Source organism: Kutzneria sp. 744 (assembly GCF_000568255.1).
In the GTDB taxonomy this organism is placed as follows: Bacteria; Actinomycetota; Actinomycetes; order Mycobacteriales; family Pseudonocardiaceae; genus Kutzneria.
This window is the reverse complement of record NZ_KK037166.1, coordinates 6,362,182-6,405,301: the sequence shown is the minus strand read 5'-3', so window position 1 is coordinate 6,405,301 and position 43,120 is coordinate 6,362,182. Positions and strand designations below refer to the sequence as shown.

Here is a 43,120-nt window from a genome sequence, read left to right as displayed (position 1 = left end):
CGGTGCCGCTGACGTGGCCGATCACCAGCGCCCACGCGCCGAACCCGGTGACCGCCAACGTGGCGGTCAGCGCCAGGTTGACCACCAGTCCGGCGACGTCGGCGATGAGACGCCTGGCCTGTCTCAGGTTTCTCGTCAGCAACGCGCCGGGAACCGCCGCGAAACCGTCGAGCAGCACATTGAGCGACAGCACCCGCACCAGGTCCGCCGCCTGTGGCGAGCCGAGGCCTGAGGCCAGGAACGGGGCCGTCAGCAGGCACAGCAGGTAGACGATGGTCGCGCCGCCGACGGAGAACGCCCACACCGTCGGCAGCATCGGCCGCACTTCGCCCTTGTGGCGGACCAGCGCGGTCGCGGTGCCGAAGTCGTTGAAGGTGAGCAGCAGCGTCTGCACGACCAGCGCGGTCGTGTATATTGTCGAACTGCTCCGGCGCCAGCAGCCGGGCCAGCAGCACGCCGACGGCGAAGGTCGCCAGGCGGGAGAACACCGTGTTGATCAGGCTGAACCGCAGGCCCAGCTTGACCTGTCCGGACAGGGCACGGTCGGTGTCCGGCGGGTCCTCGACGACCTCGCTCACGTGGTGGCTCCGATCGCGGTCGCGTCCCAGTCGGTGAAGTAGCTGCCACTGTGCACCGAATAGTCCACAGTGGCCACCGGAATGTGGCGGACCCGTAACTTGCCGGAGACGCGGTGCACGAACTCCCAGTCCTCACGGGGATGCACCCAGCGCGGCCGGGCCCACGGATCGAACCTGACGCCGGGGAAACGCCGCAGCACCACGGCATTGATGTCGACCCACTCGCCGTCGCGGTGGGCCGCGCGGTTGAACGGCCGGCTCAGCACGTCGAGCTCGCTGCCGTCCTCACGCAGCCGCCGCAGTGCCGTGTAGACCATGCCCGCGCCGGATTTCAGCGCGGCCAGCGACCGTTCCAGGTGGTCCGGCCGCCACGTGTTGTCGTCGTCGAGGAAGGCCACGTACGGCGAGCGGCTCAGCCGCAGGGCCACATTGCGCGCCAACCCTGGACTGCCGTGGTTCTTCGACAGTCTCAACGCGACGATCCGGGGATCGTCGGGCAGGTCACGGACTTCGCCGCCACCGTCGTCCACGACGATCACCACGACGTCCCGCACCGTCTGGTTCAGGGCGCTGGTGACCGCGGCGACCAGGCGCTCCGGACGGCGATAGGTCGGCATGACCACGGCGACCGTGGCCGACGGCGCGCGGCCGAGGGCGGCCGCCAGCGCGACGACCTCGGTGTGCTCGGCCCGCTCGGCGTCGAACCGCTCGGCCGCGAACCGCAGGCGCCACCAGTTCTCGCCGACCACGTTGCGGCCGACCGACTGGCGGAGCAGGTCCTTCACCGGTCTCGGCAGCAGGGCGTAGTCCTTCAAGCACGGCCTCCAATCGTCCCGGTCACCGGGATGCGGCGGCGGAACTCCGGCGGCGCGGCCGGATTGGTCGGCAGGCCGGCGAGCAACGCCCGACGGCCACGCAGGAGTTCGAACAGCGCGCGGCGATGGGTGCCGCGGCGCAACGGTAGTCGGACGAGTTGAGCCAGCAACAACGTGGCCCACACGAGTTCTGCGGCGGCACGGCCCTCCCAGCGGGCCACGTGCACGACCTTGTTGGTGATCAGCTGGGCCCACAGCGCCGGCGACGCCGTGACATCGCCGCCGCGGTGAATGGCGCGGGCATTCGCGCACTGCCGAACCCGCCAGCCGGCGTCGACGACGCGGCGGCAGTAGTCGACTTCCTCGGAGTAGAGGAACAAATCCTCCTGCCACCGGCCGATGCGCCGCCGGACGTCGGCGGGAATCAGCAGCACGGCGCCGTTGGCCCAGTCGACGTCGATGTCACGCGGCGGAGCCGGCGTGGCCACGCGTTCCCCGAACGAACCGGCATGCGCCCCGAGCAAAGCCTCGGCCAGCACGCGTGAAACCGTCGGACGACGACGCAGGGTCGGCTCGACAAGTCCATCCGATCGAGTGACAAACGGGACGGCCACACCGACCGATCCCGATGCACACGCGGCCAGCAGGGCCCGCGCGCAGCCACGTTCGAGGACAACGTCGGCGTTCAACACCAACAGGGCCTCGTCCGGTTCGGCCAGCTCGGCGCAGGCGTTGATGCCGGCGGCATAACCCAGGTTCGCGCCGGTCTCCACCACCGTCGCCGCCGGGGCCAGGCATCGGATCACGTCGACGCTGTCGTCGGCAGAGTTGTTGTCCGCCACGACAAGCCGCCAGTCGACACCGTCCAGACCGGCCGGCAGGCTGGCCACGAGGCTCGGCAGATCGGCGGCGGAGTTGTAGGTCACGACCGCGACCATCACCCGCGTCATACGGCCACCTCGGTTCGCTGGGCGATCCGGTACAGCGCACCGGCGCAGCCGACGAGCAACAGCGAAATTCCAGCCATCTGGGGGAAAGCCAGCCCGTCGTAGGTGCCGAAGCTGATCGTGCACACCAGCAGCGCCACCGCGACGGCCCAGGCCGCGTCCCGCACCTGGGGCGGCGAGTCGATGTGCTTGGACCGCCAGATCCGGAAGGCCCACCACAGCGGCACGGCCAGCAGCGCGATGAACGCGATCAGGCCCGGCAGCCCCGCCTCGACCGTGATCAGCAGGTACTGGTTGTCCAGATAGGGCTGGATCGGCGCCACGTAGGTGCCGAAGCCCTGCCCGCCAAGCGGTTTGGCCAGGAAGTGCGACCACACGTAGTCGTACTTGGTCAGTCGCGACCAGATGCTGGAGTCCTTGCTGGACCCGGTGACCGTGTCGATGAGCACGTCGAGCAGCCGCGGCCAGACGACACCGGCGGCGAACACCGCGCTGCTGAGCACACCGGCCACGAACAGCCAGCGCACCAGGCCGTAGCGGGGTAGCAGGAAGATCCCGATCACGGTCAGGCCGAGCAGGCCGGTGCGCGAGATCGACACCAGCGGGCCGCCGATGAGCAGCACCGCGCAGATCCACCACAACGGCTTGAATCGCCCGTACCGCGCGAGATGCAGAGCCAGCGGCAGCATCGCGACGGTGGTCGCGGCCAGCTCGATGGGATGGCCCGAGAAGCCGATGGACCGCTCAAGACCGCCGCGGCCGAGGGCGAGGTCGCCGAGCCCCTGCGCGACCAGTCCCGGAAAGACGGTCAGTTTGCGCAGATCGACGCTGGTGCCGAACTGGAGGATGGCGCACACGGCCGAGCCGGTGAATCCCACCACGGCGCCGGCGAAAACCGCGCGCAGGGCCCGAGTGCTGCTCAGTCCGTCGCACACCAGCAGGGCGGCGCCCGCCGCCAGCACGAACAGCATCGCGCCGCGATCGGCGTTGGCGATCCGCGAGTCCTGCACGCCGCCCATGAAGGCCACCGCATCCGCCGCGGCGAGCAAAGCCAGCGCCAGCAACAACACCCGGCGGATCGGGCTCTCCCCGACCGCGAGCCGGAAGCCGCCGGCGAACCGCGCCACCAGCCACCACAACAGGCAGCCGCCGGCCACCACGCGGGCCGGCGTGATCCCGCCACCGCCGCCGACCAGCACGTTGTTCTGCGGCAAGGCCAGCAGCAGCACGTAGATCGACAGGATGACGTGCGGGGAGACGCGGAACAGCGCGTGGGCCGCGACAGCGGTGGCCGGCGTCCGTCTGCCGGCCGCGGCCACCGTCATCGGCGGCTACCCCCGCCTTGCTTCTCGTCGCTGCGCACGGGTGAGAACTTGATCGTCGACGGCTCGACGATCGGGGGCTGCAACGGAGTCCTGGGCGGAGCCGGGCTCGGCAGGAACTCGGGCAGCACGCCCTGGCGGCGTTCGCCGTTGGCCTTGTCGCCGTCCTTGTCCTTCTCCGGCTCACCTTCACGCTTGCGGCGGGTGAGGACGCGGTCGGCGATGACCACGCCGAGCACACCCAGCACCAGCCCGAGCGCGGCGACCAGGCCGACGGCCCGGTACTGGGAGGCGCGAGTGGTGATCGGGTTCGCCGCCGGCAGCACGTCGGTGATGGTCAGTCGCTGCGCGTCGGCCACCTTGGCCGCGTCCTGACGGTTCTTCAGCTCGTCGATCGCCCGCTGCCGCACCAGTTGCGCGCCGCGGACCGCGCCGTCGGGCGTCCTGTCCGTGACGGTGATCGTGATGAACGGGCTGTCGGTCTGCGAGGTGTCGGTGACGCCGTTGGCGTTGGTGACCTCGATGGTCCCGGTGGCGCCCTTCTCCTCGTAGCCGTCGGTGACGGCCGAGGACGTCAGCACGGTCACCAGCAGCGCCGCCATCTGCGACTCGGCCCGGCCCGCGGCGGTGTACGGGTTCTGCACGTCCTGGCTGCTCGACGGCGTGATCAGGCTGATCGCGGTGACCTTGTACTGCTGGGGCACCAGGAACACCACGGCGCCGACCAGGACCACGAGCACAGCGGCGACCATCGCGGTGATCTTCCACCGCCGTCGCAGCACTCGCAGGATGTCCAACGCGTCCACGTCCGTGTTCCCTTTCGCCTCACCCGAACACCGCCGGCTGCCGCCCGCGGTCGAAATCTCACTTGCGCAGTGCCGAGGCGGCGATGCGGGCCCCGTCGACGGCCGCCCGCACCACGTTGTGGGCCATCGGCGCCGCGTTCTCCCGAATCCACGGCCGCAGCGCCAACAGTGCCAGCACCCGCTCCCGGCGCCGCAGGGGAGCCCCCGCGATCGCCTTCAGGTACCAGCCCGCTTCCTCCACATTGGGCATTACCAGGCGTTTGCCGTCGGTGCGCTGGGTGCGGTACCAGTCCCGCTGCGACACCGACTGCGTGAGCCGCTGATCGTGCAGGCGGTGCAACAGAAGTTCCTCGCGGATCTCCACAAAACGGCCGTACAGCGCCAGTTCGGCGATCAGGATCCGGTCGTTGTTCTTCACCGGCGGCAGCAGGTGCGTCCTGGTCAGCACGTCCCGCCGGTACAGGCCGTAGCAGTGGTAGTTCTCGTGTTCCATGCCGACCAGGTCGCGGATGCGGACCACGGGGTCGCGGTGGTCGGTGCGGCACGGGTTGTCCCAGTGACCGACCGTCTGCCCGGCGGAGTCGATCTGACGGGCCGAGGTGAACGAGAGCACCGCGTCGGGCCGATCGGCCAGCGCCTCGACCATCTTGCGCAGGCGGTCCGGCTCGTACGCGTCGTCCGCGGCGGCCCAGGTGAAGTAGCGGCCCGTGGCCTCGTGCACCAGGCGGTTGTGGTTGCCGGTGGAGCCGAGGTTGCGCTCACGCCGCCGGTAGCGGATGCGGTTGTCCTGACGGGCGGCCTCGCGGCAGATCTCCTCCGTGCCGTCGGTGGAGCAGTTGTCCCCGATCCACAGCTCGAAGTCGACGTCGCGCTGCTCGCGCAGGCTGGCCAGCGCGGTGCTCAGGTACGGCTCGCCGTTGTACACGGGCAATCCGACCGACACCGACGCACTCGCCGTGCCGATCAGCGGCGGCGTGGACTTCCGGTTCACCTGACCTCCTGGGCTGACGGCGGGATCACCGGTGCAGGGTCGGCCACCGTCCTCCATCCGGCAAGGTCCCGCGTCCTCCGTTTGTCTCATGCGCGCTCCCACAGCATCCACGGGCGATCACCGGACCGATACACCTGCTCCAGCGCGACTCGTTCCTTCACGGTGTCGGCCGGCTGCCAGAAACCTCGGTACGGATAGGCCCGCAGCCGGCCACGCTTGGCCAGGTCGCCGCACGCGTCCTCGACCAGGTCGCCGCCGGGCGGCAGGTGGTCGAAGATCTCCTGCCGCAGCACGAAGTAGCCGCCGTTCTCCCACAGCGGCAGCTGGCTCACGGGCGTGATGCCCGTCGCTGTGCCGTGCTCGCCCAGTTCCACGCAGTGGAACGAGGACTGCGGCGGCACGACCATCATCGACGCGGTGGCCTCGGACCCGGCGAAGCGGTCGACCATGTCGTCGAGCGGGGCGTCGGTCAGCACGTCGGCGTAGTTGGCCAGGAACATGTCCTCGCCGTCGAGCAGGTGCCGCACGCGGCGCAGGCGCTCGCCGATCGGGGCGTCGATCCCGGTGTGGGCGAAGGTGATCGTCCACTCCGAGATGTCCGACGAGAGCAGTTCGACCCGGCCGTTGCTCAGCACGAAGTCGTTGGACGCCGTCTCGCGGTAGTCGAGGAAGAAGTCCTTGATGTGGTGGCCGCCGTAACCCAGGCACAGCACGAAGTCCGTGTGTCCGAAATGGGCGTAGTAGCGCATCACGTGCCACAGCAACGGCCGCGGGCCCACCCGCTGCATGGGCTTGGGGATGTCGTCGGCGGCTCCGCCCCGCATGCGCATGCCGTAACCACCGCAGAACAGCACGACCTTCACGAGGACACCTCGGTCCGTTCCCTTGGGGACACGATCAGTACGCCCCTTGGCCCCGTACGACGGCGCGCACCGTCTTCCAGAGGATCAGCGCGTCGAGGGCGAGCGACCAGTCCTCGACGTAGCGCAGGTCCAGCCGCACGGACTCGTCCCACGTCAGGTCGCTTCGCCCGCTGACCTGCCACAGGCCGGTCAGGCCCGGCTTGACCAGCAACCGCCGCAGCATGTCGGGCCCGTAGGCCTCGACCTCCTTGGGCAGCGGCGGCCGCGGCCCGACCAGGGACATGGTGCCGCGCAACACGTTGACCAGCTGGGGCAGCTCGTCGATGGAGAAGCGCCGCAGCACCGCGCCGATCGGCGTCACGCGGGGGTCCCGGCGCATCTTGAACAGCGGCCCGGCGGCTTCGTTGCCGCCGAGCAGGGTGGCACGGCGGCGGTCGGCGTCGACCACCATGGTGCGGAACTTGAGGATGGTGAACGGTTTTCCGTCCTTGCCGACACGCTGCTGCCGGTACAGGGCGGGTCCGCGGTCGCCGACGCGGATGGCGGCGGCGATGGTGATCAGGATCGGGGCGAGCACCGTCAGCAGCAGGAGCGCGCCGATCTTGTCGACGATCTCCTTCACCACGCGGCGGGCTCCCGTGAAGGTCGGCGCGCTCACGCGGAGCAGCGGCATGCCCAGCACGCCTGTGACGTGCACGCGCGGGCCGGCGACCTCCATCAGGACGGGGGCGACGACCATCTCGGCCGAGGTTCCCTCTAGTTGCCAGGCCAGGCGCTGGAGCCGCAGCGGCGTCCAGTACGGATCGGACGTGATGGCGACGACTCGGTAGCCGCCGCGACGGACGTGGTCGGCGAGTTCGTCGAGGTGGCCCACGATCGGCACGCCGTCGATATCGCCCGGGCCGAACCACTTCGACGTCCCGCTGGCGCACACCGCCTCGACCCGCCAGCCGTTGTGCGGCTCGCGTCGGGTTCGGGCGATCAGGTCCGTCGCCGTGTCCACGCTGCCGGCCACCAGCACCGGCAATAGGCATCGGCCCGCTCGGCGGCGCTGGTGCAGCAGTTGGCGCAGGATGTACCGCAGGGGGAAGGCCACCACCGCGATCGCCGGCACCACCAGGAAGATCCAGCCGCGCACTCCCGGCAGGCCGAGGCCGAGGCTCACCACCGCCAGCACCACCGCCGCGGCGACAACCGCTTTGCCCAGGCGGCGGAACTCTTCCGCCTCCTGTCCGAGCACCGCCGTGCTCCAGGCCCGGCACGCCGTGAGCGAGGCCAACACCGTGACCACGGTGGCCATCGCCACCAGCACCTGCGGAAAGTCCCCCGCCGTCGCCGAGTTCGCCACGATGGCCCCGACCAGCACCACCACCGCGAGGATCGCGCCGAGGTCGCTGGCGATGACCACGCGCCGGTACTTGACCTCCCACGTCGCCACCGGCCGGTCCTCGACGGGCCTGTTCTCGACTGTCCGGTTCTCGACGGGCCTGCCGCTGACGTGTCCGTCCTCGGCCGGCCGGCCTCCGGCGGCGCTGTTGTCGGCGGCGCTATTGGCGGCGGAACCGTTCTCGGCGGTCCTGTTCTGGACGGACCAGCTCTGGGCGGTCCTGTTGTTCCGGGCCGGCCGGTTCTCGACGAGCCTGTTCTCGGTCTGGGTGTTTGCGGCCGGCCTGTCCTGGACGGTCCGGCTCTCGGCCGGCTGGTTCTCGTCCAGCTCCAGCCGTCCGCCGATGGGCCTGAACTCGACGGACCTGTTCTCGGCCACCATGTCCTCGGTCGGCCAGCCCCCGATGGTCCTGCCCTCGGTCTGACTACTCGCAACCGGTCTGTCATGGACGGTTCGGCTCTCGGCCAGCTCGCTCTCGGCCGTCTTGACCGCCGAGGTCCTGTTCTCGACCGACCTGCTCGCTGCGGTCCTGGCCTCGGCCGGCATGTCCTGAGCGGGTCTGTTCTCGGTCGGCCTGCTCTCGGTCTGGTTGCTGCCGGCCGGCTGGCGCTGCGGGACGCCGGGGGGCGCCGGGATCGACACCGCGCCGGCGGCGTCGCCCCGTCTGAGCTGTCTCACCCGAACCCGCATCCCGTCTCCCAAGATCAACTGATTCGGGGCGTGAGAGCCACCGAGAACCCACGGCCGTGCTCGAAGGGCGGCCGGGGTCGGCGTGGACGATATCCGACTCACGACCATGACGATTAGGCAGACAGGTTATTCCTTCTACCGCCGAACGGTTCTACAGGCATGACCGAATATCCCCCACTTGAGTGACGAGTAACTCGATAGGGGTGGTGATACGGGAAAGTTACGGCTTTTGTTGAACCGAACGTGACGCCCATCCGTGGGCAGGACACGGCTGCGCCACCCGGGCGGGTGGCGGGTCACAAGTAAGCGAAGAAACGCGCGGCCGGCAAATAGCACAAAGGGCGCAGAACACCATTGGTGTTCCACGCCCTTTGACAGCTACGACCACGTGCCGGGCGAAGCCCGGCCTCGGGGGTCTGGGGGTCGCCCCCAGAACAAACAACGAGCGACGATGTCTGCGCTTTCCGCAGACACACGCCCCCTGAGCGAGTGGCCAGGGGCGGGGTCGAACCGCCGACCTACCGCTTTTCAGGCGGTCGCTCGTACCAACTGAGCTACCTGGCCAGAGAAGACCGGAAGCCCGATCGAACTCTTGCGACCCAGACGGGACTCGAACCCGCGACCTTCGCCGTGACAGGGCGACGCGCTAACCAACTGCGCCACTGGGCCTTACTGTTGTACTGCCGTGCCCCCAACGGGATTCGAACCCGTGCTACCGCCTTGAAAGGGCGGGGTCCTAGGCCGCTAGACGATGAGGACTCCGTCTTCCTTGGACCTCGTCATGAGGGACCTTGGCTTCCGGGCCCTCCAACGGCTGTCCGCTGGAAGCACGAGTAGCATAGAACGGGTCGGGGTTAACTTCCAAATCCAATGCCCCAGAGGCCCCCCACCTGCACTTTCCCGGCGCACGGCGGCCCAGGGCGGTCGATCAAGCCCTGTTCAGGGCCTCCCGGAGCCCGCCGAGCCGCCCGACCAGTTCGAGTGGGCTGCGCCACACTCCGCCGCCACCGGCCCACACGCCACGTTCGACAATTCTGATGATTCTTCACGCGGCGTCAGCCGTCAGATATTCACGACCGGACAAATTCGTGTCAGCAAGCGACCGAATGGACCACCCGCGCATCCACTTGTCGCCATGTACCGACATTTGGCCGGGGCCGCCCGATCTGTTGGCGGCGATCGGCCAGGCGAGGACACCTCACGAAACCGGAGGTGACGAAGTCTCGCGTCTGCCCGTTTGCTTGAAGGATGACCGACCGCCGGGCGGCGCCCCGAACGCCGTTGGCCCCGACGACCGGTCCTGGTCGATGGCCGTCCGTGCCCCGCTTCGCCGCCTCAGCGGCGGACCGGCGGCACGCCGTCGTCGTCGCCCGGCGCCAGGCCGAGCATGTCCAGCAGCTGGCGGCAGTCGTGAAGAGTGACACGGCGGATGGATATGAGAAATACTCCCCGTCATAAGTCTGCAATAGTCATGAGTCATCTCTCTAAGTATGCCTGTGCTTTCGGCATACCCGTAAAAGAGCGTCAATTCGACTCGAGCGGGCCGTCTCAGGTCGCCGCGAGGGGGACTTCATCAGCACGAATCTAAGCGTCATGAGAAGTTACTTAGTAGGATCAGCTACTGTACTTCAGCAAAAAATATTCTATCCTTCCGCTATTCTTCCTTTATAAGTGCGGTCACCTCCCATATTCTCCTTGTACCAATGAGCTATTGCCAATGTCAACGTGCCTAGGTAAACCTCGCCACGCGCGTCAGACGATCACCGGTATGCACTGGTAGGTCAATTTCCACTCGCCGAGTACCGAGAAAAGGGAACGTTCGTCTTCGTTACCCGGTCTCCCCCACCCAAATTTAATCCCCTGTCAGCACTTATATAAACAAGGTGGGAGGCCCATAACAATGCGTGTGTCGAGCCTCGCGGCATCGAGTCGTCGTGCTGCCAGAGGAACTTTCGGACTTCAAGGGACCCGCTCATGGTGCCTCCCCGACTCAGCTCTCGGCGGCGAGGCTAAGCGAGCCGTGCCGCCCCTTGCAGCCCCCCGGAGAGTGATTCCCTTCAGACGCAGAGTGACCGTGAGTTATGCACCGGACCGGTTACTGATCAACTGCGCCAACACCTGTATCGGTCCAGTCCCCTGCTCGCGCCCCAGGTCCCCGCTCCGCACGGCTACCCCGTGGCGGTAGTCGATCTTGATTGTCCGCCCTGGGCAGAAGATGAGGAAAGCTAGCCAGTTGCCCGATGATGCCGGCCTCGGCCCGTCAATCGGTCAGCCGCCGCCGGCGCTGCCAGGCCGGATCCCGTCGCGCGAGAACGCTGGACAGGATGCCGGTCGGCTGGAACCGCTGGGCAGGATGCCGGCGGCTGGGCCGCCTGACAGGCTGCCGCCCGGCTGGGCCGACCGGGTTCGATCCGCTCTTCCTGGGGGCGACCGGGGCCTACCGGCCTCCGGCCCGCCACGGGCTGAGCACACAGCCTCCGCCCACGGCATCGGATGTCACATGCGCTTCCCACTTGCCACTCCGTGCCACATATGGAGCGCATGTGACGTAGCGAGCCGGCAGGCGCCTACGACACCAGATGTCACATGCGCGTCGTACTTGCCTCCCTGTGCCGCATGCGGAGCACATGTGACGCAGGGGGCAGCAGGCACGGGGCGGGTGGCGGAGCGGGCGGGGCGGGGACGGCGAGGAGCGTGCGGGAGTGGATCACCGGGCGGAGGCGGCGGGACAGCGGCAAAGCCGGATCGGAACACCGTTGAAATGGCGCAGTTGCGGGGCCGAACGCCCGATCGGGAAGGCGGGCGCACAGGGGGTTTACATCGCGGATCCCGCAATGCGGAAACGGGTGACCTTCCACGGTTCGGAAGACTTCGCCTATCCCCGGGGGCGCTCGTCGATCTTTCGAGCCGGCACCGGGCTGGACACCGGGCGGGGCGAGGCGGCGAGGGGTAGCCGGTTCGGGAAGGCACTGCTGAACGAATGTCAATGGGTGATGCTCACCGTGAGCCACGGGGACGCCGTTCGGTTCGGCCAGGCGAACAAGTCGGTTCCAGTGAGAGGCAGGTTGCCGAGTCCGGCACGGACGTAGCCGCAGGCCAGGGGGTATGCGGGGCGCGGAGCGTCGTTTGCGGTCGCAGTCGCCAATGCAGTGACACATAGTCGAGGTAGCACGCGAAAGCGACGAAGAGTAACGAGTCACGGTTACGGTCACACTCCGTGCAGTCGTGACGGTTTCACATCTTCACCGTTTCAACGCCGCCCGTAGCGGTCGAACGCTGTCGAACGCAAGGCGCTGTCCGGAGCAGCCCCACTCAGCCGGGGTGGGCAATGATCGCCACGGGTCGGCCCGACTACCTGGTTTTCAAGCGGGGAAATTCGGGCATGAATCCACTGCGAAACCCTCGCACGCGACAACGACCCATGTCACAATCGTCTGAGCTGACATACCCCCGGTCAGCGCCTGTGGAGATCCCCTCCGGCCCCCGCGTTCCTCCCCCTGGCGCGGGGGCCTCTCCATGCCGGCGGGGTGTGGCGGGGGACACACCTGTCATGGGCCCGCAACCGAACCGTTATCCTCTTCGGCGTGCCTCTTCCCTCGCTTGGACGGAAAAAAGACGCTAGACACCGCGAACCCGCCCGTGAGCAGCAGGAAGCTGCTCCGGACCACGAGCTGGAGAACTACCTGGCCGCGCTGGCGCCCGAGGGCGACGTCGAGACCACCGGGTCCGGCCGCCGCTTCGGCAACGCGCAGGTCTACCAGCTGCGCCTGACGCTGACCGCGAACGAGCAGCTCCGCGAGCTCGCCGCCGTGCACCAGACCTCCCCGCAGGCCCTGGCCCAGGAGTGGATCACCCAGCGACTGGCCTGGGAGTCCCAGAACCAGGAGAACGGGCGCTACTGAGCGCTCGCCCCGGTCGGCCGCCCTCGGCCGACCACCCCGGACCCCGCTGATCAGCCTCTCGCGGCCACTCGGCCCAGCTGACCCGCCCGGTCCCCCTCACCCGCTGACCAGCCCGGTCCGGCCCACCGGCCGCACCACCCCGGCCGACCCGGCCCCGCTGGCCAGCCGATGCCCCTCACGCATCGACCAGCACGCCCGACCAGCCCGGCCTGTTGCGCACAGTGCTGCCCGGCCCCGCTGGTCGGCCTCGGCTTTCCGCACCCGACCCGGCCGCCGAACGGGCGATGTCTCCTCCGGCAACCGCCCACCGGGCGGGCGGGCCTCGCATACGATCAACGGGTGCCGACGCTCCAGCTCCGCAGGAACGACCGGCGTCGGCATCTGGTGGTGTGTGGGGACTCTCCACTGGCCTTCCGGCTGGTCGACGAGCTGATCAACCGGTACGACGAGGACGTCACCGTCATCCTGCGGTCCAAGCAGGAGAACTACGGGCCGAGAATCGCCCAGCTGAGCCGGGTCAAGGTCATCGAGGCGGCGGCGCCGGACAACGGGGCGTTCCAGCAGGCGAAGCTGGGGTCGGCGCGGGCGCTGGCGCTGCTGGGCAGCGATGACGCGGGCAATATCCACGCGGCGCTGCTGGCGCAGGACATCAACCCGGATCTGCGGCTGGTGCTCCGGCAGTTCAACATGAGCCTGGGCCACCGGGTGCGGACGCTGTTCGCGGACTGCGCGGTGCTGTCGGACGCGGCGATGGCGGCACCGTCGTTCGTGGCGGCGGCGCTGGGGCGCGAGGGGCCGACGCACATCCGGGTGAGCGGCCGCACCTTGTATGTGGTGCGGCGCGACGAGGTGGACGCCGAGCGGATCATCTGCGGCCTGGCCGACACGAGCGACAGCACGAACGCCGATCTGTTGCCGGCGGAGCCGCACTCGGGCGACCTGGTGCTGGCCTTCACCAACGGCCCGGACGTGGTGCGGGCGGTCGGCCGCAAGCGCGGGCGGTTCATGGCGGCGGTGCGCCGGAACTTCGGATCGGTGTTCAACCGCAAGGTGGGCGCGGCGGCGCTGGCGCTTCTCGTGCTGCTGGCCATCGGCACCACGCTGTTCGCCACGTTCGGCGGCTACACGTGGTGGAACGCGATCTACGAGACGGCGCTGGACGTGGCCGGGGCGGCGCAGCCGCTGGACAGCCTGCCGGTGCTGAACAAGATCACTCAGGTGATGGTGACGATCGTCGGCATCTCGATCATCCCGATCATCACGGCGGTGGCCCTGGACGCGGTGGTCAGCGCGCGGCTGGCGGCGGCGGCCGGACCGCAGGGCCCGTTCCGTGATCACGTGGTGGTCATCGGACTGGGCCAGGTCGGCGTGCGGGTGGTGGCCCAGCTGCACGACCTGGGCGTGCCGGTGGTGTGCATCGACAAGAACGACAACGCCCGCGGCATCCCGCTGGCCAAGCGGCTGGGCCTGCCGGTGATCATCGGGGACGCCAGCCGGGACGACACGCTGCGCGCGGCCTACATCGGCACCAGCCGGGCGCTGGTCACGCTGAGCTCGCACGACGTGGTCAACCTGGAGGCGGCGCTGACCGCCCGCGCCATCCGCGACGACCTGCTGGTGATCCTGCGCCTGTTCGACAACGACTTCGCACGCCTGGTGGAGCGCCGCTTCGACATCAACGTGTCGCGCAGCGTGTCCTTCCTCGCCGCGCCGGCCTTCGCGGCGGCGATGGTGGAACGGCAGGTCATCGGCACGATCCCGGTCGGCCGGCGGGTGCTGCTGATCGCCGAGGTGCCGGTCGGCGACGGAACCGGCCTCAACCGGCTGACCATCCAGGAGGTCGAGCAGCGCTTCGAGGTCCGGGTCATCGGCCTGCAGCGACGCACCGAGCAGCGCCTGGACTGGCAGCCCTCGGCCGAGCACCAGCTGGTGCCCCGGGACCGGCTGATGGTGGTGGCGACCCGCAGCGGCCTGGGGCAGATCCTGGCCGGCAGCATCTCCTCGGGGCAGTGATTCGGCACCCGGGACAGTGGCCAATCCTTGATCAGATCGAGAGCGTTCACGTCGGTGTCCGGCGGTAACGTTCAAGAATCGGTCGACACGTCACCCAATTGTGTGATGCGAATCACGTTTACCTCGGTCAACGTGGTCTGTACCTGGGGCGTCGATGGGTGTGCAGGGGTGAAGTGGGATTTCGGGGGAAGGGGTGGCCGTGCGCCGATCTGTCGGAGGAACTCGCTGGGCATTGACGTTAGGCGTGTTCGCCACCGTCCTCGGCCTGGCCGCGTGCAGCTCGACCAGCACGCCGGAGACCAAGCCGACCCAGACCGAGCAGAAGGTCTCGCCGGCCGCGGTCTCCAAGCCGGCCAAGGTCACGCAGATTCCCGGTGACACCGCGCAGAACGTCTCGCCGGCCGACCCGGTCCAGGTGATCGTGGCCGACGGCGGGCTCACCGACGTGCACCTGGTCAACGACCAGGGCCGCGAGGTCGGCGGCCTGGTGGCACCGGACAAGCACAGCTGGACCGCGACCGAGTCGCTCGGCTACGACCACACCTACACTTGGTCGGGCTCGGCGCTGGGCGCGGACGGCAAGAAGGTGGCGCTGGGCGGCTCGTTCCACACGCTGCGCCCGGGCCGCACGATCAGCGCGCAGATCAACGTCGCCGACAACGCCACCGTCGGCGTGGCCGAGCCGATCGTGCTGAACTTCAGCTCGCCGGTGCAGGACAAGGCCTCGGTCGAGCGGGCGCTGACCGTGCAGACCTCGAACCCGAGCACCGGCTCGTGGGCGTGGATGGACAACGAGACCCTGCACTACCGCACCAAGGACTACTGGCCGGCCAACACCAAGGTCACGCTGATGGCCAAGCTGTACGGCACGTCGTTCGGCGGCGGCGCGTACGGCGCGGAGGACATGTCGGTGTCCTTCAACGTGGGCCGCAGCCTGATCCTGCAGGGCAACACCCAGACCCACCACCTGCTGGTCATCCAGGACGGCAAGCAGATCGCCGACTACCCGGCCAGCTACGGCCTGGACTCCGACCCGGGCCGCGTCACCAACAGCGGCACGCACATCGTGATGTCCAAGAGCGCGACCTTCGCCATGACCAACCCGAAGTACCACTACGAGAACGTGGTGGTGCCGTGGGCGGTCCGCATCTCCAACAACGGCGAGTTCGTGCACGGCTACGCGCCCAGCATCTGGGCCCAGGGCAACACCAACGTCTCGCACGGCTGCGTGAACCTGGCCCCGGCCAACGCGCAGGTCGTCTTCAACGAGGTGCTGCCGGGCGACCCGGTGGAGATCACCGGCTCCACCCAGCAGCTCGGCCCGGAGGACGGCGACTTCTACGACTGGGCCGTCGGCTGGGACCAGTGGCTGGCCAAGTCGGCGCTGCACGGCTGACCTTTTTCTCGACGAGCAACGCCCCCGGAGCCCGGCGCTCCGGGGGCGTTGCTGTCGGTGGCGTACGTCACTGGGGCCGATCAGGGCAGTTCAACCCCGCTTTGTGCCGGCCGTTGCGTCAACTTCCCCGTGATCGGCCCATCGGCTGGGTACCGTCCTGTCTGCCGATCAGAGGGGCGAGGATGACCGATTCGGAGCAGATGGCGGAGCTGCTGGCGCGCAACGCCGCGATGCTGGACTCGATGGGCCAGCTGCTGGCCGGCGCGCAGCAGCAGCTGGCCCATGTCCAGCAGCTCAACCGTGATCTGCGGGCGCGCACGGGTCTGGCCCAGTCACCGGACCGCATGGTGACGGTGGTCGTCGACGGCGCGGGTGGCCTGCGCCGGCTCTCGTTCGACCGCGACGCGTTCGAGCACCACACGCCGGCGAGCCTGGCCGACGCGGTGGCCGACGCCGTGCGCGAGGCGATGCGGCAGGTCGGGGCCGAGGCGACCGAGCCGGAGGACGTCCCACAACCGGAGGCTGAGCCGGAGCCGCAACCAGAGCCGGAGCCGCAGCACGCCGCCGGGCCGCCGCCGATCCTGGAGTCGAACCCGACCGAGCAGGCCCTCTTCGCCGAGGAGCAGTTCGAGCAGCCGCCGTTCGAGCAGAAGCAGTTCACGGAGCCGACCTTCGCCGAGCCGGACTTCACGGAACAGCCGGAACCGGTCGCGGCCCCCGAGCCGGCGCTGGAACCCGTCCCGACGCCGGTCGCCATCCAGGACCCGGCCCCGCCGGCGCCCGACCAGACGTCGGACAGCGGCAGCCAGATCGAGCACGTGATGAGCGCGCTGAGCAAGCTTCCGTCCTACACCGGCGTGGTGACCCGGGTGCTGGGCGTGCGGGATCCGGAGCGGGCGGCGTCCATCGCGGCCGAGTACCAGCTGGGCGACACGATCGTCGAGCGGACCTTCCTGAGCACCTCGGCCAATCCGGCCTACACCGGCGACGGCCTGGTCCGCTACACCATCGACGCCCGGCACGGCGGCAAGCTGATCGGGGCGATCTCCGAGGACGGCGAGCAGTTCGGCGAGGTGGTGTTCGGGCCGGGGGCGACGTTCCGCGTCACCGGAAAGCGGTACTACCCGAGCATCAAGGGCTGGGACATCGCACTGGAGGAGCTGGGCTGACATGGCGATGAGCGAGTGGGAGTGGACTCCCGGCACCGACCAGGAGCACATCGACCGGATCACCCGGTTCCACATGGACAGCCTGGCCGTGCCGGTGGATCAGCGGCTGCGGCCGTCGGACCCGGGCCGGCACGACTTCCCGATCGGCCTGGACGAGAGCGGCCGCAAGTTCCCGATGCCGCTGCCCACGCTGACCTGGTCGGACCGGGTGCTGGGCTGCGTGCTGGCCGGCGCGATCGGGGACGCTCTGGGGGCCTCGATCGAGTTCCTGCCGATCGACATGATCCGGCGCCAGCACGGCGAGCGCGGCGTCACCGGCTTCGGGCCGGGCGGCCCGGACGGCACGGTCACCGACGACACCCAGATGACGCTGTTCACGCTGGAGGGCCTGATCCGGGCCCATGTCCGCGACCGCGTCTCCGGTGCGGACGACCCCGTGCCGGTGGTGCAGCACGCCCTGCAGCGCTGGCTGCACACGCAGGGCTTCGACTGGCCGCAGGCCGGCGGCCCGTTCGCCGAGGGCCGGTCGCAGCCGGACGGCTGGCTGATCACCGAACGCGGTCTCTTCGCGCGCCGCGCCCCGGGCAACACGTGCGTGACGGCGCTGCGGGTGTACGCCGCCGGCAATCCGGCCGGCTCGATGGCCAACCCGCTGAACGACTCGAAGGGCTGCGGCGGCGTCATGCGGGCGGCGCCGGTCGCGCTGTGGTCGACAGATCCCGAGGTGGTGTTCGCGCTGGGGGCCGCCACCGCGGCTCTCACGCACGGCCATCCGAGCGGCTATCTGTCGGCGGCCTCGCTGGCGTTCCTGGTGCACGGCCTGCTGAAGGGCACCTCGCTGCCGGACTGCATCGCGGCGCTGACGCCCGTGCTGACGAGGTGGCCGGGGCACGAGGAGCAGCTGGCCCGGCTGACCGCGGCGGTGCGGCTGGCCGACGAGGGGTCGGTCAGCCCCGAGCGGATGGCCGAGGAGCTGGGCGGGGGCTGGGTCGGCGAGGAGACGCTGGCGATCGCGGTCTACGCGACGCTGGTGACCGACGACCTGCCCGAGGCGCTGCGGATCTCGGTGAACCACTCCGGCGACAGCGACTCCACCGGCTCGGTCTGCGGCAACCTGGCCGGGGCGTGGCACGGTGTGGCCGCGATCCCGGCCGAGTGGCTGGAGCGGCTGGAGCTTCGCCCGACGATCACGGCCGTGACCAGGGACGCGCTGGCCGAGTTCGGGACGAACCCGCCCACCGACGACGCCTGGCTGGAGCGCTATCCGGGCTGGTGACTAAAGCGGTCCGACCCGGCGCGACAGCTGCGCCGGGTCGGACTGACTCGATATCGGTCAACCGGACCTTTATCGGTCTTCGAGCACATGGCCGTGCTCAGCCGATCGCGTCGAGCAGCGCCTGGCGCTGCCGGTCGCCGAGGCCGGCGGCGCGACGGTCGGCGTCGATGCCGGTCTCCTCGAGCAGCTTGGCGACCTTGACGGCGCCGAGCCCGGGCACGGCCTTCAACAGCTGGGCGACCTTCGTCTTGCCGACGGTCTTGTCGTCCTTGGCCCGCTTGAGCACCTCACCGAAGGTCGTCTCACCGGACTTGATCGAAGCAAGCAGCGCGGTGCGGGCCTTGCGGGCTTCCGCAGCCTTCGCCAGCGCTTCCGCACGCTGCTCAGGGGTCAGTGTGGGCAGAGCCAACTTCATGGTCCTTTCTCACGACGAGGGGTTGCTCGACCGCCATCATGCACGCTGACCACGACTTTCGTCAGCGTTCGCGCCTGTTGGCGCGTCGCGGCAACCCCGTGGGTGACGCTACGCCAGCCTTTCCAGTGACACCGGACGAGCGGAATAAGTTCAACCAGGTGAACCGGGGCTCACACGGAGTTCACGGTGAGGGCGGGCGCAGGTCGGGGTGGGACAACCACGGGAGTACCCCCTCTGTACTGCGAAAACGCCTTTTCGGTGAACATTCCTCCAGGTCAGCGGCCCTGGCCGGAACCGATCCAGGGCGGTGGCCCGCGGTGACCGGTCCGCCCGCCGTCCCACCGGCGGGGAACACCCCATCCGGCGACCACGGGAGTGTCGTACGCCACCTGATCGACTTCACCCTGCTGAGCAGGTCGAACCGGTTTTCGGCCCGATCGACCGCCCGCCGGGCCGCCGGCGACGTTTCGAACGGTCCGAAACGGCGAACCGGAAGGACGTGACAGCAATCTCTGAGCCAACTTTCAGCAAATACCCCATTGGCACGCACGGTGATCACCCGAACAGCCCAATACCCCCCGTTCCGGGGATATGAGCTCCCGTGGAACGGGTCCGCCGGGTGCATCACGCGGACCCAGGGAGTCAAATTGTCACCGAATCGCGGGTCCCCTCAAGGAACGAGGCAACGCAGGGGGCCCCACCACGTCTTATCGGTAGTGAGGCCGCCGCCTACTCTTCTGGGGGGCGAGGTCGGCCACGAATGGGTCCGGGCTGATCCGAGACACGGCCGTGAGTAAAGAGGGTTGCTGCATGCTTGTCGGAGGAAGCACGGGACGCCGTCGGCGCCTGGGGTCCGCGGGGGTCGTCGGGCTCGCCGTGGCGGCGCTGGCGCTGAGCGCCTGCTCGTCCAGCACGGACGGCTCGGCGGTGGCGACCACATCGGTCAAGCCCCCCGCGCCGGCCGCACAGGTCACGATCACCGCCGGCGACCAGGTCAGCCCGACGACGCCGATCACCATCAAGGCGTCCGGCGGCAAGATCACCAACGTCGTGGTGACCAACACGGCCAAGGGCAACGTGGTCAAGGGCGACCTCTCCGCCGACGGCCTGACCTGGACCACGACCGAGCCGCTCGGCTACGGCGCCAGCTACGCCGTGGTCGCCGACGCCACCAACGCCGACGGCAAGCAGACCGAGCAGAAGAGCACGTACACCACGCTCACGCCCAAGGACCAGGCCTACCCGTCGCTGATCCCGGCGCCGCCGGGCCAGGGCCAGACCTTCGGCGTCGGCCAGATCATCGGCGTGTCGTTCGACAAGAACGTGACCGACAAGGCCGCCGCCGAGAAGGCGCTGGTCGTGACCTCGACCCCGGCGCAGCAGGGCTCCTGGTACTGGATCGACGCCAAGACCGTGCACTACCGCCCGGCCGAGTACTGGCAGGCCGGCACCACCATCAAGCTGGACGCCAACCTGTACGGCGTCAACCTGGGCGGCGGCGTGTACGGCAAGACCGACCGTTCGGTCACCTACACCATCCACGACTCGTGGATCGCCAAGGCCGACGGCAACACCAAGCAGATGGCCATCCTGCACAACGGCGCCGTGGTCAACACCATGCCGATCAGCCTGGGCAAGGACTCGACGCCGACCCAGATCGGCCCGCACGTGATCTCCGACAAGCAGCAGCAGGTCGTGATGGACTCGGCGACCTACGGCGTGATGCCCGGCTCGCCCGGCTACTACAAGTCCACCGAGTACTGGGACCTGCGGATCTCCAACGACGGCGAGTTCGTGCACGAGAACCCGAACACCGTCAACCAGCAGGGCAGCTCCAACGTCTCGCACGGCTGCGTCAACCTGAGCCCGGAGAACGCGCAGTGGTTCTTCAACCACTTCAACCTGGGCGACGTGGTCGAGGTGACCAACTCCGGCGGCGGCAAGCTGCCGCTGTGGGACACCTACGGCGACTGGGAGCTCAGCTGGGCCGACTGGCAGAAGGGCAGCGCCGCCAAGGGCTGATCCGCGCCGGTAGACACACCCGGCAGACACGCACTGTCCAGGGCCGCGCTCCGTTGGAGGGGCGCGGCCCTGGCTTTGTCCGGCCCGGTCACACGATCCTGCCCGATTTCGGGCAGGATCGTTGCCTTTGCCCCCGAACCCGGGCAGAGTCGCTCCTCGTGTCCGCCGCCAATCACCCGTTCGGGGAGCTCGTTTCGCACCTGATGCGCACCACCGCGCTCGGTCCGGGCGAGGCCACCCGGGTGGTCGCCGACGTGCTGGCCTACTTCGACGAGCCGGTGGAGGCGGTCGTGCGCCGCCGCCACGCCGAGCTCAAGTCGGCCGGGCTGACCAACGAGCAGATCTTCGAACGCATCGCGGCCGAGCTGCCGCAACGCCGGGTCGCGGCGCCGGAGCTGTCGCTCCGGCAGCTGCGCCGCATCGTCTACGGGTGAGGAACGACCATGTGCGGAATCGTGGGATACGTGGGGTCGCGCGACTGCGTGCCGATCCTGCTTGAGAGCCTGGCGCGGCTGGAGTACCGCGGCTACGACTCGGCCGGGGTGGCCGTGGTCGGCCGGGGCAAGCTGCGGGTGCGCAAGGTCAAGGGCCGGGTCGGGCAGCTGGCGCAGGACGTGCCGGCCCGCCTGACCGGGCCGGTCGGCATCGGCCACACCCGTTGGGCCACCCACGGCGTGCCGAGCGAGGAGAACGCCCACCCGCACGTCGACGGCTCGGGTCGGGTCGCCGTGGTGCACAACGGCGTGATCGAGAACGCCGAGGAGCTGCGGGCCAAGCTGACCGCGAACGGCGTGGTCCTCGTCTCCGAGACCGACACCGAAGTGCTGGCCCACCTGATCGCCGCGGTGGACGTGGACGACATCGAGGAGGCGGTCCGGCAGGTGCTGCCGGAGATCGTCGGCACCTACGGCATCGCCGTGGTCGACACCCGCCAGCCCGACCGCATCATCGCCGCCCGCAACGGCAGCCCGGTGATCCTCGGCGTCGGCGACAAGGAGCTGTTCGTCGCCTCCGACGTGATGGCGCTGGTCCGGCACACCTCGCAGGTCGTGCACCTGGAGGACGGCGAGGTCGCGGTGCTGACGGCCGACGGCTTCAGCACCCGCACCCTGGACGCCACGGTGACCACCCGCCCGCCGACGACCGTGGACGTCGAGGACGACGACTACCAGGCCGAGGGCTACGGCCACTTCATGCGCAAGGAGATCCACGACCAGCCGACGGCCGTGGAGCGGACCCTGCGCGGGCGGCTGGACGACCGGTTCGGGACCGCCCACCTGGGCGGGCTCAACCTCACGCCGCGCGAGTCCCGCGAGTTCAAGCGGGTCAAGATCCTCGGCTGCGGCTCGGCCCACTACGCCGGCCAGATCGGGGCGCAGCTGATCGAGGAGCTGGCCCGGGTGCCGGCGGACTCCGAGCCGGCGTCGGAGTTCCGCTACCGCAACCCGCTGATCGACCCGGACACGCTGTACGTGGCGGTCAGCCAGTCCGGCGAGACCTACGACACGCTGGCCACGGTGCAGGAGATCCAGCGCAAGGGCGGCCGGGTGCTGGGCGTCGTCAACGCCGTCGGCAGCTCCATCGCGCGGCAGTGTGACGGCGGCATCTACCTGCACGCCGGCCCGGAGATCTCGGTGACCTCCACCAAGGCGTTCACCGTGACCACCGTCGACTTCGCCCTGCTGGCGCTGCACCTGGCCCGGGTCCGCGACCTGTCGCCGGCCGACGGCCAGCGGCTCGTGCGGGGGCTGCGGGCGCTGCCGTCGCAGATCGGGGAGATCCTCAAGCTGGAGGACCACATCGCCGGTCTGGCCCAGGAGTACGGGACGTGTCCCAACGTCATGTTCATCGGCCGGGTGCGGGGCTGGCCGGTCGCCCGTGAGGGTGCGCTGAAGCTGAAGGAGGTCTCGTACGTGCACGCGGAGGCCTACCCGGCCTCGGAGCTCAAGCACGGGCCGCTGGCCCTGATCAGCCCGGAGACGCCGACCGTGGCGATCGTCCCGGACGACGAGCTCTACGACAAGAACCTCACCACGCTGGGCGAGATCAAGGCCCGCGGCGGGCGGATCCTCGCGCTGGCCCACCGGGAGCTGCCGGGCGCGCTGGCCGACCACACGATCGTGGTGCCCAAGGCCGAACCGGAGCTGGACCCGATCTTGCTGGGCATCCCCTTGCAACTCCTGGCCTATCACGCCGCCGTGCTGCTCGGGCACGATGTCGATCACCCACGGAACCTGGCGAAAAGCGTGACAGTGGAGTGAACACGCGGTGACGCCGGGTTCGGTCGCTAACCTCTTCGCGTGGGGAGTTCAGACCGGGCCCGGCGCGCCGCGAAGCAGCAGGCGCGCGCCCGACACGCGCAGCGGATGGCCAACGGCGCCGACGCACGGTCGCTCGACGCCAACGGCATCGCGGGGCGGCTGTGGGCCGCGGCGAACGACTACTCGTACGGACAGAAGCACACCGCCGCGGCCGAGGCCGAGTACCTGGCCGACGCCGACGACCGGCAGCTCGGGATCGCCGTGGCCGGGGTGTTCCACCGGGCGCTGAACTTCCTGTGGCCCAGCGGCTGGCTGCCCTACGACCTGGTGCAGGTGATCAGCCGGGAGTGCGACGGCTTCGCCGTCGGCTTCGTCACCGACGTGATCGCCGTCGACATGTCCCAGCACGCCGAGGCGACGCTGCACGAGCGCTGGCGCGACCAGCTCCGGCAGATCGAGGCCCGGCCGTGGTGGCCGCACGACCGGCAGCACTTCGAGCAGTGGCTGGCCCGGCACATCCTGTCCAAGCAGGAGGGGCTGGAGGTGGTCATCGTCGCGCTGGCGACGTTGATGGCCCTACCCAAGCTGCCGTTGATCCTTCCGTTGCCGGGCAGTTCCTCCGTGGCCGACGTGCTGCTGGGCGCGGGCGTTGACCAGAAGGTGCTGGCCAAGGTCCGAGGGTTGCTCGCAAAAGCGGAGTCGACGGAGTTTCCGGAGGAGGCCGAGGCGTTGTCGGCCAAGGCCCAGGAGCTGATGAGCCGGCACGCCTTCGAGCGGGCGCTGCTCGACGCCGACGAACACGTGGCGCAGACGGCGAGTTCCCGTCGGGTGTGGCTGGACACGCCCTACGTGGGGGCCAAGGCGCAACTGGTGGCGGCGGTCGCGGCGGCCAACCGGTCGCGGGGCGTGGTGTACGAGAAGCTCGGCTTCATCGCGTTGATCGGGGCCGACCTCGACCTGGAGATCACCGAGCTGCTGTCGACCTCCCTGCTGTTGCAGGCGACGCGGGCGATGGTGGCCTCCGGCGCGGGCGTCGACACCCGCAGCCGCACCTACCGGCAGTCGTTCCTGCTGGCCTACGCCGTTCGCATCGGCCAGCGGCTGCGGGCGGCGGCCGAGGAGAGCGACGACCACGCCGCCGACGACCGGCTGCTGCCGGTGCTGGCCGACCGCGAGAAGGCGGTGTCGGAGCTGTTCGAGGAGCTCCATCCGGCCACCGTCAAGAAGTCGTACACGGTCGGCAGCACGGCCGGCTGGCAGGCCGGCACGGCAGCGGCCGATCAGGCCGATCTCGGCGTCAGTCGGCCGAACTTGACAGCTACTCGGTAATTCCGGCCGATGACCCGAGTTCAGCCGCTACGGTGGCGACCGTGACGGACATCGAGGACCTCATGTCCCGGATCCGCGCGTTCGCGGAAGCCCGGGCCTGGGAACGGTTCCACACGCCCAAGAACCTCGCGATGGCGCTGGCCGGCGAGGCCGGGGAGCTGCTGGCCGAGTTGCAGTGGCTCGGCGACGAGGAGATCGCCGCGGCGCTGTCCGAACAGGACCGACGCGACCGGGTCCGAATGGAGCTGGCCGACGTGTTCATGTATCTGCTCCGTTTCGCGGATGTGACCGGCATCGATCTGGCCCAGGCGACGTTGGACAAGATGGCTCGCAACGAATTGCGGTACCCGGTCGAGAAGTCACGGGGAAAATCGGCCAAGTACGACGAGCTATAAGTTTCTGACCTGCCAATTCATCTGCTTTATACGAGCGGGCAACGACGCGGACATCCGCAGGGCCTGGCGCCGGCCACCTCGATCGGTCGTGACCCGATCGGAGCAGCAAGCCAGGTCAGCGCGGTTGTCATCCGGCCGCACAGCCCAGGCCGGCGCTTGAGCCGCGCTGAACTCCCACGCAAACCTTCCTGAACTACCCAGTTCCTCAATTGACGGAATGGCAGCTTCGGCCATAGCCTTTCCGCTCGGATCCACCCAATTAGGGTGTGGCTACACCGATGTGCGCACCCACCGGTCGGCGTATCCCCGCGGAGGCTCGATGGTTGCACACACCTCCGGCTCTGGATTCACACAGAATCTCGTGCTCGGAGTCAGCCCGTTCACCGTTCCCGACGCTCGATTGGTTTCCGCGGTGTGTCGCGCGGGCGGTCTCGGAGTCCTCGATCTCGGCGCCGGCGACCGGCGGGCCCGTGAGGCGCTTGACCTGCTGCTGAGCTGGGCCGGTGGTCCGTTCGGCGTGCGGGTCACGGGCGCCTGCGCACTGCAACCGGACGATCTTCCCCGTGATCATGTGCACACCGTCCTGCTCGGACACGACGCGAAGTGGTCTATTCCAGATCTGGCCGCGCACCACCGGGTTCTGGTCGAGGTGACGAGCAGGGCCGAGGCCGTGCAAGCCGCCGAACGGGGTGCGCACGGCATCGTCGCCCGCGGCGAGGAGACCGGCGGCCCGGTCGGCGAGTTGAGCACTTTTGTCCTGCTGCAACAGCTTGTCGACGCCGTTGACCTGCCGGTTTGGGCCTGGGGCGGCATCGGCGCGCACACCGCGGCGGCGGCCGTGGTCGGCGGCGCGGCCGGCGTTGTCCTCGACACACAACTGGCCCTGCTCTCGGAGTCCGATGTGGACGACGAGATCGCCGCCGCAATCCGCCCAATGGATGGTTCCGAGACGACCATCGTGGACGGTGCGCGACTGCTGGTCTGGCGCGGGGCCTCGCAGGCCCGGATTCCCGTGGGACAGGACGGTTTTCTGGCCACGCGGTTCGCCGACGAGCACGGCACCGTCGACCGCGTCGTGCGGGCGGTCAAGGATGCTGTGCTCGCGGCGCTGGCGCAAGAGCCTTCTGGCCCAAGCATGATCGCGCAGGGACCCATGACCCGGGTGAGCGACCGCGCCGGTTTTGCCGCGTCCGTCGCGGAAAACGGCGGCCTGCCGTTCGTGGCGTTGGCGCTGGCGACCAAGGAGCAGACCCGAGCTTTGCTCCGGGAGACAATGGACCGGCTGGGCGATCGCCCCTGGGGCGCCGGCATTCTCGGCTTCGCGGCCGAGGAGGTCCGCACGGGCCAGCTGGAGGTCATCGAGGAGCTGCGCCCGCGGTACGCGATCATCGCCGGCGGACGGCCGGCGCAGGCCGCCGCGCTGGAGCGGCTGGGCATCACCACGTTCCTCCATGTGCCGTCGCCCGGGCTGCTCAGGCAGTTCCTGGACGCCGGCGCGCGGAGATTCATCTTCGAGGGCTCGGAATGCGGCGGCCACGTCGGCCCGCGGTCGAGTTTCCCCTTGTGGGAGGCGCAGCTCGGGGTATTGCTGGAATTCCTCGGCGCCAATCCGGAAGCCGAGGTGGACGTGTTGTTCGCCGGCGGCATTCACGACGAGCGGTCGGCGGCGATGGTCGGCGCGCTGGCGACACCGCTGCGGGCCTACCGCTGCGACGTCGGCGTGCTGATGGGAACCGCTTACCTGTTCACCGAGGAGGCCGTCCGCGACGGGGCGGTGCAGCCGCTGTTCCAGCGGCAGGTGATCGACGCCTCCGGTACGGCGCTGCTGGAGACGGCCCCCGGCCACGCCACGCGGTGTGTGACCAGCCCGTTCGCCGAGGAGTTCCTGACGCTGCGGGAAGAACTGCGCGGCCAGGGCGTGCCGGACCGCGAGGTGTGGGAGCGGTTGGAGCAGCTCAACATCGGACGGCTGCGGATCGCCAGCAAGGGCGTGGAGCGCGACGGCTCCGAGCTGCTCGACGTGGACGAGGACCGGCAGCTGGGCGAGGGCATGTTCATGGCCGGGCAGGTCGCCGTGCTGCGGGACGCCGTGACCACGGTGGCGGCACTGCACGACAGCGTGAGCACCGGCGCCATGCGGTTCCACGCGGCACGGGCCTCCGAGCTCGGCGTCACCCGTGATGTCCCCGACGAGCCCGAGCCGCAGCCGCTGGACGTGGCGATCGTCGGCATGGCCTGCATGTTCCCGCAAGCCCCCGATCTGCCGACGTTCTGGGCCAATGTGCTGGCCGGTATCGACGCCGTGACCGAGGTTCCGCCGGAACGCTGGGATGCCGGCGTCTACTACTCGGCGGCCGGGGAGACCGACCGGACGCCGTCCAAGTGGGGCGGTTTCCTGCCGGAAATCCCGTTCGACCCGTTGCGCTATGGCATTCCGCCGGCCTCGCTGGCCAGCATCGAGCCGGTACAGCTGCTGGCGTTGGAGGCCGCGCAGCGATCGCTCATGCACGCGGGTTACGGCGACCGGGCCTTCGACCGGGCCCGGACCAGCGTGGTGTTCGGCGCGGAGTCGGGCAGCGACATGGCCAGCGCGACCACGCTGCGCACGGTGTTGCCGTCCTATCTGGGCACGCTGCCCGAGGCGCTGGACAACCAGCTGCCGCGGCTGACCGAGGACACGTTCCCGGGCGTGCTGGCCAACGTCATCGCCGGGCGCATCGCCAACCGGCTGGATCTCGGCGGCGCGAACTACACGGTGGACGCGGCGTGTGCGTCGTCGATGGCGGCGGTGGACGTGGCGTGCAAGGAGCTCGTCCTCGGCACCAGCGACATGGTGCTGTGCGGGGCGGCCGACCTGCACAACGGCATCAACGACTACCTGATGTTCAGCTCGGTCGGCGCGCTGTCGCCGTCCGGCCGCTGCAAGACGTTCGACAGCAGCGCCGACGGAACCACGCTGGGCGAGGGTGTCGCCTGCGTGGTGCTGAAGCGGCTGGCCGACGCCGAGCGGGACGGCGACAAGATCTACGCGGTGATCAAGGGCATCGGCAGCGCCAGCGACGGCAAGTCGTTGGGGCTGACGGCCCCTCGGCCGGAGGGCCAGCGCAACGCGGTGGAGCGGGCGTACCGCAACGCCGGGGTGTCGCCGGCCCAGGTCGGCCTGGTCGAGGCCCACGGCACGGGCACGGTCGTCGGCGACCGCACCGAACTGGGCGCGCTGGCCAAGGTGTTCAGCGAGCACGGCGCCCAGCCGGGGACCTGCGCCATCGGGTCGGTGAAGTCGCAGATCGGGCACACCAAGTGCGCGGCTGGCCTCGCCGGGCTGATCAAGACGACTTTGGCCCTGCACAACGGAATCAAGCCGCCGACGCTACACGTGACGCAGCCGAACGCGGCGTGGGACACCGAGGGCAACCCCTTCGTCCTGCACGCCGAGGCTGCTCCGTGGGCGGCCCCGGCGGCGGAGCGGATCGCGGCCGTCAGCGCGTTCGGCTTCGGCGGCACCAACTTCCACCTGGTGCTGTCCGCCTATGACAAGGCCCCGACTCCCCGACACAGCAACGACGAATGGGCGGCTGAGCTGTTCACCTTCCGTGGCGCGGACCACGCGTCGGCGGCACGGGCGGTGGAGTGGCTGCTCGACCTCGCGGCCAAGGGCCCTTGGCGGTTGCGGGATCTGGCCAAGACGGCGTCGCGGCGGGCCGAGCAGCGCAGCGAGCCGGTGCAGATCGCCGTCGTGGCGAGGAATCTGGCCGAGCTGCCGGAGCTGCTTCGAGCCGGCGCGGCGGGGCAGGCTGACCCGAAGCGCGGAGTCTTTGTCTCGCAGGGCGTCGAGGGCAAGGTCGCATTCCTGTTCCCCGGTCAGGGGAGCCAGCGGCCGGGCATGCTGGCCGAGCTCTTCGTGGCGTTCCCGGAGATCCAGCACCTGCTGCACCTCGGACGGGAGTGGGCCGATGCGCTGTTCCCGCCGGCGGCGTTCGATCCGGACGGCGCGCAGCGGCGTAAGGACCGGATCACCGACACTCGGGCCGCGCAGCCGACGCTGGGCATCGCCGGCCTGGCGGTCAACCAGCTGCTGGGTCGGTTGGGTGTTCGGCCGGATCTGTTGGCCGGTCACAGCTACGGCGAGCTAGTGGCGTTGAGCGCGGCCGGATCCTTCGGTCCGGCAACGTTGTTGACGTTGAGCCGGGCCCGGGCCGAGAGCATTCTCGGTGCGGCCGGGGATGATCCCGGCGCCATGGCGGCGTTCACGGCCCCGGCGGCGGACATCGCTTCCGTGCTGACCGAGGAGTTGGTGCTGGCCAACCACAACGCCCCCAAGCAGGCCGTGATTTCGGGTCCTACCGCCCAGGTCCGTGCTGCCGTGGAGACATTGAGGGCACAGGGTATCTCCGGCAAGCAGCTGCCCGTTGCCTGCGCGTTCCACAGCCCGCTGGTGGCCGGGGCCGGCGTGGCGTTCGGTTCGATTCTGTCCACTCAGGACATTCGCGAGCCGGAGCTTCCCGTGTGGTCCAACCGGACCGCCGCCCCGTACGAGGGCGATGTGCGGGCCGGGCTGGCCGCGCAGATCGGGTCGCCGGTGCTGTTCGTCGACCAGGTCGAGTCGATGTACGCGGCCGGGGCTCGGGTGTTCGTGGAGGTCGGGCCGGGCAAGGTGTTGTCCCGGCTGGTCGAGGCCATTCTCGGCGACCGCGCGCACGTCCGCGTCACCACCGACGGCGGCGTGCCGGGCTTCCTCGCCGCCGTGGCCCAGCTGGCCGTCTCCTGCGTCAATGTCCGCACGAGCTGGCTGTTCCACGGGCGGGATGCCCTGGACGTCAGCACTTCCACCCCGCCGAAGCGTCCCGGATGGACGATCGACGGTCAGCTGGTCCGTACCGCCGACGGGCAGTACCTGGCCGGCGGGCTGGTGCCCGCCCGACGAGTGGAGTTGTCGATGGGGTCCCCGAGCGTCGGGCAGGACGCGCTGATCAGCGAGTACCTGCGCACCAGCCGCGAGATGGTCGCCGCCCAGCGGGACGTGCTGCTCGCCTACTTCGGCGGCACCGCCAACGCCCCGGCCCGCATCGTCGAGCACGTGGCCGCGCCCGTCGTGGAGATCCCCCAGGCCGTTCCGGCCTCGGTCGAGGTGGCGGCCCCCGCCGCGCCCGTTGTCGTCGACGTGCTGACCACCGTGCTGGACGTCATCAGCCAGCAGACCGGCTACCCCACCGACATGATCGACCCCACCCTGGACCTGGAGGCCGACCTCTCGATCGACTCCATCAAGCGGACGGAGATCGCCGGCACCCTGGTCACCCGGCTGGGCGCGGCGGCGACCTCGGACGTGGAGGAGCTGACCAAGGCCAGGACCGCCCAGCAGATCGCGGATTTGTTCGGCGCGACGCCGGCTGCTGCCGAGCCGGTTCCAGCACTAGAATCGATTGCCGCCGCCGAACCGGTTTCGGTAGTGAAGCCGATTGCCGCCGCTGAGCCGGTCGCGGTCGAGCCGGTCGCCGTCCTGGGTGGGCGGGCACCTCGGCGCTTCGAGATGGTGCCGACCGAGATCGGGCCGGCACGGTTGCTGGAGTCGACCGTCTTATCCGGCAAGGAGTTCCGCATCATCGGCGGGCATCCGCAGCTGGTGGCCGAAGTGGGCACGGCGCTGGGACTGCACGGGGCGGCCGTGACCGACAACGCGGACAACCTGGTCTATCTCGGGGCGCTCTCCCCCGGTGACGATCCGGTGCTGCCGGGGGCGTTCACGGAGTTCAAGGCGGCGCTGGCGCGGGAGCCGCAGTGGGTGCTCGCGGTGTCGCCGGTGGCCGAGCGAGCGGATGACCGGGTGGTGGGCCTGCGGGGCTTCTTCCGGACCATCTCCCGCGAGTACCCGGAGACGGCGGCCAAGCTGGTCGAGGTGGATCCGGCGGCGGCCACCGAGGGGCTGATGGCGGAGCTGCTGGCCGACGATCGGCACCCGGTGATCGTGCGAGGCGAAGCGACGCGGAAGACGATCGACATGCTGCCGGTGGAACTCGGCTCGCTGGGCACGACCGGGGCGGGGCCGGCGGGCGACGGGACGGCCGAGGCGCAGGCCATCGGGCTGGACCGTGACTCGGTGGTGCTGCTGGTCGGCGGGGCCCGGGGCATCACGGCGCAGTTCGCGACCAAGCTGGCGGCGACCACCGGATGCCGCATCGAACTGATCGGCCGCACGCAGCTGCCGGCAGAGCCGGAGGACCCGGCGACGGCGTCGGCGAAGGACAAGACGGCGCTGCGGGCGGCGTTGATCGCGCAGGGGCAGCGCAACCCGGCGGACATCGAGCGGCTGTCGGCGAAGATCCTCGCGGCCCGGGAGGTGCGGGCAACGCTGGACGAGCTGCGGGCGCTGGGCAGCACGGTCGGCTACCACTCGGCGGACGTGCGCGATCAGGAGGCGCTGCACCGCATCGTCAAGGAGATCTACACGGATCACGGCCGGATCGACGGCGTCTGCTACGCGGCCGGCGTCATCGAGGACAAGCTGATCGCCGACAAGGACTCCGACTCGTTCCGGCGGGTCTTCGACACCAAGGTCGACGGGGCCCGGGCCCTGCTGTCGGCGGTCGAGGAGCTGCCGACCCCGCCCCGTTTCGTGACGCTGTTCGGCAGCATCGCGGCGGCGCTGGGCAACCGTGGACAGATCGACTACTCGGCGGCGAACGACGCGTTGCAGACGCTGGGTTGCCTGTGGGCGGCCAAGACCGGCACGCGGGCGCTGACCGTCCACTGGGGACCGTGGGCGCCGGACCCGCGGCACGGCGGCATGGTGACGCCCGAGTTGCAGCAGGAGTACGGCCGCCGTGGCATCGAGCTGATCGACCCCGAGGAGGGCACGATGGCCCTGCTGCGGGAGCTCGCGTTCGGCGACCACGACGTGCGGGCCGTGGTCTACACGGCCTCCGGTTGGTGACGCGGATGTCCGATGTCGCGATCGTCGGCATGTCGGTGCTGCTGCCGGGCGCCCCGGACCTCCGGACGTACTGGCGGAACCTGGTCACCGGCGTGGACGCGATCACCGACGTGCCCGAGCAGCGCTGGGATCCCGCCTACTACGACCCGGCGGGCCCGGCGCGGGCCGACCGGCTGTACTGCCGGCGCGGCGGGTTCGTCGACGAGTACGCGGACGTGGACCCGACGCGGTTCGGGATCATGCCGAACTCGGTGGCCGGGGCCGAGCCGGACCAGCTGATCGCCATGCGGGTGGCGGCGTCGGCCATCGCCGATGCCGGTGGCGACGACCGACTGCCGGCCCGCGACCGGATCGGCGTGATCCTCGGCCGCGGCGGCTACCTCACGCCGGGCGTGGTGCGGCTCGACCAGCGGGTGCGGACCGCCGTGCAGCTGGTGCGCACGCTGGGCGAGTTGGTGCCGGGCCTCGGTGCGGCCGAGTTGGAGCGGGTGCGGGCGGCGTTCACCGAGCAGCTCGGGCCGGAACAACCGGAGTCGGCGATCGGCCTGGTGCCCAACCTGGCGGCGTCCCGCGTGGCCAACCGCCTCGATCTCCGGGGCCCGGCCTACACGGTTGACGCGGCCTGCGCGTCCTCGCTGATCGCCGTCGACCACGCGGTGCGCGAACTGAGCAGCGGGCGTTGTGACGTGGTGTTGGCCGGCGGCGTGCACCACTGCCACGACATCACCTTCTGGAGCGTGTTCACGCAGCTCAAGGCCCTGTCGACCAGCCAGCGGATCCGGCCGTTCCACCGCGACGCGGACGGGATCCTGATCGGCGAGGGCACCGGGATCGTGGTGCTCAAGCGGCTGGCCGACGCGGAGCGGGACGGCGACCGGATCTACGCGGTGGTGCGCGGCACCGGCGTGGCCAGCGACGGCCGCAGCGCCAGCCTGTTCAACCCCGACCCCGGCGGTCAGGTCCTCGCGGTGCGAAAGGCTTGGGACGCAGCGGGATTGGATCCGACGGCAGCGGATTCCATCGGACTGTTGGAAGCGCACGGCACGGCGACACCGGCCGGCGACTCGGCCGAACTGTCCACAGTGGCCACGGTGTTCGGCGTTGCGCGGGGCGACAAGGCGGTGATCGGCTCGGTGAAGTCGATGATCGGCCACACCATGCCGGCGGCCGGCATCGCCGGCCTGATCAAGGCGGCTTTGGCCGTGCACCATGGCGTACTGCTGCCGACCCTGCACTGCGACGACCCCAACCCGGCACTGGACGCCACCCGGTTCCGGCCGATCGACCGGGCCGAGGTGTGGACCGACGAGGTGCGTCGGGCCGGGGTGAACGCCTTCGGGTTCGGCGGCATCAACGCCCATGTGGTGCTGGAGCAGGCACCTTCGGCCAAGCCGGCCCCGGCGACGATCGTCGTCGACGAGCCGGTGCGGGTCCTGCGGATCGCGGCCGACACGCCCGAGGAGCTGCTGCGGCGGCTGCACCAGGGCCAGAACCACGAGGCCGGTCGGCTGCGTCTGGCCATTGTGGACCCGAATGTCAAACGAATCGCCTTGTCGGAGAAGGTCATCGCCAAGGGTGTGGCATGGCGCGGGCGGAGCAACGTCTGGTTCAGCCCGTCACCGCTGCTGCCCACGGGCGGCATCGCCTTCGTTTTCCCGGGCCTGGAGGCGGAGTTCGATCCTCGGGTCGACGATGTCGCCGACCATTTCGGGCTGCGGCAACGATCCGTGGGCAACGGAGACCTCGGCCGGCACGGCATGAGCGTGCTCGGGGTCGGCCGGCTGTTGGACACGGCGTTGCGGCGCATCGGAATCGTGCCGACGGCGCTGGCCGGGCACAGCATCGGCGAATGGACCGCGATGTCGGTCAGCGGCATGTTCTCCGACCGGGCCGTCGATGACCAGCTGGCCACGTTCGATCCCACGGCCGTCGAGGTGCCGGGCGTCGAGTTCGCCACCCTGGGCTGCGGGGTCGAGCGGGTGGCCGATGCCATCACCAACCGGCCGAACATCGTTCTGTCCCATGACAATTCGCCGAACTCGACGATCGTCTGCGGGCCGCCGGCCGAGATTGCCGAGCTGGTCGCGGAGTTCCGGCAGCAAGCGGTGGTCAGCGCGGTGCTGCCGTTCCGCTCCGGCTTCCACACGCCGATGCTCAAGCCGTACCTGCAACCATTCATCGACCTGGCCGACCGCCTGGAGATGGGCCGTGCTGCGCTGCCGATCTGGTCGGCCACCACGGCGTCGCCGTATCCGACCGACCCGGACGGCGTGCGAGAGCTGTACGTCCGGCACCTGATTGAGCCCGTGCGGTTCCGGGCCACGGTGCAGGCCATGCACGACGCCGGCGTCCAGGTGTTCGTGCAGGTCGGCGGCGGGCAGCTGGGGTCGCTGATCGACGACACGCTGAAGGGCGCCGAACACCTGACCGTGGCCGCGAATTCGACCCAGCGCGGCGGCGTCGACCAGCTCCGCCTGGTAGCCGCGGCCCTGTGGGTCGAAGGCGCGGCGCCGGACTTCTCCCTGCTGGAGCCGACCCGTCAGCCGGTGACGCTGCAACTCGGGTCGCCGTTGGTGAAGGTCGACACGACGATCAGCACAGGCGGACCGTCCCGTTTGGACGAACTGACGGCCGACTTCCCCATCGCGGCGGAGTTGGAGGCGCTGCTGCGGGAAACCGCGGAATCGGCGGCGCAGGTGATCGCCGCCCGGCGGGCGCCGGCGATCCGGGCGTTGACCAAGCGGCTGACCATCTCCACCGACTCGATGCCGTTCCTGCTGGACCATTGCTTTGCCCCGCAACGGGACGGCTGGCCCGACCTGGCCGACCGCCGTCCGGTCGTGCCCGGCACCACGTTGATCCAGCTGATGATGGACGCCGCCGAGGAGGCCGCCCCCGGCCTGAAAACCGTGCGCGTGCACGACGTGCGGTTGCAGCGCTGGCTCATCGGCGCGCCGGCGGTCGACGTGACCATCACCGTGGAACCCACTGGGCCGGACCGGGTTCGGGTCGCGGTCGGCGATCACTCGCAGGCGGTCGTGGAGCTGGCCCCGGAATGGGCCCCGCGGCCGCATCGGGCGTGGTCGGTGGCCAACCGCACGACGCCGGACATGACGGCGCGGGAGTTCTACGAGCGGCGCGTGATGTTCCACGGCCCGGCGCTGCAAGGGATCACGGCGCTGACCACCGTCGGGGCCGACCACGTCGGCGGCGTGATCACCAGCCCGGACGTGCCCGGCGGCCTGATGGACAACGTCGGCCAGCTGCTGGGCTACTGGATCTGGGTCACCCAGACGACCAAGCGGATCGCCTTCCCGGTGCAGATGGGCCGCATCGAGTTCTTCGGCCCGCACCCGGCGCCGGGCACGGCCGTGGACTGCCTGATCAAGGTGGTCGACGTCAGCGACCGGATCTACCAGGTCGACGCCCAGCTGACGGTGAACGGCGTCGTGTGGGCGCAGATCGCCGACTGGCGCGACCGCCGCTTCGACAGTCACATGGAGCTGGACGAGGCCTGGCGTTTCCCGGAGCGCAATGCCTTGTCCCGGCGGCAACCCGGCGGCTGGGTGGCGGTCGCCGAACGTTGGCCTGACCTGGCCTCGCGCGAGCTGTACCTGAGCAAGTACCTCAGCGGCCGCGAGCGGGCCTGCTACGACCAGCTGCCGCCGCGCAACCGCCGGCACTGGCTGCTCGGCCGGATCGCCGTCAAGGATGCCGTGCGCAACCTGTTGTGGGACAACGGTTCCGGTCCGGTGTTCCCGGCGGAGATCCTTGTCGACGACAGCGACGGCCGTGTGACGGTGTCCGGGCACAACGGCTTCCCGCTGCCCGAGGTCGCCGTTTCCCTGGCCCATTCCCACGAGCTCGGGGTCTCGATCGCGCGGTTCGGCCGTGAGCCGGTCCGCATCGCGATCGAGGATCCGGCAACCGAAGCACCCGGTGACGGCCTGGAACGCGTGGCCGTCAGCAATCCGGCGGACCTGCCGGCCCGGCAGTACGTCGTCGCGTGGACCGCCGGTCCCGCCGATCAGGAGGAAGCATGACCACCACCGAGGCGTCCCGCGACGTCGTCTTCACCGAGATCGCCGACATGCTGCGCACGGTGCTCGCCGAACTCGGCGTGGACGACGCGGAGATCACCGAGCAGAGCTCCTTCAACGAGGACCTGGAGCTGGAGAGCATCGACCTGGTCACGCTGACCGCGCTGATCTCCGAGCGCTGGGGCGAGCCGGTGAACCTGGCCGAGTTCCTGGCCGACAAGGACCTCGACGAGGTCATCGCGCTCAAGGTCGGCGACCTGGTCGACTTCGTGTCCGGGGCGCTGGCCCGCGCGGGAGGCTGATGTGGGCAAGATCCTGGCCAACGGCATCGACACGCACTACCAGCGGATGCCGGCCAAGGGCGTCGACCCGGCGACGGCGCCGACGGTGGTGTTCATCCACGGCCTCGGCACCGACAGCCTGGCCAGCTTCTACCTGACGCTGGCCGCGCCGGTCGCCTCGGCCGGGATCAACGTGCTGGCCTACGACCTGCGCGGCCACGGTCGCAGCGGCGGCCCCGACACGGGCTACACGTTCCAGCATTTCGTCTCCGATCTCGGGGCCCTGCTGGACGTTCTGGAGCTGCGCGGCCCGGTTCACCTGGTGGGCAACAGCTTCGGCGGCACTGTCGCTTTCGGACACGCCTTCGCCCGGCCGTGGCAGGTGGCCAGCATCGTGTCGATCGAGTCCGAGCCGCCGACGCAGCCGTGGTCGGACCGCATGGTGCAGGCCATGGAGTACATGGTCGTGCAGCTGTCCAGCGAGCAGACGTTCCTCGACCTGGAGGCGCAGAACGGGGCGCACCACGCCAAGCTGGCCCGCAAGGCCGCGGCCAAGCTGTTCGCCACCACCATGACCACCGAGGTGCCCAGCGGCCGGCTGATGTCGGCCGAGGACCTGCGGGCGCTGCCCACGCCGGTGTTGCACATCCTTGGTGGCGAGGGACTTCAGGGCGGGGATCCGCACGCCCTCGAACGGGCGTTGTCGCACTGCCGGACGGTCGTGATTCCCGGGCAGGACCACTCGGTGCTGGTCGACGCCCATCGGAAGGTGCGGGAGCTGCTGATCCCGTGGGTGCGCGGGATCCACACCGACGTGCCGTGGATCAACGCGGCGGCCGAGGCGCGAGAGCTGATCGCGTGAGCCGGATCTTGTTCGTCGTTCCCCCGCTGGTCGGGCACATCAACCCGACCGTGGGGGTGGCGGCGCGCCTCACCGCGGAAGGCCACGAAGTGGGCTGGGTGGGTCCGACTTCCCCATTCGCATCCCTGATTGGTTCTGGTGCGGCTTTTTACCCTTCCGACCGCCCACTCCCCGACTTCGCCATCGCCGGCCGGCCGCCGGAGCTGCGTGGCTTCGCCTCCCTCAAGTTCCTCTGGGAGGAGTTCCTCATCCCCCTCGCCGACGGCATGGCCCCCCTGGTCGAGGCGGCCGTGGAGGAGTTCCGACCGGACGCGATGCTGGTGGACCAGCAGGCGCTGGCCGGGGCGCTCCTGGCCGAAAGGCGGGGCATCCCGTTCGCCACCTCGGCCACGACGTCGGCGGAGCTGATGCAGCCGCTGGCGGAAATGCCGAAGGTGGCGGCGTGGCTGGACGAGCTGCTGAACGGCCTCCGCGAACGCCACGGATCGCCGGAAGCCACCCACGACCTGCGGTTCTCCCCGCACGGCGTGCTGGCGTTCAGCACGGAAGAGCTGGTCGGCCCGACCAAGGGCCACATCGTCTACGTGGGCCCGTCGATCACCCAGCGGCCCGACGACACACCGTTTCCCGAGCTGGACGGCCGGCCGGTCGTTCTGGTCTCGCTCGGCACAGCCAATGCCGAGGCCGGCGAGAAGTTCCTCAGGACGGCTGTCGAAGCGCTGGCCGAACTCCCGGACTACCAAGGCATTGTCGTCGACCCGACGGGGGAGGTGACCGACGTGCGCCGGGTTCCGCAGTTGGCGTTGCTGCCGAAGTGCGCGGTGGTCGTCTGCCATGCCGGACACAACACGGTCTGCGAGACGCTGAGCCACGGCGTGCCGCTGGTCGTCGCCCCCATCCGTGACGACCAACCCATTGTCGCCCAACAGGTTGTCGACGCCGGCGCCGGTGTGCGGGTGCGGTTCGCCGGGTCACGGCAGAGCAGTTGACCACGGCCATCACCGAAGCCCCTGGGCTACACCGAAGGCGCGCGGCGGATCCAGAGGTCGTTCGCGTCGGCCGGCGGGGCGGAGGCGGCGGCGAACTGGCTGAGCGAGCTGGCCGCGACCCGAACGAGCGGGGCGAAGCGGTAGTGGAACTGGCCGCCGAAGGTGTCCGGCGCGACCGTGGCCAACTGGTGCTCGACCAGCGACTCCAGGATGGCCTCGGCGGTCCGCTGGTCACAGCCCAGCAGCGCGGACGCGCCGCGGGTGGTCAGCGGCTCGTCCGCGGCGGCGGCCAGCCGGAAGAAGGCGTCGCGGTGGGTCGGGGACAGCGACCGGCAGCTCAGCTCGATGCTGCTGACCAGGTCGACGCGGGCGTTGACCAGCTCGTCGAGCCAGTCCTCGCGATGCCGCAGCCGTTCCAGCAGCACCGCGATCGTCCAGTGTGGACGGATGGCCAGCCGGTTGGCCGCGGCCACCAGGGCCATCGGGGACGCCTCGAACAGCCGGATCAGCTTGCGGGCCTGGGGCAGTTCGGCCCGCATGCGCCGCCAGCCGATCACCGAGCCCAGCAGTTCCAACGCCTCGTCCTCGGCGGGCGGCTGCAGGTCGACGGCCAGGCTGGTGCCCCGCAGCGGCAGCCGCGTGCGGCAGCCGACGATTACCGCGCACCCGCCGCCGCTGGGCATCAGCGGCGCCAGCTCGATCGTGCTCACGGCGTTGTCGATCATGATCAGCACCCGGCGCTCGGCCGTCCAGCCCCGCAGCAGGTGGCTGCGCTCCTCGATGCTGTCCGGCAGCTGCGCGCCCGCGCCGCGGATGGCCCGGAGGAAGCCGGTGAGCGCCTCGACCGGGGTCTGCTCGGCCAGGTCGGCGTGCAGCTGGCCGTGCGGGAAACGGGCCCGCACACGGTGCGCGAGGTGCGTGCAGAAGGCGGTCTTGCCCGAGCCCGGCGGACCGACCACGGAGACCACGGCCGGGGCGGACCGGGCCGGCTGTTGCAGCTGGCTCTCCGCCGCCGCCAGCTCCACCGTCCGGCCGACGAAGACCGGCAGGTCGGCCGGCAGCTGCGCCGGCGGCTCCACCCAACTCCCGGTTCGGATGGCGCCGGTCGGCGTCAACGCGTCGAGCTGGGGATTGCCGACCAGCAGGCCCCGGTGGACCTGCTGGAGCTGCTGCCCCGGCTCCAGCCCGAGATCGTCGACGAGCGTGGATCGGATGCGTTGGAAGACGTGCAGCGCCTCGGAGCGCCGGCCGAGCAGGTGCAGGGCCATCATCAGCTTGACGTGCAGGCCCTCGTGCGCCGGATAGTCGCGGACCAGCGTGCTCAGGTCGTTGATGACCTCGTGGTGGTGGCCGAGCATGAGCTCGACCTCCATGCGCTGGTCGATCACGCCGACCTTGGTCTCCTCCAGGCTACGGATGTGGTGCCCCAGCACCGGACCGGCGTCGACGTCACTGAGCGCGGAGCCGCGCCACACCGCCAGCGCCGCGCGCAGCGTCTCGGCCGCCGACTCGATGTGCCCGCTGTCCAGCTCGGACCGTCCACGTGCGACCAGCCGTCCGAACCGACCGGCGTCCACGTCCTGTTCCGGCAGCGTGAGGGCATAGCCGACGTGCCTGGTGTGCAGGACCGAGACCGTGGAGTCGTCGGCGGCCAGCAGGCGGCGCAGATGTGACATATAGGTCTGGAGGGTGCCCATCGCCTTGGTCGGCGGCTCGGAGCCCCAGACCTCCTCGATGAGCTGCTCGACCCGCACCACGGTGTTGGTGTTGAGGGCGAGCAGGGCGAACAGCTGGCGCAGTTTCGGCTGCGAGGGGGTGATGCGCTCCTCGCCGCGGGTCACCTCGAACTGCCCGAGCACCCGGATCTGCATGTGCGCCACCTCCCGCCAGAGGTTGTCTGCCAGTGCGCAGTTCCTATCGCGCCGTCGCGGTCGCGTCCAGCACGAGTGAACACACAGTCACGCACTGTGCCCGTCCGATGGCATCGACCGGGTCCATTGTGACTGCGGTTTTACCGAACGTGACCTGTGTGACGCATCTCGTTGATCGATGTTCACGGCCGGGCGAGCGCGCCCGCCCCGGGGGACGCTGCGAGAATCGGACCCATGGCAGAGGTGAAGGCAACCGCCGAGCGGGTCATCGACAAGCCCTCGGACGCGGTCTACGCGGCGCTGGCGGACTACGCCGGCACCCGGGCGGGGATCCTGCCCGAGAACTACAGCGAGTACGAGGTGCTGGCCGGCGGCACGGGCGCCGGCACCAGGGTGCACTGGAAGCTCCAGGCCACCAAGAAGCGGGTGCGGGACTGCCTGCTGGAGGTCAGCGAGCCCGCGCCGGGCACGCTGGTGGAGTCCGACGCCAACTCGACCATGGTGACGACCTGGACGGTCAAGCCGCAGGGCGAGGGGTCCAGCGCCGTGCACGTGCAGACGACGTGGCAGGGCGCGGGCGGGGTGGCCGGCTTCTTCGAGGGCACCTTCGCGCCGCTCGGACTGCGCCGTATTCACACTGCGACGCTGGACAAGCTGGCTGCAACCGTTCGCAGCTAGTCTGCGTGGGTCCCCCTCGGCCTTGTTCGCTCGTTCGAGTGAACAAGGCCGAGCGGTCATGGACGGGTTCAACCGGCCGGTACGCTTCCGCCACCGCGGGCATGGCAACGGCGAGGTGAACCCGAGTGCTGTCGGTAGTCCACAACTGTGACACTTCTTGGGGCGGCGCAGGCGCAGGCCGATCGGCATGAGCGTCCCGCAGCCTCGTCAACCGATCGGGTCGCGCGAGCGGACCCGGCTCACCAAGAAGTGGGCCTATCTGGTCTCGCAGTCCAACTACCTGCCGCTCTCGCACGGCGAGGCCGAGGAGCGCTTCGGCACGATGCTCGACCAACTGGTCCGGGCGGCCGAGGCGGAGCCGCTGGACACCGCGGCCGCGGCCCGCGTCGGGCGGCAGCTGGTCGCCCTCAACTGCGTCAGCGAGGACAGCCTGCCCAGCACCGTCGAGGTGCTCGGCGGCGGGCTGCTCCTGCACCCCGAGCTGAGGGGCCGCCGGCAGGTGACCGAGCGCATCGTGACCGTGCTGGGCGCGCTGGCCGCAGGCTACGCCGACGCCACCAAGCAGTCGATCTACGAGCAGCAGCAGAACCTGACCAAGGCGCTGTTCAGCGCGGCCAACGAGACCCAGCAGAGCCTGCTGGCGGCGCTGGCCCGGTTCGACGAGGTCTGCGGCGCCTCGGCCAGCGGCATCGGCGTCGTCGACCACGCCGGCCGCTTCCTGCGCAGCAACGAGTCGCTGCGCGCGATCCTCGACGTCAGCGAGACGGAGCTGTCCGAGCGGACGCTGTTCGACCTCATGCCGCCGCCCGAGGCGACCCGCATCCGCACTGCCTGCACCGAGCTCACCGACGGCCGCGTGGAACGGATCCGGCACCGCCGCACCGTGTTGTTCTCCGGCGAGGAGGCCGTTCAGCCGCTGCTGTCGATCGCGCCGGTCCGCGGCGGGCGGGAGCTGGTCGTCATCCTCGACGACGACTCCGAGCTCCAGCTGCTGCAGAACCAGCTCAAACACCAGTCGCTGCACGACGTGCTGACCGGGCTGCCCAACCGCCAGTACCTGAGCACCCGGCTGGAGGCCGTGCTCAACCAGGTCGACCAGGGCACCGGCACCACGCTGTACCAGCTCGACCTGGACGCCTTCTCGGTGATCACCGACGGGCTCGGCAGCCGCGCCGGGGAGCAGGTGCTGTGCAGCGTCGCCGACCGCCTGCGCACGGTGTTCCTGGGCGAGCGGGCCATGATCGCGCGCATCGGCCATGACGAGTTCGCCGTGCTGGTGGAGAACACGCCGGCCACGCCCGGCGTCACGGCGATCGTCGAGCGCATCAACGAAGAGCTGGCCGAGCCGGTCTACCTGGCCGGCGGGCAGGGTGTCGCCGCCTCGGCGACCATCGGCGTGGTGCACCGGCCACCGGCCGGCATGTCGATGGAGGACGTGTTCCAGACCGCCGACCTCACGCTGCGCCGGGCCCGCCGCAAGGGCACGCCGTGGGAGCTGCACGACGCCCGTCTCGACGCCGAGGACCAGGACCGCTCGGCCATGGCCGCGGCGCTGCCCGGCGCGTGGGAGACCGGCGAGGTGCGGCTGGTGTTCGACCGCCAGGTCCGGCTGGCCACCGGCCGCACGCATTCCGTGCAGGCTCGACTCCGGTGGGACCGGCCCGGCCACGGCGTGGTCGACCACTGGCAGTGCGTGGACCTGGCCGAGCAGACCGGGATGATGCTGCCGCTGGGCAGCTGGCTGCTGCGCAGCGCCTGCGAGCAGGGCGCGGGGCTGGGCAGCGAGACGCCGGTGGAGATCAGCCTGCCGATGTGCCTGGCCAACGACGAGGAGTTGGTCGCCCGGGTGCTCGGCGAGCTGGGCCACAGCGGGCTGCCGGCGTCACGGCTGCGGCTGGGCCTGCCGGCCGGTTCCCTCGGCGGGGCCGCCGCCGACAACGTCGGCTTCCTGGCCGAGAACGGCATCGGCGTGGTGGTCGAGGAGTTCGGCGTCGGCATGCAGGACCTCTCGTACCTGGAGGACCTGGAATTCCGGTCGGTGCGGATCGCCCGCTGGCTGGTGGAGCGGCAGGCGCGGCCCGAGGGGTCCCGGCGCCGTCGTTCAGCGCTCGCTGACGCAGCTGGTGGATCTGGCCCACGAGTCCGGGGTCACCGTGGCCGTGAACGGCATCGCCTCGGAGGAGCAGGCCGGCTGGTGGCGTGAACTGGGCTGCGACATCGGCGCTGGGCGCTACTTCAGCTAGCAGTGCGGTGGGGCGCCTGTGGTGCCCAGGACGCGGTCGGCCCACTGGACGGCCCGGGCGAACCAGTCCTGGGCGTGTGGCGCGAGGTTGAGGTCATGGCCGGCGTCGGGCAGCTCGTACGTGTCGACGCACGGCGCCTTGGGGTAGTGCGCGGCTTCGGTGTGTAGGGCGGCGGCATAGGCGAGATCCTGCTGGCCCTCGGCGACCAACACCGGCACCGCGATGTCGTCGGTGATCGAGGAGCCTTGCGCGACAAGGGTGTCGGCCAGCTCGGACGTGGTGACGGTGTCCTTGGCCGCCTCGTCGGCGGCGATGACCGCGGGGTCGTCGTGCGGGCCGTGCCAGAACACCGCGCGGGTGCCGGGGCGGGTCGTCAGGTAGGTGGGATCGAGCGACGCCGGGACCAGTGAGGTGGTGACCGGGACCGCGGCGGCGGGCCGCACCTCGTGGGCCATGCCGGTGATCAGCAGGGCGTCGACGTCGGCGTAGGTGGCGGCCTCGTACCAGGCGACGACGGAGCCGTAGGAGTGGCCGGCCAGCAGGACCCGGGTGAAGGCGGTGCCGAACGTGCCCAGCCTGGCCGCGTTCACCACCTGGTGCACGGCGCTGGCCTCGGTGGCGTTGGTCAGCAACGCGCCGGCCGGGCGG

At 70.1% G+C, this 43,120-nt stretch carries 30 protein-coding genes and 3 tRNA genes; 19 read left to right on the top strand and 14 right to left on the bottom strand.

The window, feature by feature from the left end; all coding sequences use genetic code 11:
- The 8 genes from KUTG_RS29030 to KUTG_RS28990 form a co-directional block, all read right to left on the bottom strand.
- A partial coding sequence (locus tag KUTG_RS29030; protein WP_043721227.1) for an oligosaccharide flippase family protein occupies window positions 1–394 on the bottom strand: 394 nt, incomplete at its 3' end.
- A gap of 180 nt (window positions 395–574) precedes the next feature.
- Complete coding sequence (locus KUTG_RS29020; RefSeq protein ID WP_198047346.1) at window positions 575–1,393, bottom strand: glycosyltransferase family 2 protein; 819 nt, start codon at window positions 1,391–1,393, stop codon at window positions 575–577.
- Window positions 1,390–2,343, bottom strand: a complete 954-nt coding sequence (locus KUTG_RS29015; RefSeq protein WP_052395543.1) for a glycosyltransferase — start codon at window positions 2,341–2,343, stop codon at window positions 1,390–1,392. The genes KUTG_RS29020 and KUTG_RS29015 overlap by 4 nt, the downstream gene beginning before the upstream one ends.
- Window positions 2,340–3,665, bottom strand: coding sequence for an O-antigen ligase family protein (locus KUTG_RS29010; protein WP_084579923.1), 1,326 nt, complete (start codon window positions 3,663–3,665; stop codon window positions 2,340–2,342). Before KUTG_RS29010 ends, KUTG_RS29015 begins: the two co-directional genes overlap by 4 nt.
- Window positions 3,662–4,468, bottom strand: coding sequence for a Wzz/FepE/Etk N-terminal domain-containing protein (locus KUTG_RS29005; RefSeq protein WP_043721222.1), 807 nt, complete (start codon window positions 4,466–4,468; stop codon window positions 3,662–3,664). The genes KUTG_RS29010 and KUTG_RS29005 overlap by 4 nt, the downstream gene beginning before the upstream one ends.
- 58 nt (window positions 4,469–4,526) lie before the next feature.
- Complete coding sequence (locus KUTG_RS29000; protein ID WP_052395542.1) at window positions 4,527–5,459, bottom strand: glycosyltransferase family 2 protein; 933 nt, start codon at window positions 5,457–5,459, stop codon at window positions 4,527–4,529.
- An 86-nt stretch (window positions 5,460–5,545) separates the two neighbouring features.
- Window positions 5,546–6,322 (bottom strand): glycosyltransferase family protein, encoded by a 777-nt coding sequence (locus KUTG_RS28995; protein WP_043721220.1) that lies wholly within the window; start codon window positions 6,320–6,322, stop codon window positions 5,546–5,548.
- Window positions 6,323–6,356: 34 nt separating this feature from the next.
- Complete coding sequence (locus tag KUTG_RS28990) at window positions 6,357–7,760, bottom strand: sugar transferase (RefSeq protein WP_043731001.1); 1,404 nt, start codon at window positions 7,758–7,760, stop codon at window positions 6,357–6,359.
- Here KUTG_RS28990 and KUTG_RS64035 point away from each other — a divergent pair.
- Window positions 7,741–8,133 carry a hypothetical protein gene (locus tag KUTG_RS64035; RefSeq protein ID WP_232241007.1) on the top strand — a complete coding sequence of 131 codons (393 nt, stop codon included), beginning with the start codon at window positions 7,741–7,743 and terminating at the stop codon, window positions 8,131–8,133. The two genes, KUTG_RS28990 and KUTG_RS64035, sit on opposite strands and share 20 nt — an antisense overlap.
- A 756-nt stretch (window positions 8,134–8,889) precedes the next feature.
- Here the strand turns inward: KUTG_RS64035 and KUTG_RS28985 are convergent.
- From KUTG_RS28985 to KUTG_RS28975, 3 genes are all read right to left on the bottom strand, one after another.
- Window positions 8,890–8,963 (bottom strand) — tRNA-Phe (locus KUTG_RS28985).
- 31 nt (window positions 8,964–8,994) lie between these two features.
- Window positions 8,995–9,068 (bottom strand) — tRNA-Asp (locus KUTG_RS28980).
- Between the two features lie 17 nt (window positions 9,069–9,085).
- Window positions 9,086–9,158, bottom strand: a tRNA-Glu gene (locus tag KUTG_RS28975).
- A gap of 2,825 nt (window positions 9,159–11,983) precedes the next feature.
- Between KUTG_RS28975 and KUTG_RS28970 the strand changes: the two genes are divergently transcribed.
- The 5 genes from KUTG_RS28970 to KUTG_RS28950 all read left to right on the top strand — a co-directional run bounded on the left by KUTG_RS28970 (window position 11,984) and on the right by KUTG_RS28950 (window position 18,155).
- Complete coding sequence (locus KUTG_RS28970) at window positions 11,984–12,301, top strand: hypothetical protein (RefSeq protein ID WP_043721218.1); 318 nt, start codon at window positions 11,984–11,986, stop codon at window positions 12,299–12,301.
- A gap of 339 nt (window positions 12,302–12,640) precedes the next feature.
- Window positions 12,641–14,314, top strand: coding sequence for an NAD-binding protein (locus KUTG_RS28965; protein ID WP_052395541.1), 1,674 nt, complete (start codon window positions 12,641–12,643; stop codon window positions 14,312–14,314).
- Window positions 14,315–14,546: 232 nt separating this feature from the next.
- Window positions 14,547–15,710, top strand: a complete 1,164-nt coding sequence (locus KUTG_RS28960; protein ID WP_084579917.1) for a L,D-transpeptidase — start codon at window positions 14,547–14,549, stop codon at window positions 15,708–15,710.
- Between the two features lie 182 nt (window positions 15,711–15,892).
- A complete protein-coding gene (locus KUTG_RS54010; protein ID WP_052395539.1) occupies window positions 15,893–16,879 on the top strand; it encodes a YbaB/EbfC family nucleoid-associated protein in 987 nt (328 codons plus the stop codon).
- A 1-nt stretch (window position 16,880) separates the two neighbouring features.
- Window positions 16,881–18,155, top strand: a complete 1,275-nt coding sequence (locus KUTG_RS28950) for an ADP-ribosylglycohydrolase family protein (protein ID WP_063753578.1) — start codon at window positions 16,881–16,883, stop codon at window positions 18,153–18,155.
- 97 nt (window positions 18,156–18,252) lie between these two features.
- On the opposite strand, the gene mihF is transcribed toward KUTG_RS28950, so the two are convergent.
- The gene (gene mihF / locus KUTG_RS28945) at window positions 18,253–18,564 is read right to left on the bottom strand and encodes an integration host factor, actinobacterial type (RefSeq protein ID WP_184868828.1); all 312 of its coding nucleotides are present in this window, start codon (window positions 18,562–18,564) and stop codon (window positions 18,253–18,255) included.
- 816 nt (window positions 18,565–19,380) lie between these two features.
- On the opposite strand from mihF, the gene KUTG_RS28940 reads away from it, so the two are divergent.
- The 10 genes from KUTG_RS28940 to KUTG_RS28895 all read left to right on the top strand — a co-directional run bounded on the left by KUTG_RS28940 (window position 19,381) and on the right by KUTG_RS28895 (window position 37,680).
- On the top strand, window positions 19,381–20,592 hold the full coding sequence (locus tag KUTG_RS28940; RefSeq protein ID WP_052395538.1) for a L,D-transpeptidase: 1,212 nt from the start codon (window positions 19,381–19,383) through the stop codon (window positions 20,590–20,592).
- Between the two features lie 203 nt (window positions 20,593–20,795).
- Complete coding sequence (locus KUTG_RS28935; protein ID WP_052396701.1) at window positions 20,796–21,026, top strand: hypothetical protein; 231 nt, start codon at window positions 20,796–20,798, stop codon at window positions 21,024–21,026.
- 9 nt (window positions 21,027–21,035) lie between these two features.
- Window positions 21,036–22,853, top strand: coding sequence for a glutamine--fructose-6-phosphate transaminase (isomerizing) (glmS, locus tag KUTG_RS28930; protein ID WP_043721211.1), 1,818 nt, complete (start codon window positions 21,036–21,038; stop codon window positions 22,851–22,853).
- A 39-nt stretch (window positions 22,854–22,892) separates the two neighbouring features.
- Window positions 22,893–24,182 (top strand): DUF2786 domain-containing protein, encoded by a 1,290-nt coding sequence (locus tag KUTG_RS64030; protein WP_043721209.1) that lies wholly within the window; start codon window positions 22,893–22,895, stop codon window positions 24,180–24,182.
- A gap of 41 nt (window positions 24,183–24,223) precedes the next feature.
- Complete coding sequence (locus KUTG_RS28920) at window positions 24,224–24,577, top strand: nucleotide pyrophosphohydrolase (RefSeq protein WP_232241005.1); 354 nt, start codon at window positions 24,224–24,226, stop codon at window positions 24,575–24,577.
- A gap of 361 nt (window positions 24,578–24,938) precedes the next feature.
- Entirely contained in the window at window positions 24,939–31,508 is a 6,570-nt protein-coding gene (locus KUTG_RS28915) for an SDR family oxidoreductase (RefSeq protein WP_369794525.1), read from the top strand.
- Between the two features lie 5 nt (window positions 31,509–31,513).
- Complete coding sequence (locus KUTG_RS28910) at window positions 31,514–35,551, top strand: type I polyketide synthase (RefSeq protein ID WP_052395536.1); 4,038 nt, start codon at window positions 31,514–31,516, stop codon at window positions 35,549–35,551.
- A complete protein-coding gene (locus KUTG_RS28905; protein ID WP_043721206.1) occupies window positions 35,548–35,850 on the top strand; it encodes an acyl carrier protein in 303 nt (100 codons plus the stop codon). Before KUTG_RS28910 ends, KUTG_RS28905 begins: the two co-directional genes overlap by 4 nt.
- A 1-nt stretch (window position 35,851) precedes the next feature.
- Window positions 35,852–36,691 carry an alpha/beta fold hydrolase gene (locus KUTG_RS28900; RefSeq protein ID WP_043721203.1) on the top strand — a complete coding sequence of 280 codons (840 nt, stop codon included), beginning with the start codon at window positions 35,852–35,854 and terminating at the stop codon, window positions 36,689–36,691.
- Window positions 36,688–37,680, top strand: coding sequence for a glycosyltransferase (locus KUTG_RS28895; RefSeq protein ID WP_369794524.1), 993 nt, complete (start codon window positions 36,688–36,690; stop codon window positions 37,678–37,680). The genes KUTG_RS28900 and KUTG_RS28895 overlap by 4 nt, the downstream gene beginning before the upstream one ends.
- Before the next feature lie 26 nt (window positions 37,681–37,706).
- Here the strand turns inward: KUTG_RS28895 and KUTG_RS56740 are convergent, their stop codons facing one another.
- Window positions 37,707–39,551, bottom strand: coding sequence for an AfsR/SARP family transcriptional regulator (locus KUTG_RS56740; protein WP_084579915.1), 1,845 nt, complete (start codon window positions 39,549–39,551; stop codon window positions 37,707–37,709).
- 234 nt (window positions 39,552–39,785) lie between these two features.
- Here KUTG_RS56740 and KUTG_RS28885 point away from each other — a divergent pair, with 234 nt between their 5' ends.
- The 3 genes from KUTG_RS28885 (at window position 39,786) to KUTG_RS66465 (ending at window position 42,472) form a co-directional block, all read left to right on the top strand.
- Window positions 39,786–40,229: an SRPBCC family protein gene (locus tag KUTG_RS28885; protein ID WP_043721199.1), complete on the top strand. Its 444-nt coding sequence runs from the start codon at window positions 39,786–39,788 to the stop codon at window positions 40,227–40,229.
- Window positions 40,230–40,416: 187 nt separating this feature from the next.
- Window positions 40,417–42,432: a diguanylate cyclase domain-containing protein gene (locus KUTG_RS28880; RefSeq protein WP_052395535.1), complete on the top strand. Its 2,016-nt coding sequence runs from the start codon at window positions 40,417–40,419 to the stop codon at window positions 42,430–42,432.
- A complete protein-coding gene (locus KUTG_RS66465; RefSeq protein WP_369794657.1) occupies window positions 42,398–42,472 on the top strand; it encodes a hypothetical protein in 75 nt (24 codons plus the stop codon). Before KUTG_RS28880 ends, KUTG_RS66465 begins: the two co-directional genes overlap by 35 nt.
- Here KUTG_RS66465 and KUTG_RS28875 read toward each other — a convergent pair.
- The coding region (locus tag KUTG_RS28875; RefSeq protein ID WP_198047345.1) for an alpha/beta hydrolase family protein at window positions 42,469–43,120 on the bottom strand (652 nt) is incomplete at its 5' end. The genes KUTG_RS66465 and KUTG_RS28875 overlap by 4 nt on opposite strands.

What these genes read in the sequence shown, in the direction of transcription:
- KUTG_RS29015 (WP_052395543.1), bottom strand. Translation starts at nt 2,343, where the DNA reads ATGACGCGGGTGATGGTCGCGGTCGTGACCTACAACTCCGCCGCCGAT.
- KUTG_RS29010 (WP_084579923.1), bottom strand. Translation starts at nt 3,665, where the DNA reads ATGACGGTGGCCGCGGCCGGCAGACGGACGCCGGCCACCGCTGTCGCG.
- KUTG_RS54010 (WP_052395539.1), top strand. Translation starts at nt 15,893, where the DNA reads ATGACCGATTCGGAGCAGATGGCGGAGCTGCTGGCGCGCAACGCCGCG.
- KUTG_RS28950 (WP_063753578.1), top strand. Translation starts at nt 16,881, where the DNA reads ATGGCGATGAGCGAGTGGGAGTGGACTCCCGGCACCGACCAGGAGCAC.
- KUTG_RS28940 (WP_052395538.1), top strand. Translation starts at nt 19,381, where the DNA reads ATGCTTGTCGGAGGAAGCACGGGACGCCGTCGGCGCCTGGGGTCCGCG.
- KUTG_RS28935 (WP_052396701.1), top strand. Translation starts at nt 20,796, where the DNA reads ATGCGCACCACCGCGCTCGGTCCGGGCGAGGCCACCCGGGTGGTCGCC.
- glmS (WP_043721211.1), top strand. Translation starts at nt 21,036, where the DNA reads ATGTGCGGAATCGTGGGATACGTGGGGTCGCGCGACTGCGTGCCGATC.
- KUTG_RS28910 (WP_052395536.1), top strand. Translation starts at nt 31,514, where the DNA reads ATGTCCGATGTCGCGATCGTCGGCATGTCGGTGCTGCTGCCGGGCGCC.
- KUTG_RS28905 (WP_043721206.1), top strand. Translation starts at nt 35,548, where the DNA reads ATGACCACCACCGAGGCGTCCCGCGACGTCGTCTTCACCGAGATCGCC.
- KUTG_RS56740 (WP_084579915.1), bottom strand. Translation starts at nt 39,551, where the DNA reads ATGCAGATCCGGGTGCTCGGGCAGTTCGAGGTGACCCGCGGCGAGGAG.
- KUTG_RS28885 (WP_043721199.1), top strand. Translation starts at nt 39,786, where the DNA reads ATGGCAGAGGTGAAGGCAACCGCCGAGCGGGTCATCGACAAGCCCTCG.
- KUTG_RS28880 (WP_052395535.1), top strand. Translation starts at nt 40,417, where the DNA reads ATGAGCGTCCCGCAGCCTCGTCAACCGATCGGGTCGCGCGAGCGGACC.